General features: G+C 64.7%; 52 protein-coding genes and 1 tRNA gene (1 of these 53 only partly in view). 31 read left to right on the forward strand and 22 right to left on the reverse strand.

Annotation, left to right across the window (positions count from 1 at the left end; translation table 11 throughout):
* The first annotated feature begins 63 nt into the window (after positions 1 to 63).
* The 5 genes from N2602_RS07485 to N2602_RS07505 all read left to right on the forward strand — a co-directional run bounded on the left by N2602_RS07485 (position 64) and on the right by N2602_RS07505 (position 4,386).
* Positions 64 to 1,200, forward strand: a complete 1,137-nt coding sequence (locus N2602_RS07485; protein WP_260382214.1) for an epoxide hydrolase family protein — start codon at positions 64 to 66, stop codon at positions 1,198 to 1,200.
* A gap of 183 nt (positions 1,201 to 1,383) precedes the next feature.
* On the forward strand, positions 1,384 to 2,994 hold the full coding sequence (locus tag N2602_RS07490; RefSeq protein WP_260382215.1) for an acyl-CoA synthetase: 1,611 nt from the start codon (positions 1,384 to 1,386) through the stop codon (positions 2,992 to 2,994).
* A 26-nt stretch (positions 2,995 to 3,020) separates the two neighbouring features.
* Complete coding sequence (locus N2602_RS07495) at positions 3,021 to 3,488, forward strand: MarR family winged helix-turn-helix transcriptional regulator (RefSeq protein ID WP_172789002.1); 468 nt, start codon at positions 3,021 to 3,023, stop codon at positions 3,486 to 3,488.
* A gap of 98 nt (positions 3,489 to 3,586) precedes the next feature.
* A complete protein-coding gene (locus tag N2602_RS07500) occupies positions 3,587 to 3,940 on the forward strand; it encodes a nuclear transport factor 2 family protein (RefSeq protein ID WP_260382216.1) in 354 nt (117 codons plus the stop codon).
* A 2-nt stretch (positions 3,941 to 3,942) separates the two neighbouring features.
* Entirely contained in the window at positions 3,943 to 4,386 is a 444-nt protein-coding gene (locus tag N2602_RS07505) for a hypothetical protein (RefSeq protein WP_036030342.1), read from the forward strand.
* A 1-nt stretch (position 4,387) separates the two neighbouring features.
* On the opposite strand, the gene N2602_RS07510 is transcribed toward N2602_RS07505, so the two are convergent.
* Positions 4,388 to 6,616, reverse strand: coding sequence for an ATP-binding protein (locus tag N2602_RS07510; protein WP_260382217.1), 2,229 nt, complete (start codon positions 6,614 to 6,616; stop codon positions 4,388 to 4,390).
* A 241-nt stretch (positions 6,617 to 6,857) separates the two neighbouring features.
* Between N2602_RS07510 and N2602_RS07515 the strand changes: the two genes are divergently transcribed.
* Positions 6,858 to 7,628, forward strand: a complete 771-nt coding sequence (locus N2602_RS07515; protein WP_260382218.1) for a DUF2189 domain-containing protein — start codon at positions 6,858 to 6,860, stop codon at positions 7,626 to 7,628.
* Positions 7,629 to 7,783: 155 nt separating this feature from the next.
* Here N2602_RS07515 and N2602_RS07520 read toward each other — a convergent pair whose 3' ends face one another.
* Genes N2602_RS07520 through N2602_RS07530 form a run of 3 tightly spaced genes read right to left on the reverse strand, consistent with a single transcriptional unit; the run spans position 7,784 to position 9,070 of the window.
* Positions 7,784 to 8,296, reverse strand: a complete 513-nt coding sequence (locus N2602_RS07520) for an SRPBCC family protein (RefSeq protein ID WP_260382219.1) — start codon at positions 8,294 to 8,296, stop codon at positions 7,784 to 7,786.
* Positions 8,293 to 8,763 carry an SRPBCC family protein gene (locus N2602_RS07525; RefSeq protein WP_260382220.1) on the reverse strand — a complete coding sequence of 157 codons (471 nt, stop codon included), beginning with the start codon at positions 8,761 to 8,763 and terminating at the stop codon, positions 8,293 to 8,295. Before N2602_RS07525 ends, N2602_RS07520 begins: the two co-directional genes overlap by 4 nt.
* Positions 8,756 to 9,070: a helix-turn-helix transcriptional regulator gene (locus tag N2602_RS07530; protein ID WP_212259926.1), complete on the reverse strand. Its 315-nt coding sequence runs from the start codon at positions 9,068 to 9,070 to the stop codon at positions 8,756 to 8,758. The genes N2602_RS07525 and N2602_RS07530 overlap by 8 nt, the downstream gene beginning before the upstream one ends.
* 123 nt (positions 9,071 to 9,193) lie before the next feature.
* Between N2602_RS07530 and N2602_RS07535 the strand changes: the two genes are divergently transcribed.
* Positions 9,194 to 9,814, forward strand: a complete 621-nt coding sequence (locus tag N2602_RS07535) for a LysE family translocator (RefSeq protein WP_246709014.1) — start codon at positions 9,194 to 9,196, stop codon at positions 9,812 to 9,814.
* A gap of 4 nt (positions 9,815 to 9,818) precedes the next feature.
* On the opposite strand, the gene N2602_RS07540 is transcribed toward N2602_RS07535, so the two are convergent.
* Positions 9,819 to 10,622: an N-formylglutamate amidohydrolase gene (locus N2602_RS07540; RefSeq protein ID WP_172789008.1), complete on the reverse strand. Its 804-nt coding sequence runs from the start codon at positions 10,620 to 10,622 to the stop codon at positions 9,819 to 9,821.
* A 76-nt stretch (positions 10,623 to 10,698) separates the two neighbouring features.
* On the opposite strand from N2602_RS07540, the gene N2602_RS07545 reads away from it, so the two are divergent.
* Entirely contained in the window at positions 10,699 to 11,097 is a 399-nt protein-coding gene (locus N2602_RS07545) for a gamma-glutamylcyclotransferase (protein ID WP_260382221.1), read from the forward strand.
* 53 nt (positions 11,098 to 11,150) lie between these two features.
* Here N2602_RS07545 and N2602_RS07550 read toward each other — a convergent pair whose 3' ends face one another.
* Complete coding sequence (locus N2602_RS07550) at positions 11,151 to 11,714, reverse strand: chlorite dismutase family protein (RefSeq protein ID WP_260382222.1); 564 nt, start codon at positions 11,712 to 11,714, stop codon at positions 11,151 to 11,153.
* 302 nt (positions 11,715 to 12,016) lie between these two features.
* Between N2602_RS07550 and dnaG the strand changes: the two genes are divergently transcribed.
* The 3 genes from dnaG to N2602_RS07565 all read left to right on the forward strand — a co-directional run bounded on the left by dnaG (position 12,017) and on the right by N2602_RS07565 (position 17,499).
* Positions 12,017 to 14,017 (forward strand): DNA primase, encoded by a 2,001-nt coding sequence (gene dnaG, locus N2602_RS07555; protein WP_260382223.1) that lies wholly within the window; start codon positions 12,017 to 12,019, stop codon positions 14,015 to 14,017.
* Between the two features lie 377 nt (positions 14,018 to 14,394).
* Positions 14,395 to 16,536 (forward strand): RNA polymerase sigma factor RpoD, encoded by a 2,142-nt coding sequence (rpoD, locus tag N2602_RS07560; RefSeq protein ID WP_172789012.1) that lies wholly within the window; start codon positions 14,395 to 14,397, stop codon positions 16,534 to 16,536.
* Positions 16,537 to 16,992: 456 nt separating this feature from the next.
* A complete protein-coding gene (locus tag N2602_RS07565; RefSeq protein WP_212259914.1) occupies positions 16,993 to 17,499 on the forward strand; it encodes a DinB family protein in 507 nt (168 codons plus the stop codon).
* 139 nt (positions 17,500 to 17,638) lie between these two features.
* Here N2602_RS07565 and N2602_RS07570 read toward each other — a convergent pair whose 3' ends face one another.
* Positions 17,639 to 18,007, reverse strand: a complete 369-nt coding sequence (locus tag N2602_RS07570; protein WP_260382224.1) for a hypothetical protein — start codon at positions 18,005 to 18,007, stop codon at positions 17,639 to 17,641.
* Positions 18,008 to 19,040: 1,033 nt separating this feature from the next.
* Between N2602_RS07570 and N2602_RS07575 the strand changes: the two genes are divergently transcribed.
* Positions 19,041 to 19,418 (forward strand): thiol-disulfide oxidoreductase DCC family protein, encoded by a 378-nt coding sequence (locus N2602_RS07575; RefSeq protein ID WP_260382225.1) that lies wholly within the window; start codon positions 19,041 to 19,043, stop codon positions 19,416 to 19,418.
* A gap of 18 nt (positions 19,419 to 19,436) precedes the next feature.
* Here the strand turns inward: N2602_RS07575 and N2602_RS07580 are convergent, their stop codons facing one another.
* Positions 19,437 to 19,673 carry a hypothetical protein gene (locus N2602_RS07580; RefSeq protein WP_260382226.1) on the reverse strand — a complete coding sequence of 79 codons (237 nt, stop codon included), beginning with the start codon at positions 19,671 to 19,673 and terminating at the stop codon, positions 19,437 to 19,439.
* Between the two features lie 575 nt (positions 19,674 to 20,248).
* On the opposite strand from N2602_RS07580, the gene N2602_RS07585 reads away from it, so the two are divergent.
* Positions 20,249 to 21,055, forward strand: a complete 807-nt coding sequence (locus N2602_RS07585; RefSeq protein ID WP_172789016.1) for a lytic transglycosylase domain-containing protein — start codon at positions 20,249 to 20,251, stop codon at positions 21,053 to 21,055.
* Between the two features lie 129 nt (positions 21,056 to 21,184).
* On the opposite strand, the gene N2602_RS07590 is transcribed toward N2602_RS07585, so the two are convergent.
* Entirely contained in the window at positions 21,185 to 22,015 is an 831-nt protein-coding gene (locus N2602_RS07590; RefSeq protein ID WP_260382227.1) for an SDR family oxidoreductase, read from the reverse strand.
* Positions 22,016 to 22,138: 123 nt separating this feature from the next.
* Between N2602_RS07590 and N2602_RS07595 the strand changes: the two genes are divergently transcribed.
* The 4 genes from N2602_RS07595 (at position 22,139) to N2602_RS07610 (ending at position 25,768) form a co-directional block, all read left to right on the forward strand.
* Entirely contained in the window at positions 22,139 to 22,513 is a 375-nt protein-coding gene (locus N2602_RS07595) for a response regulator (RefSeq protein WP_172789018.1), read from the forward strand.
* A gap of 44 nt (positions 22,514 to 22,557) precedes the next feature.
* Entirely contained in the window at positions 22,558 to 23,169 is a 612-nt protein-coding gene (locus tag N2602_RS07600; protein ID WP_212259901.1) for a LysE family translocator, read from the forward strand.
* A 738-nt stretch (positions 23,170 to 23,907) separates the two neighbouring features.
* The gene (locus tag N2602_RS07605) at positions 23,908 to 25,107 is read left to right on the forward strand and encodes a GGDEF domain-containing protein (RefSeq protein WP_260383618.1); all 1,200 of its coding nucleotides are present in this window, start codon (positions 23,908 to 23,910) and stop codon (positions 25,105 to 25,107) included.
* A gap of 34 nt (positions 25,108 to 25,141) precedes the next feature.
* Positions 25,142 to 25,768: an N-acetylmuramoyl-L-alanine amidase gene (locus N2602_RS07610; RefSeq protein ID WP_260382228.1), complete on the forward strand. Its 627-nt coding sequence runs from the start codon at positions 25,142 to 25,144 to the stop codon at positions 25,766 to 25,768.
* A gap of 121 nt (positions 25,769 to 25,889) precedes the next feature.
* On the opposite strand, the gene rpoH is transcribed toward N2602_RS07610, so the two are convergent.
* On the reverse strand, positions 25,890 to 26,789 hold the full coding sequence (gene rpoH / locus N2602_RS07615; protein ID WP_172789022.1) for an RNA polymerase sigma factor RpoH: 900 nt from the start codon (positions 26,787 to 26,789) through the stop codon (positions 25,890 to 25,892).
* A 218-nt stretch (positions 26,790 to 27,007) separates the two neighbouring features.
* Positions 27,008 to 28,015 carry an RluA family pseudouridine synthase gene (locus N2602_RS07620; RefSeq protein WP_260382229.1) on the reverse strand — a complete coding sequence of 336 codons (1,008 nt, stop codon included), beginning with the start codon at positions 28,013 to 28,015 and terminating at the stop codon, positions 27,008 to 27,010.
* Between N2602_RS07620 and N2602_RS07625 the strand changes: the two genes are divergently transcribed.
* Together N2602_RS07625 and N2602_RS07630 are read left to right on the forward strand one after the other, a co-directional pair.
* A complete protein-coding gene (locus tag N2602_RS07625; protein ID WP_172789024.1) occupies positions 28,014 to 28,358 on the forward strand; it encodes a hypothetical protein in 345 nt (114 codons plus the stop codon). The genes N2602_RS07620 and N2602_RS07625 overlap by 2 nt on opposite strands.
* A 57-nt stretch (positions 28,359 to 28,415) precedes the next feature.
* Positions 28,416 to 28,490 (forward strand) — tRNA-Glu (locus N2602_RS07630).
* A 146-nt stretch (positions 28,491 to 28,636) separates the two neighbouring features.
* Here N2602_RS07630 and N2602_RS07635 read toward each other — a convergent pair.
* Positions 28,637 to 29,056: a CBS domain-containing protein gene (locus N2602_RS07635; protein ID WP_260382230.1), complete on the reverse strand. Its 420-nt coding sequence runs from the start codon at positions 29,054 to 29,056 to the stop codon at positions 28,637 to 28,639.
* 188 nt (positions 29,057 to 29,244) lie between these two features.
* Positions 29,245 to 29,715: an aminoacyl-tRNA deacylase gene (locus tag N2602_RS07640; protein WP_172789025.1), complete on the reverse strand. Its 471-nt coding sequence runs from the start codon at positions 29,713 to 29,715 to the stop codon at positions 29,245 to 29,247.
* Positions 29,716 to 30,155: 440 nt separating this feature from the next.
* Between N2602_RS07640 and N2602_RS07645 the strand changes: the two genes are divergently transcribed.
* On the forward strand, positions 30,156 to 31,973 hold the full coding sequence (locus tag N2602_RS07645) for a DEAD/DEAH box helicase (RefSeq protein ID WP_260382231.1): 1,818 nt from the start codon (positions 30,156 to 30,158) through the stop codon (positions 31,971 to 31,973).
* Positions 31,974 to 31,995: 22 nt separating this feature from the next.
* Here the strand turns inward: N2602_RS07645 and N2602_RS07650 are convergent, their stop codons facing one another.
* Both N2602_RS07650 and N2602_RS07655 read right to left on the reverse strand, forming a co-directional pair.
* Positions 31,996 to 32,949, reverse strand: a complete 954-nt coding sequence (locus tag N2602_RS07650) for an alpha/beta hydrolase (protein ID WP_246709015.1) — start codon at positions 32,947 to 32,949, stop codon at positions 31,996 to 31,998.
* Positions 32,950 to 33,135: 186 nt separating this feature from the next.
* Positions 33,136 to 33,570 (reverse strand): hypothetical protein, encoded by a 435-nt coding sequence (locus N2602_RS07655; protein ID WP_260382232.1) that lies wholly within the window; start codon positions 33,568 to 33,570, stop codon positions 33,136 to 33,138.
* A 333-nt stretch (positions 33,571 to 33,903) separates the two neighbouring features.
* Between N2602_RS07655 and N2602_RS07660 the strand changes: the two genes are divergently transcribed.
* The 3 genes from N2602_RS07660 to N2602_RS07670 all read left to right on the forward strand — a co-directional run bounded on the left by N2602_RS07660 (position 33,904) and on the right by N2602_RS07670 (position 37,274).
* Positions 33,904 to 35,394, forward strand: a complete 1,491-nt coding sequence (locus tag N2602_RS07660; RefSeq protein WP_260382233.1) for an amidohydrolase family protein — start codon at positions 33,904 to 33,906, stop codon at positions 35,392 to 35,394.
* Positions 35,395 to 35,397: 3 nt separating this feature from the next.
* Positions 35,398 to 36,327 carry a GTP-binding protein gene (locus tag N2602_RS07665; RefSeq protein WP_260382234.1) on the forward strand — a complete coding sequence of 310 codons (930 nt, stop codon included), beginning with the start codon at positions 35,398 to 35,400 and terminating at the stop codon, positions 36,325 to 36,327.
* A 77-nt stretch (positions 36,328 to 36,404) separates the two neighbouring features.
* The gene (locus N2602_RS07670) at positions 36,405 to 37,274 is read left to right on the forward strand and encodes a DUF1989 domain-containing protein (protein ID WP_260382235.1); all 870 of its coding nucleotides are present in this window, start codon (positions 36,405 to 36,407) and stop codon (positions 37,272 to 37,274) included.
* Positions 37,275 to 37,311: 37 nt separating this feature from the next.
* Here N2602_RS07670 and N2602_RS07675 read toward each other — a convergent pair whose 3' ends face one another.
* Complete coding sequence (locus N2602_RS07675) at positions 37,312 to 37,689, reverse strand: tautomerase family protein (RefSeq protein WP_212259879.1); 378 nt, start codon at positions 37,687 to 37,689, stop codon at positions 37,312 to 37,314.
* A gap of 155 nt (positions 37,690 to 37,844) precedes the next feature.
* Here N2602_RS07675 and N2602_RS07680 point away from each other — a divergent pair, with 155 nt between their 5' ends.
* Complete coding sequence (locus tag N2602_RS07680; protein WP_260382236.1) at positions 37,845 to 38,441, forward strand: TetR/AcrR family transcriptional regulator; 597 nt, start codon at positions 37,845 to 37,847, stop codon at positions 38,439 to 38,441.
* 3 nt (positions 38,442 to 38,444) lie between these two features.
* Here the strand turns inward: N2602_RS07680 and N2602_RS07685 are convergent, their stop codons facing one another.
* Both N2602_RS07685 and N2602_RS07690 read right to left on the reverse strand, forming a co-directional pair.
* Positions 38,445 to 38,921, reverse strand: a complete 477-nt coding sequence (locus N2602_RS07685; protein ID WP_260382237.1) for a hypothetical protein — start codon at positions 38,919 to 38,921, stop codon at positions 38,445 to 38,447.
* A 14-nt stretch (positions 38,922 to 38,935) separates the two neighbouring features.
* Entirely contained in the window at positions 38,936 to 39,436 is a 501-nt protein-coding gene (locus tag N2602_RS07690; RefSeq protein ID WP_260382238.1) for a hypothetical protein, read from the reverse strand.
* A 288-nt stretch (positions 39,437 to 39,724) separates the two neighbouring features.
* Here N2602_RS07690 and N2602_RS07695 point away from each other — a divergent pair, with 288 nt between their 5' ends.
* The 4 genes from N2602_RS07695 to N2602_RS07710 all read left to right on the forward strand — a co-directional run bounded on the left by N2602_RS07695 (position 39,725) and on the right by N2602_RS07710 (position 48,724).
* On the forward strand, positions 39,725 to 41,407 hold the full coding sequence (locus tag N2602_RS07695; RefSeq protein WP_260382239.1) for a methyl-accepting chemotaxis protein: 1,683 nt from the start codon (positions 39,725 to 39,727) through the stop codon (positions 41,405 to 41,407).
* Positions 41,408 to 41,566: 159 nt separating this feature from the next.
* Complete coding sequence (locus N2602_RS07700; protein ID WP_260382240.1) at positions 41,567 to 43,285, forward strand: AMP-binding protein; 1,719 nt, start codon at positions 41,567 to 41,569, stop codon at positions 43,283 to 43,285.
* 12 nt (positions 43,286 to 43,297) lie between these two features.
* The gene (locus N2602_RS07705; protein ID WP_260382241.1) at positions 43,298 to 46,603 is read left to right on the forward strand and encodes a carboxyl transferase domain-containing protein; all 3,306 of its coding nucleotides are present in this window, start codon (positions 43,298 to 43,300) and stop codon (positions 46,601 to 46,603) included.
* A gap of 267 nt (positions 46,604 to 46,870) precedes the next feature.
* Complete coding sequence (locus N2602_RS07710) at positions 46,871 to 48,724, forward strand: sigma-54-dependent Fis family transcriptional regulator (RefSeq protein ID WP_260382242.1); 1,854 nt, start codon at positions 46,871 to 46,873, stop codon at positions 48,722 to 48,724.
* Positions 48,725 to 48,871: 147 nt separating this feature from the next.
* Here the strand turns inward: N2602_RS07710 and N2602_RS07715 are convergent, their stop codons facing one another.
* Both N2602_RS07715 and N2602_RS07720 read right to left on the reverse strand, forming a co-directional pair.
* Positions 48,872 to 49,393: a flavin reductase family protein gene (locus N2602_RS07715; protein WP_409241912.1), complete on the reverse strand. Its 522-nt coding sequence runs from the start codon at positions 49,391 to 49,393 to the stop codon at positions 48,872 to 48,874.
* A gap of 121 nt (positions 49,394 to 49,514) precedes the next feature.
* Positions 49,515 to 50,612: an LLM class flavin-dependent oxidoreductase gene (locus N2602_RS07720; protein ID WP_172788468.1), complete on the reverse strand. Its 1,098-nt coding sequence runs from the start codon at positions 50,610 to 50,612 to the stop codon at positions 49,515 to 49,517.
* A gap of 234 nt (positions 50,613 to 50,846) precedes the next feature.
* Here N2602_RS07720 and N2602_RS07725 point away from each other — a divergent pair, with 234 nt between their 5' ends.
* The 3 genes from N2602_RS07725 (at position 50,847) to poxB (ending at position 54,254) form a co-directional block, all read left to right on the forward strand.
* On the forward strand, positions 50,847 to 51,761 hold the full coding sequence (locus N2602_RS07725) for a 2-dehydro-3-deoxygalactonokinase (protein ID WP_260382244.1): 915 nt from the start codon (positions 50,847 to 50,849) through the stop codon (positions 51,759 to 51,761).
* Positions 51,762 to 51,775: 14 nt separating this feature from the next.
* Positions 51,776 to 52,408: a 2-dehydro-3-deoxy-6-phosphogalactonate aldolase gene (locus N2602_RS07730; protein ID WP_260382245.1), complete on the forward strand. Its 633-nt coding sequence runs from the start codon at positions 51,776 to 51,778 to the stop codon at positions 52,406 to 52,408.
* Between the two features lie 109 nt (positions 52,409 to 52,517).
* On the forward strand, positions 52,518 to 54,254 hold the full coding sequence (gene poxB, locus N2602_RS07735) for a ubiquinone-dependent pyruvate dehydrogenase (protein WP_260382246.1): 1,737 nt from the start codon (positions 52,518 to 52,520) through the stop codon (positions 54,252 to 54,254).
* Positions 54,255 to 54,330: 76 nt separating this feature from the next.
* Here the strand turns inward: poxB and N2602_RS07740 are convergent, their stop codons facing one another.
* Entirely contained in the window at positions 54,331 to 54,723 is a 393-nt protein-coding gene (locus N2602_RS07740; protein ID WP_246571973.1) for a hypothetical protein, read from the reverse strand.
* 67 nt (positions 54,724 to 54,790) lie between these two features.
* Positions 54,791 to 55,300, reverse strand: partial view of a PaaI family thioesterase gene (locus N2602_RS07745; RefSeq protein ID WP_260382247.1) — the 3' portion only. Its footprint extends 399 nt past the window's final position; the window shows 510 of its 909 coding nt (coding positions 400–909); its start codon lies off the right edge, out of view — the gene reads right to left on this strand; it ends in the stop codon at positions 54,791 to 54,793.

Genomic DNA, 55,300 nt, shown 5'->3' on the forward strand with positions numbered 1-55,300 from the left:
GAAATGGATTCCGGGTTCGCGCTACGCGCGCCCCGGAATGACAACAAAAACAAGGGAGGCACGGTGACCGCCATCCATCCATTTCGCATCGCCATCGGCGACGACATCCTCGCCGACCTGAAGTCGCGCCTCGCCCGCACGCGCTGGCCGGAGGCCGAACTGGTCGACGACTGGAGCCAGGGCGCGCCGCTGAAATGGATCCAGGAGATCTGTGCCTACTGGGCCAAGGACTACGACTGGCGGGCCCGCGAGGCGAAGCTAAATCGCTTCGCGCAGTTCACCACCGAGATCGACGGGCTCGATATTCATTTCATTCACGTGCGCTCGAAGGAGCCGTCGGCGCTTCCGCTGATCATCACCCATGGCTGGCCCGGCTCGATCGTCGAGTTCCAGAACGTGATCGCGCCGCTCACCGATCCCGCTGCACACGGTGGCAATCCCGCCGATGCCTTCCACGTGATCTGCCCCTCGCTCCCGGGCTTCGGCTTCTCGGGCAAGCCAAGGACTACCGGCTGGGGCGTCGATCGCATCGCCGCGACCTGGGCCAAGCTGATGGAGCGGCTGGGCTACGCTCGCTATGCCGCGCAAGGCGGCGACTGGGGCTCGGCGGTGACGACCTCGCTCGGCGCGCAGGACCCCGCTCATTGCGCCGGCATCCACATCACGCTCGCTTTCAACGCGGCGCCGAAGGTCGAGGGTGAGCCGACGGCAGAGGAGAAGCGCGCGCTGGCCGGCCTCAAGCATTATGTCGATCTCGATTCCGGCTACTCCAAGCAGCAATCGACGCGGCCGCAGACGCTCGGCTATGGCCTGACGGATTCGCCGAGCGGGCAGGCGGCCTGGATCCTGGAGAAGTTCTGGGCCTGGACCGATTGCAATGGCCATCCCGAGAACATCTTCAGCAAGGACGAGCTGCTCGACAACGTCATGCTCTATTGGGCGACGCAGACGGCGACGTCGTCGGCGCGGCTCTATTGGGAGAGCTTCGGCAAGCGCCGCACCACGCCGGTGGTGAAGGTGCCGACGGGCGTCGCGGTGTTTCCGAAGGAGATCATCACGCCGGTGCGGCGCTGGATGGAACCGAACTTCCCCAACATCACGCATTGGAGCGAGATGGAGAAGGGCGGTCACTTCGCCGCCTTCGAGCAGCCGGAGTTGTTCGTGCGCGATGTCAGGAAGTTCTTTGCGACGGTGCGGTGACCCCTGTCATTCCGGGGCGCCCGCAGGGCGAACCCGGAATCCATTGGGCCGCGGCAAACGCTACGCAATGGATTCCGGGCTCGACGCTGACGCGTCGCCCCGGAATGACGTCCCGAGCTCTTGTTCCGAGCATTCACAGCTCTAGACTGGGCCATAACAACACACCGGGAAACGACCAAGCCCATGCTCACCGAAGCCGCAACCTACGACGAGCTCGTCCGCAACTTCCGTTGGGACATCCCCGCGCGCTTCAACATGGCGGAGGCGTGCTGCGATCGCCATGCCGACGGCAGCGGCCGGCTTGCGCTGATCTATGTCGACGAGAACGGCGCCACCAGCCGCACCTCGTTCGACGAGGTCGCGGAGATGTCGCGCCGTTTCGCCAATGTGCTGAAGGCCGACGGACTTGTCCGCGGCGACCGCGTCGCGGTCTTCCTGTCGCAGTCGCTGGAATTGCCGATCGTGCACATGGCGGCGTTTCGCTCCGCCATGATCTCGATCCCGCTGTTCGCCCTGTTCGGCGAGGACGCGCTGGAGTTCCGCCTGTCGAACTCCGAGGCCAAGGCGATCGTCACCGACGAGGGCGGCTGGGAAAAGCTGTCAAAGATCCGCGACCGCCTGCCGGAGCTGAGGAACGTCTACATCGTTGGCGCGCGCGCCCCCGCCGGCACGAAATCGTTCTGGGCTTCGGTGAAAGCCGCTTCGCCCGACTTCGCGCGCGCGGATACCTCGGCCGACGATCCCGCGCTGATCATCTACACCTCGGGCACGACGGGTAATCCCAAGGGCGCTCTGCATGCGCATCGCGTCGTGCTCGGCCATCTGCCGAATGTGGAGATGTGCCACAACTTCTTACCCAAGCCCGGCGATCTCATGTGGACGCCGGCGGACTGGGCCTGGATCGGCGGGCTCATCAACGGCCTGCTCGCGTTCTGGTACCACGGCATTCCGCTGGTCGGCCATCGCGCGCGAAAATTCGAGCCGCAGGCAGCGATGCAGATGATGGCCGATCTTTCCGTCCGCAACGTCTTTCTGCCCCCGACGGCCCTGAAGCTGATGCGGCAGGCCGGCGTCAGGCATTCCGGCGTGAAGCTGCGCAGCATCTTCACCGGCGGGGAGTCGCTCGGCGGTGAATTGCTCGGCTGGGTGCGCGAGACGTTTGGTGTCGACGCACATGAGGTGTTCGGCCAGACCGAGTGCAACCTCGTGATCGGCAGCAATTCCAACCTGTTTCCGATCCGCCCGGGTTCGATGGGCAAGGCAACGCCCGGCTTCGACGTTCGCATCGTCAACGACAAGGGCGAGGAATTGCCGCGCGGTCAGCGCGGCATCATCGGCGTGCGCCAGCCATGTCCCGTTACCATGCTGGAATATTGGCGCAATCCGGAGGCGACGGCGAAGAAATATACCGGCGACTTCCTGCTCACCGGCGATCTCGGCGTGCAGGACGAGGACGGCTATTTCTGGTACGTCAGTCGCGAGGACGACGTCATCACCACCGCCGGCTACCGCGTCGGCCCTTCCGAGATCGAGCACACGCTGATGAAACATCCGTCGGTGGCAATGGCTGCGGTGGTCGGCATTCCCGATCCGATCCGCACCGAATCGATCAAGGCCTGGATCGTGCTGCGTCCGGGCTTTGCCGGCAGCGACGCGCTGGCGCGCGAGATCCAGGACTTCGTCAAGGTGCAGCTCGCCGCGCACGAATATCCGCGCTTCGTCGAGTTCGCCGAGACGCTGCCGATGACAGCGACCGGCAAGGTACTGCGCCGCGAGCTGCGGGCCAAAGGCTGACTTCTTACAAGGGCTGACTTCCGACCATGGCAAAGACCTCTCAAGCCGCGGGGCTTCACCGCGCCTCGCTTGCAAAGCTGCACGAGCTCGATGCGGCGCTGGAGCTCATGTACTACGGCTGGCGCGGCATGACGCTGGAGGCCGACGCATATCTTGCCAAGCAGGGCCTGTCGCGTCCGCACCATCGCATCCTCTACGTGGTGGCGCGCCGGCCCGACATCGCCATCGGCGCGCTGATCGAGATCCTCGGCATTTCCAAGCAGGCCCTCAACCGGCCGCTCAATCTGCTCGTGGAGCGCAAGCTCCTGACCTCGAAGCGCGCGCCGGAGCAGCACCGCTCGAAACTGCTGCGCCTGACCGAAGCGGGGCGGCGCATCGAGCAACGGGCCTCGGACCACGAGCGCCAGGTCCTGCGCGAGGCGTTCGAGCGCGTCGGGGCGAGCGGTGCGGCGGGATGGATCGGGGTGATGGAGGCGATCGCCGACAACAATTGATGGAAATCTCAAGTCAACATAGTTGACATGAGGCGTGCGCTTTGCCACCTTCCCGGCCACGAGCCAAGGGGAGGATCCGTGTCGTGAGCGGACAGGCAATGAACCGCGCGGCCGCCGCAAGCTTCGTCGCGGCATGGTGTGCGAATTGGTGCAGGGTCGATATCGACGCGGTCGTCGCCCATTTCGCCGACGATGCGCAGATGCGCAGCCCTCTCGCTCTCACCCTGACGGGGTCTCCGACCGTCACCGGCGCCGAGAACATCCGCGCCTACTGGCGCAAGGCCTATGGCCACATCGAAACTGCCGACCTGAAGATCCTGGGCTGGAGCTGGGACGAGGCGATCGCGCGGCTGACGGTGTGGTGGCAATTGGGCGATACGCGCGCCAGCGAATTCATGGACTTCGACGATGTGGGCCGTGTGGTGCGCAGTGAAGCTTTTTACGGGAAATAGCCATGCGGTTTTCGGACATCGTCCTGCTCCTCAACACGCTCTGGTTCGTCGGGGCGTTCATCCAGTTCAGCATCGCGCAAACCAACACGTTGAAGATCCTGCTGCCGCGGGAGGAGCGCAGCAATCCGATCGCGCCGACCCTTGCGGCGAGCGTCGCGTTCCTCGGCGGCATGAATCTGCCGATCGGGCTCTTGTCGCTCTATCTGCTGGCGGCCCGTCCGTCCTTCTTCCAGCCGGTCGAAGCGCAGCTCGCGCTGTTTCTGTTCTTTGCCGCCTGCCATTTCAGCCAGTTCGCCTACAATGTCCCGGTGCTGATGCGCGGCGGCCGCGTCGGGGTGGCCTATTGGCCGGTGTTGAAGGGCCCGATGCTCCGGATCTTCGTCATCGATGCGGCTCTGTTCGCGGCCAATCTCGCAGTGGCGCTGCAGCTCACGATCGCGTCCTGATCTACCGCGGCGGCTCCGACAGGGCCGTACGCAGCATCGCGGCGAGATCCTTGCGCCGGAACGGCTTGGTCAGAATGCGGGCGTCGATCCCGTCGGGCGTCTTGACCGGATCCTGGCTGTAGCCGGACGTGAAGAGCACCTTGAGTCCAGGCCGCAGTTGAACGGCCTGTCTCGCCAGCTCCGGCCCGAACATGCCGCCGGGCATCACGACGTCGGTGAACAAAAGCTGGATGTCCCCGGACTGGCGCAGCGCGTCCAGCGCCGCAGGTCCGTTCGCCGTCGAGATGACGCGGTAGCCGAGCGCCCTCAGCTCGTTCTCGACATAGGCGCGCACCATGTCGTCGTCCTCGACGACGAGGATCGTCTCGTGGCCCTCGGGTGCGGCGACACGCTCTGCCGGTGACGGCTCCTCGTTCGGCGGCGTCGCGAAGCGGGGAAAGAACAGCCGGACTACGCTGCCATGACCCGGTTCGGACTGCATCTGCACGAGTCCGCCGGATTGTTGCGCAAAGCCGTAGACCATGCTGAGGCCGAGGCCGGTCCCCTTGCCGACCTCCTTGGTGGTGAAGAACGGCTCGAACGCTCGCCCCAACACCTCGCTGCTCATGCCGGACCCGGTATCCTTCACGGCCAGCATGACGTAGTCGCCGGGCCGCGGCTCGCCGTTGACGTCGAGGTCGGATTCGCCGAGCGATGCATTGCGCACCTCGACCGTCAGCTTGCCGCCGTCAGGCATCGCGTCGCGCGCGTTGAGCACGAGATTGAGCACGGCTGTCGCCAATTGGCCGGGATCGACGCTGGCGAGCCAGAGATCCGGCGCGAACGCGAAGCTGGATTCGATGTGCTCGCCCAGCGTCCGCTGCAGAAGCTGCGTCATGCCGGTCACCTGCTCGGCGATGTCGATCTCTCGCGGCCGCAGCGGCTGCTTGCGCGCGAAGGCGAGCAGGCTCCGTGTCAGGTCGGAGCCGCGCTCGGCGGCGGTGGCAATGTCGTCGGCGATCCGGTGCAATTCCTTGTTCCCCGCAAGCCTGTCGGCGAGGTGCTCGGAATTGCCGAGAATGACGGTCAGGAGATTGTTGAAATCGTGCGCCACGCCGCCCGTGAGCTGGCCCATGGCTTCCATCTTCTGGGACTGGCTGAGCTTGTGGCTGAGATCGGCGATGGCGGCGCGCTGCTGCTCGAGCGATTCGGCCGTGCTGTTGAGCAGGGTCATCAATCCGCCGAGCTCGCCGCCCGGGTGAGGCTCCGGAATGCGCGCGCTGAGATCGCCCCGCCCGAGGCTCTTCGCCATGGCAGCGAGCCGCCCAACCTGCCGTCCGATGCTCACGGTCGTGAGAATCCAGAGGCCGGCGAGGAGCAGCAGCGAGGCCACTGCCAGAATCGCCATGTCCTCGTAGAGCCGGCGGTTCGCTGCCGCGACCAGTCCGTCCTTGGACCGCCCAACCAAAATGTAGAGTCCGGCCTTGCGGATCGCCGGCGAGCGGGCAACGCCCCAGATCTGCGTGCGGCCCCCGCGATCGGTGATCTCCCGGAATGGCTCGCCATCGGGCGCTGCCGCGAAGCGGAACAGGTCGGAGCCCGCAATGGATCCGCCGACGGGTACGCTCCAGCCGCCACCCTTGGGCGCTGCCAGGACCGTGCCTTTGGCGTCGACGAACAGGATGTCCTTCTCGGCGAGCAGCCGCTTGTGGTGAAACTCCGCGAATTTGTTCAGGTTGAACGATGCGAGCAGCACGAATTTCAGCGCGCCCGTATCCGATCGCACCGGATAGGCGATCTGCAGCACCGACAGTCCGGTGAGGCGGCCGAACACCGGCTCCACCGCGACGACGCCCTGGAGATTCTTGACCTCCTTGAAATAGCTGCGGTCGTTCAGGTCGAGCGTGCGGTTGGTCCGCAGCGAGTCACAGAACAGCCTGCCGTCGGGATCGATGGTCAGGATACCCGTGAACTGCGGATATTCCTCGCGGACATCCGACAGAAACGCCGAGCATGCCGCCTTGTCGCGCGTGTCGAGGTCGCGGGCGCGGGCGAGCCCGTAATGAAGTTGCGCAGTGCCCTGGATCTTCTCGCCGAGATCGCTGGCGATGTCGTCGGCCGATGCGGCGAGATTGGCCAGCGCCGCGTCGATCTCGCTGGCCCGGTTCTGCACGAAGCGCAGCCCGACCAGAATCGCCGGCACGAGCATGGCCGCGATGACGAGGATCAGTAACCGGGTACGCAGGCTCATCGGTGGGTGATCTGCTCTCTCGGCGAGGGTGCTCGGAGGTACAATTTGCGGCACGAGCATCCGCCCCGTCCATAGCCGTCGGCGCGAAAATCGCGCGAAAGGCTTAAGATTTCCGAGTGCGAGCGATGTTGCGTCGCTGCTCCTCATCGCGCCGGCCGGCCTCGAGTTGCGCCGCCGCGCGGCGGCGCTAATATCGCGGCATGCGCGCGACGAAGATCGCGCCGATGTGCGGAGGAAGCTGATGTCCATCTCGGGCAAGGTCGATCCGGTGGTGCGTCCCGTGGCGGCGGCCGACATCGCCGAGGCGCTGGTCGAGGGCCTGCGCGATTTCCAGGCGCTGCCGCTCTATGGTCTCTGCTTCGGCGCGCTCTACGCCGCCGGCGGCATCGTCATCATGCTCTGTCTCACCGCCTTCGGCATGGTCTATCTGGTCTATCCCCTCGCTGCCGGTTTTGCGCTGATCGGTCCGTTCGTTGCGATCGGTCTTTACGAAGTCAGCCGGCGCCGCGAGCGCGGCGAGCCGGTCTCGTTCTCTGCGATCTGGTTCGCAATCCGCGCGCGCAGCGAGATCGGCTGGATGGCCTTCGTGACGTTGTTCATGTTCGTGATCTGGATGTACCAGGTGCGGCTCCTGATCGCGCTGCTGCTCGGCCTCAACGCTTCGTTCTCGAGCTTGCAGGAGTTCATGACGGTGGTGCTGACGACCAGCGAGGGCCTGCTGTTCCTGGCCATCGGCAATGCGGTCGGGGCCGTGCTGTCGCTGATCCTGTTCTCGCTGACCGTGGTGTCGTTCCCGCTGCTGCTCGATCGCGAGGTCGATTTCGTCACGGCGATGGTGACGAGCGTGCGCGCGGTGGTGACGAGCCCGCTGCCGATGGTCGGTTGGGCCGCCGTGATCGTGATGCTGCTGATCGTCTCGGCGCTGCCCTATTTTCTCGGGCTGATCGTGACGTTGCCGGTGCTGGGGCATGCGACGTGGCACCTCTATCGGCGCCTGGTGGCGCCGGTGTAGCTTATCGCTCCCTTCGCCCCGTGGGCAGTGCCGTAGGGTGGGCAAAGGCGCACTTGCGCCGTGCCCACCACTGACCCAATACAGCATAGAGGCGGTGGGCACGCTTCGCTTTGCCCACCCTACGATATCGAGTTCGCGGAAGACCCTCGTCGCACCTACGGCGTCTTGATGCCCATCGCCTTCAGCGCTTCCAGCAACCTCACCGGCGGGGACATCTCGATCTTCGGCGCCTTGCCGGTCTCCAGCAGGCTCTTCAATCCGGAGAGGATCGCGGGCCAGCCGGTGCGACCGCCGGAGAGGATATCGTCACTGAGCTCGCGGTCGTGACGTTCGCTCATGGTGAGGCGGACGGCTTCGCCGGCCTGCTCGATCTCGTAGGTGACAATCGTGGTGCCGAGCTTTTCCACGAGGCCCGGCCAATTGACGTTCCAGCTCACCGTGAGCCTCCTCGGCGGATCGTACTCGAACACTTCGCCGCGGATGTGCTCGGAGCCGTCGGGCGCGTGCACAATGAAACTGCCGCCGAGCTTCGGCTCCATCTCCACCGCAAAGCCGGAGAAATATTTTCGGCTGAACTCGGCGGACGTCAGCGCCTCCCACGCCTTCTCCGGCGTCGAGGCGATGTAGATGGTGTAGACGGTCAGCGGCTTGAATTGATCGAGGTTCATTTTGCGTCGAATCCCTTGTTGAGCGCCGTGCGCGGGATGGCGAGGACCTGGCCTCTCTCCAGCAGGCTCTTGAGCCCGGACAGGATCGCCGGCCAGCCGTTGGAGACGGCGCCGAGATATTTGCCGCCCTCGACGAAGCCGTCATGCAGCACGGTCAAACGCACGAGCGGGCCGAACGGTTCGAGCGTGAAGACGACGCGCGAGGCCGGCTCGTTGCGCAGCTCCTCGAACTTGTGGTGCTTGAAGCTGTAGGACAGGCGCCGCGGCGGATCGGATTCCAGGATCTCGCCGGAATCGGTGACCTCACCATCGAGCAGAAGCGCGAAGGGAGAGCCGACCTTCCAGTCCGAGCGAACCCCGGCGCCGAACCAATATTGCCTGGTGAACTCGCTCGACGTCAGCGCTTGCCACAGCTTCTCGGGCGTGGTCTCGATGTAGGTCACGTAGACGAACTTCGGCTTACTCATCGCGCTTCTCCAACTGGCGTTTCAATTCGCTGAGCGCGGCTAACTTGCTGCGCTCGAACTTCTTGATCCAGCGTTCGCCGATCTGATGGATCGGCACCGGGTTGAGATAATGCAGCTTCTCGCGGCCCTGCCTGATGGTCGTGACCAGGTTGGCCTCTTCGAGAATGACAAGGTGTTTTGTGACGGCTTGCCGCGTCATGGCGAGGCCCTCGCAAAGCTCGTTCAATGTCTGGCCGTTCCTGGTGTGAAGCCTGTCGAGCAGCGACCGTCGTGACGCATCGGCGAGCGCTTTGAAGACTTCATCCATGGTCGAGATAATAGGCAACCAAAAGGTTGCATGTCAAGTGAAGGCGAGGAGAGAGGGAACGTCTTCCGTTCTTGCCCTCGCCATGCATTAATGCGGCGAAACCGCCGTCAGCGAGTCCCTTCCATGATGTCCATGCAAGCCTATTTCGCCTTCGTCGCCGCCTGCATTGCGCTGGCGCTGCTGCCGGGGCCGATCGTCACCCTCGTGATCGCCAATGGCTTGCGCCACGGCACGCGTGCGGCGCTCATCAACGTGGCCGGCGCGCAGGCCGGGCTTGCCATCGTCATCGGCATCGTCGCGATCGGCCTGACCTCGCTGATGGCGACCATGGGCTATTGGTTCGACTGGGTGCGCTTTGCCGGCGCCGCATATCTCGTCTGGCTCGGCATCAAGCTGATCTGGGCGCCGGTCGAGGGCGTCGATATCGACGCGCCGCCACCGCCGCCGCGCGGCGGCTTCTTCCTGCAGGGATTCCTGGTGCTGCTGTCGAATCCGAAGGTGCTGGTGTTCTTCGGCGCCTTCATCCCGCAGTTCATGGACATGAGCCAGCCGCACTTCCCGCAGGTCGCGCTGCTGGGTGTCACCTTCATGGTAACGGCCGTGCTGACCGATGCGCTCTATGCGATTGCCGCCGGCCGCGCGCGAAAATTCTTCTCGGCGCGGCGCACGCGGCTGATGTCGCGCATCTCCGGCGGCTTCATGATCGGCGGCGGCATCTGGCTGGCGCTGACGCGGGCGAAGTGACCGCTCACGCCGCTCCCTGCTTGCGCAGCGTTGCCTCGATCTCGCGCAGGATCCGCGCCAGCCGCTCGGCCCATTGCTGTTGGCCGCTCGCCTCGGCGATCAGGTCCTGGCGGATCTCGATGCCGGTGTTGACGAGGCCGCGCGCCTCGCCGTGGACGGGAATGGTGTAGTCGGTGATGTCGCTCACCGCGTAAGGTTGGTTGTCGCCGACGACGAGCGCGCTCTCGTCCCGCAAATGCTGCAGCATCAGCCGCGGCAGCACGGTGTCGCGCCGATAGAGCGTGCCGATGTGCCAGGGCCGCGGCTCGCCGTAATAGACCGGCGTGAAGCTGTGCAGCGCCACCAGCACCGTCGGTTTGCCAGCGTTGACGCGCGCATCGATCGCCGCGCCAATCCGGCGGTGATAGGGATCGAAGATCTCGCGCCGGCGCATCTCCTTGGCCGCGGCCGATAGATCCTCATTGCCGGGGATGGCGGTTGCCTCGGAGATCACGGGAATCGAGCTTGCGACACCGGGCGGGCGGTTGCAGTCGATCACCAGGCGCGAATAGCGCTGCGCGATCAGATGCGCATCGAGCATCGCGGCGAGCCGCTCGGCGACACCGGCGATGCCGATGTCCCAGCCGATGTGCCTGACGAGATCGCTCTCCGCGACGCCGAGATCGCCGAGCGCGCGCGGCAGCACCCGTCCGTAATGGTCCGCGGTGAGCAGGAACGGCGATGTCCCTGCCGCATTCACCTCATGTACGGGCGGAATGTCGCCCTCTCCGAGCAATTGATCTGCTACGTCGGCAATATCCAAAGCCATCCTGATTTGCCTATGGAATGACAAAGTGTGTAAACGGAGTAGCGGTATCGCACCGACGCCGCAACGTTGGAACAGCATGAGCTCGGATCGACTCTTCGTTTACGGCACCCTGATGCGCGGCTTCGACCACCCGATGGCGCGGCTGCTCGCGGGCCATTCCGAATTCCTCGGCGAAGCCACCTGCCGCGGCCGGCTCGTTCTGGTGAAGCACTATCCGGGATTGCTGCTCTCCGAGGCGCCGGCGGACATCGTTCATGGCGAGCTCTTTCACCTGCGCGTGCCGGACGAGCTCTTGCGCGAGCTCGACATGTACGAGGCCTGCGGCGAGGGGTTTCCCGAGCCGACGGAATATCTGCGGCAGATGATCGAGGTGACGTTGCCCGGCGGCACCACCGAGAAGGCCTGGACCTACGTCTACAATTGGCCGGTTACCGATCTGCCGCGCATCGAATCCGGGCGATTCCTGGAGCACTGACAGCGAATGCGGTTTTCACCTCTCCCCGCTTGCGGGGAGAGGGAGCAGACCTTTTATGCCGACAGCACTTCCTTGACCACGCTCACGTCGACCTCGCGCTCGACATAGCTCCACTCCTCGGTCCGCCGCAGCATCGCCACCAGCTCCTCGAACAGCGAGGCGTGCGCGGGGGCGAATTCGAACCAGGTCAGGAAATCGAAGGGGCCGCCGAGGTCGCGGCAATGATAGAGCTGGCGTGCGATCGCGGGCAGAAAACGAAGACTGCTGGCGATGTGGTGCGACTTGTCCTCAAAAATCCTGCGGCGCTCTTCCTGGGTCAGGTCCCACCAGGCCTGCGACTTGCGGATCGGGATCAGCGCCGCGCTGGTTGCTTCCAGCCGGCCGAGGCCGGCCTGCACGGCGACGAGCTGCTGCTTCTCGGCCCGCTCGGTGTAGCGCAGGCTGCTCGCAACGCCGACCAGCCGCCAGGCATTGCGCGAGGGCACCAGCGGCAACGAGACGGCGTCGCTGTCGGTCACCGACAGCGCCGGCACGAAGGGCAGGGGCTCGCCCGTCACTGGCGAAATCGAGGTCACCCGCCAGCCCCCGCTGTGGCCGCCTCGAAAGGTCCTGAACATGGCGGTATGGAAGCGTGGAACTGGGCGCGGTTCAAGTGGCTCGTCATTCCGGGGCGCGCCCCTTGGCGCGAGCCCGGAATCCATTTCTCCGAGCGTCCCGGCGGCGCCATGGATTCTCAGGTGCGCAATTGCGCACCATAGCTCGATGCTTTCGCATCGCCCCGGAATGACGGGAGATGACGGAGGCCCTGTGCATAGGTCGAATAACCCGGATAAGCCCGACAAACCTGGCCTTTGGCCGCGCCGCACCTATATCCCTGATCCTTCGCCCGACTCACCCCGGTTCGCGCTACACAGAGCCCATGCGCTTCACGCCCCAGTTCCTCGACGAGCTTCGTGCCCGGCTTTCGGTCTCCGAGGTCGTGGGCAAGCGCGTCAAGCTGAAGAAGGCGGGGCGGGAGTGGAAGGGGCTGTCGCCGTTCCAGCAGGAGAAGACGCCGTCCTTCTACGTCAACGACCAGAAGGGTTTTTATCACGACTTCTCCTCGGGCAAGCACGGCGACATCATCAGCTTCGTGATGGAGACCGACGGCCTGCCGTTCGCTGAAGCCGTGGAGCGTCTCGCCAACATGGCGGGCCTGCCGCTGCCGGCGGTGACGCCCAACGCGGCGCGCGAAGAGCAGCGGCGGCGCTCGCTGCATGACGTGATGGATCTCGCGGCGAAATTCTTCGCCGAGACGCTGGCCTCGCGCGTGGGCGCGAAGGCGCGCGGCTATCTCGCCGATCGCGCCATCTCCCCAGTGACGCAATTGCAGTTCCGCCTCGGCTATGCGCCGGGCGAGAAATTCGCGCTGAAGGAGCATCTCGGCAAGCTCGGCGTCTCCGTCGACGACATGGTCGAGACCGGGCTGCTGGTGGCCGGCAACGACATCCCCGTGCCTTACGACCGCTTCCGCGATCGCGTGATGTTTCCGATCACGGATCTGCGCGGCCGCGTCATCGCCTTCGGCGGGCGCGCGCTGGAGAAGGACGTTCCGGCAAAGTACCTGAATTCGCCGGAGACGCCGCTCTTCCACAAGGGCGACAATCTCTACAACCACCAGACCGCGCGCAAAGCCACCCATGACGGCAGCCCGCTGATCGTGGTCGAAGGCTATGTCGACGTCATCGCCATGGTCACCGCGGGCTTTGCCGGCAGTGTCGCGCCGCTCGGCACCGCCCTCACCGAGAGCCAGCTCGCGCTGCTCTGGAAGATGGCGGACGAGCCGATCCTCTGCTTCGACGGCGACCGCGCCGGACAGAAGGCGGCGTATCGTGCTGCGGACCTTGCCTTGCCATTCCTCGCACCCGGCAAGAGTCTTCGCTTTGCGCTGCTGCCGGAAGGGCAGGACCCTGACGACCTCGTGCGCTCGGGCGGGCGCGGTGCGATCGAGGAGGTGATCGCCGCCGCCCGTCCGCTTGCCGACATGATCTGGTCGCGCGAGCTCGAGGGCGGCAATTTCGCCACGCCCGAGCGGCGCGCCGCGCTCGAGGCCCGCATCAAGGACCTCACCAACGGCATCCGCGACGAGGTGGTGCGGCGCTATTATCGCGATGACTTCGTCGAGCGGCTGCAGCGCACCTTCGCGCCCGAAGGCGGGCGCGGCTTTGGCGGCCGGGGCAATTTCCGCCCCGGTGGCGGCCGGCCGTTCCAGCCGCGGAGCGGGCCGAATCGATTCGGCGGACAAGGGTTCGGCGGCGGCCGTCGCGGCGCCCCGGGTCCGACCCTGCTGCCCTCCGGCCCCTATCAGGCGGCGAGCCCCCAGCTGGCGGCAAGCCCGATCATGCGGGGCCAGCGCAGCGCCATCTCCCGTCGCGAAGCCCTGATTCTGCAAAGCCTGATCAACCACCCCTGGCTGCTGCACGAGCATTTGGAGGAGGTCGCCGCCCTGGAGCTGGCCCATCCCGAGGCCCACAAGCTCCGGGCCGGCATCATCGCCGCCTTCGCCAACGACCATCACCACTCGCCGGACCCCGGCGAGCTGGCCGAAAAGATGCGCGGCGACCTCGAAAAGGGCGGATTTACTCAAACTCTTCAAAGGGTTGAGAATGTCATCACGACTCAGGCGGTGTGGGCCGCCCGCGAGGGCGCGGCCCGGGATGACGTTCTTGCCACCTGGCACCAGCTGGTTGCCTTGCATCGGCAATACCATTCACTACTTAGAGAGCTGAAAGACGCCGAGCTGGCCTTGGGGGAGGATCCCAGCGAGGCCAATTTGGCGTGGCTGCGAGACGTCAAGGCTCGGATAGGGGAAGTCGACGGTACCGAGGCCCTGATCGAGGGTTTTGGCGAGCTGTCGGGCCGGCTCCAGAAGAGCATGTGATGAAAGAATCATGCGGACGGCCGCGGCCGGAACCGCTAAAAGACTCGCCAAATCCATGATTTGGCGGCAAAAACAGGGTTAATCGAGGCTTAACGGTCTTGTAGCACTTTGGCCCGGAGGCGGCCGCAGGCATAACAGACGCGTCAGGAATGAATCCGCGCAATCGCTGTTGGCACTACACCTGCATCCGCCGCGACAAAGAGGCTGACGAAGCGTTAGGCAATTCCGGCGAGAGAAAGTTGGGGGTGGCGAGAGGTTTGTGCGCCGCCCTTTCCGTGTCGAGAGCTGCCGAAGCGAGAGCGTCGAGCAACAGGTTCATGTGAATTCACGCGAAGGCGCGGCGGGCGTCTCGCATGAAGCGCGTTTAGGAGCAATGGATGGCCACCAAGGCAAAGACGCTGCAGGCGAAGGACAAGGAAAAAGACGACAAGGCAGCGGATGCGCCGGAGAAGGATTCCCAGGACGCGCCCTCGCCCTTGCTCGACCTGTCCGACGCCGCCGTGAAGAAGATGATCAAGCAGGCCAAGAAGCGTGGCTTCGTGACCTTCGATCAGCTCAACGAAGTCTTGCCGTCCGACCAGACCTCGCCCGAACAGATCGAGGACATCATGTCGATGCTCTCGGACATGGGCATCAACGTCACCGAAGCCGACGATAGCGAAGGCGAGGAGGAGAAGGACGAGGGCGAGGACGAGACCGATAACGAGCTCGTCGAGGTCACCCAGAAGGCCGTCACCGAGGTCAAGAAGAGCGAGCCCGGCGAGCGCACCGACGATCCCGTGCGCATGTATCTGCGCGAGATGGGCACGGTCGAGCTGCTCTCCCGCGAAGGCGAAATCGCGATTGCCAAGCGCATCGAGGCCGGCCGCGAGGCGATGATCGCGGGCCTCTGCGAAAGCCCGCTGACCTTCCAGGCCATCATCATCTGGCGCGACGAGCTCAACGAAGGCAAGATCTTCCTCCGCGACATCATCGATCTCGAAGCGACCTATGCCGGCCCGGACGCCAAGGGCGGCATGAACACCGCGATGATCGCAGGTCCCAATGGCGAGGGCGGCGAAGCCTCCGCCGAGGGCGGCGAAGCCACCGCGTCCGCAGCCGCGCCCGCCCATGTCGCGCCGCCCGCGGCGCCGCCGTCACCGACCCCGTTCCGCGCCGCGCCTGCCGGCGGCGGTGCTGATGCCGGCGAGGAGAAGGATCCCGGCGAGGCTGCGGCCGAAGCCGACATGGACGACGACGAGTTCGAGAACCAGATGTCGCTCGCGGCGATCGAGGCCGAGCTCAAGCCGAAGGTGGTGGAGATCTTCGATCGCATCGCCGACAGCTACAAGAAGCTGCGCAAGCTTCAGGAGCAGGACATTCAGAACCAGCTCCAGAACGAGTCGCTCTCGCCGCACCAGGAGCGCAAGTACAAGAAGCTGAAGGACGAGATCATCGTCGAGGTGAAGTCGCTGCGCCTCAACCAGGCCCGCATCGACAGCCTCGTCGAGCAGCTCTACGACATCAACAAGCGCCTCGTCTCGCATGAGGGCCGCCTGATGCGCCTTGCCGACAGCCACGGCGTCGCGCGCGAGGATTTCCTGCGCAACTACACCGGCTCGGAGCTCGACCCGCGCTGGCTAAACCGCGTCTCGAAGCTCTCGGCCAAGGGCTGGAAGAACTTCGTCCACCACGAGAAGGACCGCATCAAGGACCTCCGCCACGAGGTGCATCAGCTCGCCGCGCTGACCGGCCTCGAGATCGTCGAGTTCCGCAAGATCGTGCACTCCGTGCAGAAGGGCGAGCGCGAGGCCCGCCAGGCCAAGAAGGAGATGGTGGAAGCCAACCTCCGCCTCGTGATCTCGATCGCCAAGAAGTACACCAACCGCGGCCTGCAGTTCCTCGACCTGATCCAGGAAGGCAACATCGGCCTGATGAAGGCGGTCGACAAGTTCGAGTACCGCCGCGGCTACAAGTTCTCGACCTACGCCACGTGGTGGATCCGGCAGGCGATCACCCGCTCGATCGCGGACCAGGCCCGCACCATCCGTATCCCCGTGCACATGATCGAGACGATCAACAAGATCGTGCGCACGTCTCGCCAGATGCTCAACGAGATCGGCCGCGAGCCCACCCCGGAAGAGCTCGCCGAGAAACTGGGCATGCCGCTGGAAAAGGTGCGCAAGGTCCTCAAGATCGCCAAGGAGCCGCTGTCGCTGGAGACGCCGGTCGGTGACGAAGAGGATTCACATCTCGGCGATTTCATCGAGGACAAGAACGCGATTCTCCCCATCGACGCCGCGATCCAGTCCAACCTGCGCGAGACCACCACGCGCGTCCTCGCCTCGCTCACCCCGCGTGAAGAGCGCGTGCTCCGCATGCGCTTCGGCATCGGCATGAACACCGACCACACGCTGGAAGAAGTGGGCCAGCAGTTCAGCGTGACGCGCGAGCGTATCCGTCAGATCGAAGCGAAGGCGCTGCGGAAGCTGAAGCATCCGTCGAGGTCGCGGAAGTTGCGGAGCTTTTTGGATAATTGATTCGATTTCAATCAGAACGAAAACGGCGGGCCAACAGCCCGCCGTTTTTCTTTGACCCGGCTCTCGCCCCGTCATTGCGAGGAGCGCTTGCGACGAAGCAATCCAGGCTGCAGTTTGTACTCACCAGGCGATTGCCCGACCCATGTCCGCTTCTATTCCAACAGCAACGAAAGAGCGGACGGCGCCCGACTTCCGAGATGGGCCAAAAGAGACCCTACTCCGGTGGCACACCAAATTTGATTTTACACCTCGAGTGATCGGCGATGGTCACGACAGAGATTTTGCTTTTTGATCTTGAACCGTCCTGCATACGCGTGCAGGTTCTATGTGCGCGATTGAGCGGCCGCCAGCGCACAAGTAGCCGTCATACCAATGCAGCTCGCTGATGCCGACGCTATTTGCGATCGGCATTTGGGGGTTTGTTGCGGGGATTCTCTGATGCGCAAGGAGAAGAACATGACGGCCAAGACCCTAATAAGCTCATTGCTTCAATACAAAGCCGCCTCGAATGCGGAGTTGCTTCTCGCCTTGAACACCGTCGATGCTGAACCGCACACAACGGAATATCGGGCAGCACTGCGTGTTCTGAATCACGCCCACATGGTCGACCGAATATTTGCCGCCAATCTTCAAGGCGAACGTCACTCATACGCGGCGAATTGGAGCGCTGACACGCCCGTTCTTGCTCAACTCGCCCCAAGCATTCGACTAACGGACCAGTGGTACATTGATTACATTTCGCGAGCGAGTTCTTCTGACCTCGAAGAACTGGTCGATTTCACCTTTACAGATGGGACGCAGGGGCGGATGTCCCGAGAGGAGATGCTTGCTCATGTGGTTACCCACTCCGGGTATCATCGAGGTGAGGTAGGTCGTCTCCTTCCGAAAATTGAAAGTACGGCGATGCGTGATGTGTTCGCTGGATATCTGCATAGGTCCGATCCCTCGCGTACCCAGCGTTGATTGCATCAGCCGATGCTAGATGGCAGTTCTGGGTCAAAATCGGCGATCCAGATTGCTGCGATCAGCGTCCGCTCCACGCCCGACAGCCGACACCTCAACGGGCATTCTGCTTGGCCGCGACGGGCCACAAGCAGGCTTGTTACTCGCCCCTATAGACAGACACCTCAATGCCCATCCCTGCCTCACCCGCAGCCACGACAACATCGGCGGGGATGGTTAGATATTTGGCCATGAGCGAGTCGGGAAAGACCATAGCCACGTCCACGCTCGGTCGCCCGATCTCGCCTTTCGCTAACAGACCCGGAATGACGGCGCCAATCGAACGGATAAGGTCGAGTAAAGCAGCCCATTGATCTTCATCATCTCCGTTATCGATTTGGACATACGCAAGACGAGATGACGGTTCATAACGATCGACTTGTAGCTTCAATGATGTGTCCAGATCGGAACGCGAGAGAGCTACGTTTGGTATGCGAATTACCACGGTCAGCGGCTGGGATAGCTTCATACATAACCTCCCGTTTTTCTCAAGGCGTCCGCCGAGGTTCATAAGCGGTGCTCAGCGGGCATCGCCATGTAAGTCAGCCACCGACCGAGTGCGGACCTTCAAGACTGCCGAACTGCGCTCCCTATGATCGAAGGGGCAAACTTTTCAAATCCCAGGTAGGGCCGATCGGCTCGCGCGCTACTGGGCGTTCCACCAGCGTCGTACATTGGAGAACAGCCGTCCGAAAATGAACAGCCCAGCAGCAATGACGAGCACGGCTGTCACGAGAGCCGATACAAAGGTGATTGGGTCGCTCTCAAAGCTGACGGGTCTTGACCAGCCCATCCAACCAGGGCCGTAACCGCGCGAGTACAGTTCTCCTGTCGTGAATACGCGACATATCTGGGCTAGCCCAAGCCACGTCGCGAAGGCGAAGAAGGCCACGCCGACGGCGAGTGTGGCTATTGCCTTACCGGTTTGCAGCAATTCCCGCATTCGAACTAGTCGGTTCCCCCACACTACGATGATCGCTCAAGCGGCGGCCTTCCACAATCATAGTTGCAGCAAGGAAACCGACAAACAACCTTTGAAGGTTCACGAAAAGCCGCGACATCGATAAAGAACCGTTAAGGAAGCGATACCTCGACTGGCCGCTCGCCGCGAAAGTTTCGCTGCTATTCGAGGTCTGCATGGGTCAAAATGTGAGAACTCAAGTTTTAAAAATCAGGTCTGCTCTGCCGCCCATCCCCACAGACGCATCTCTGGATTGCTTCGCTGCGCTCGCAACGACGGGGACAGGGCCGAAGCCTACCTCTTCTTCGCCCCACCCTTTGAATCCGCTCGATCTCCAGCGCCGGCCTCGCGCTCTTTTCCGCGACTCGCGATCCTGCTCCCCAATGATGTTGAGCGCGGGCTCGTCGCCGTCGAGGCCGCCGCGTAATTCGGCGGGCCTAGGGCGGCCGCCCTTCCTTGTGCCTTCGTATCGGCAGCTTTCAGCCAAAGACGTTTATCTAGCTTTCCCTCGGACTATAGTTCCGACGAGAAAGGCGCATTGATGCCTACCCACCTGACCGTCTACTACAACACCCGCTGCCCCGTTTGCGACGCCGGCATCGACTGGCAGCGCAACAAGCTGCTGGCGCTCATGCGGGCGGGCATGGTCGAATTCACTGACATCAACGAGCAGCCCGATGCGCTGGCGCATTTCGGTGCTTCGCTCGATGACATCAGGCGCCGCCTGCACGCGACCGATGAAGACGGCAGGCTCATCGTCGGCGCGGATGTCGCGATTGCGCTCTGGCGGCGGACGCCGGGGGAGGGGTGGCTTGCGGCGCTGTTCGGCAATCGCTTGGCGTTGCCGGTCACGCGGTTTGCCTATGACCGGTTTGCCGATCTGCTGTTTGCCTGGAATAGATGGAGCGGGCGTGGGTGAGCGCCTGTCTGCGCCCGCCTACTTCTTCTTCGCCCCGACCCGCTCGATCCGCTTGATCTCCAGCGCCGGCTTGCCCGACTTCTCCGCGATCTCGCGGTCCTGCTCCATGATGAAGGCGCGGGCGGGTTCGTCGCCGTCGAGGCCGCCGAGCAGCTCGGCTGGCACGCGGCGGTTGGAGCGTTGGGTATCGTCGGCGTAGACGACGTTGAAGAAGGCGAATTCGCCTTTGGGGTTGGTTCCGGGTTTCTTGGCCATGGCGGCTTGTCCTCGATCAGGACGCCGCAGTCAAATGACTTTCGGGGTCGTCGCCACGCCCTTCAATAAACGGCGGGCCGAAGCCCGCCGTTTATCTCTTCAGCGTCGCCCGGGGCTGGCAGGGCGACAACCTAAAATAGAAGGCTATCGCTTGCGCGCTGCGATGGCAAGGCAAATCGTCGCGTGACGGTGTCGCAGCAGGCGCATCAGATATGCAGCTGATGGTCATCGCGAGTTCCCACAAATTTCGAAAAGCAGATGCTTTGGATCATCGAAGTATTTTGTCATCTTGCCGCGCGCTCGCAACGCAGCGAGAGCGCGCGGGCGTCAACGTCTGGAGCTTGCGATGTTGGCACAATACCACTGTTTTGCCCGACAGTCAACGTTGATTCGGAAAAACCGTAAGTGTCATCGCGGGACTTCTACTGTGCATGGGGTTGTTTTGCAGTTTTTGTTTCGGCGCCGTCGGTCGAGGGCACCGATATCATTGATCTGGTCGCTTTGACGCTCGCGGCGTTCCCGGGCATGATCCTTAGCACTGCTTCGCACTGGGATTCTCTGGGGGTTTGCTCCACATGCCGAGACTGCTTCTCGCCGTTGCCTTCGTCGTGTCTCTGGCCGGCGGATCGGCGCAGGCCGCCCGCTGCGGCGGCGACTTCAACGGCTTCATCGCCAGCATGGCGCAGGAGGCGCAGGCTGGCGGCGTCTCGGCAGGCGTGACCAATGCGGCGCTCAGCGGCGTGGCGCCCGACCCTGCGGTTCTCGCCTTCGACCGGCGCCAGCGTTACACCTTCAACAAGACCTTCGAGCAGTACGTCTCGACCCGCGTCGGCCCCGGCCGCATCAATGGCGGGCGCGCGCTGCTGCAGCGCCATGCCGCGCTGCTGTCGCGCATCGAGCAGCAGTTCGGCGTGCCGCGCTATATCCTCGTCGCGATCTGGGGCCTCGAGAGCGATTTCGGCAAGGGCGACACCGGCAAGCTGCCGGTGATCCGCACGCTGGCGACGCTCGCGCATGATTGCCGCCGCACCGATCTGTTCCAGGGCGAGCTGCTGGCCGCGCTCAAGATCGTGCAGCGCGGCGACCTGCCGCTGCGCGACCTCATCGGCGCCTATGCCGGCGAGATCGGCCAGACCCAGTTCCTGCCGTCGTCCTACATCAAGTACGGCGTCGATTTCGACGGCGACGGCCATGTCGACCTCCGCCACAGCATCCCCGACGTGCTTGCCTCGACCGCGAACCTCCTGAAAACGAGCGGCTTCAAGATGGGCCAGCCCTATGGCGAGGGAACGCCGAACTTCGAGGCGATGCGCGAGTGGAACCGCGCGGTGGTCTATCGCAAGACGATCGGTTATTTCGCCGACCGGCTGATGGGGCAGTGAGGGCGACACCCCGCCAGCCACACTCGTCATTGCGAGCGCAGCGAAGCAATCCAGAGTCTTTCCGCGGAGACAGTCTGGATTGCTTCGCTGCGCTCGCAATGACGGTGGAGAGACATTGCCTCTCCCAACTCACGTCCCCTTCGCCATCTTTTCCAGCTTCCGCTGCAACGGCGCCCAATACGTCCCCGGGCGGAAGCGCTGCAGCAGGTCCATGAAGCGGGCGTCGTTGCCGATCAGGATGCGCGGCTCGTTCCGCTCGATGCCCCGGATGATGCGCAGTGCGGCGTCCTTCGGCGAGGTCTTCGCCGCGTTCTCGAACCGCTCGATCGATTGCGCGCGGCGGGCATTGTCGGTGATGCCGACGCCGGTGCGGGCGTTGCGCGCGATCGCGGTGGCGACGCCGCCGGGATGCACGACCGACAGCTTCACCGGGCTGCCCGCGACGCTGAGCTCGTGCCGCAGGCTCTCCGAGAAGCCGCGCACCGCGAACTTCGCCGCGGCATAAGCCGATTGGCCCGGCGGGGCGATGATGCCGAAGATCGAGGAGAGGTTGACGATGTGCGCCTCGCCCATCGTCTTCAGATGCGGCAGGAAGGCGCGCGTGCCGTGCACCACGCCCCAGAAATTGATGTCGAACAACCAATCCATCTGGGACTGGTCGATCTCCTCGAACGAGCCCATCAGCGCAACGCCGGCATTGTTGACGACGATGCCGAGGGCGGGATGCGCGGCGATGGCCTCGCTTGCGAATTGCGCGATGTCATCAGGCTCGCCGACGTCGACGCGATGCAGGCTGACCTTGCGCGTTGTTCCGATCTTTGTCGCGAGCGCCTTCAATCCGCCCTCGTCGCGATCGGCCAGCGCGAGGTCGCAGCCGCGTTGCGCGAGTTCGATCGCCAGTGCCCGGCCGATGCCGCTCGCGGCTCCCGTGATGGCGGCAGCGCCCCGAATCGTCGTCATGAATTTCCCCCGTCAAGCCCCTGATGATGGAACTATGCTTTACATTTTTTCAGAATGGAACCGAACCGTAGCGGGTCTCGGTTTTTAACATTCGTTATGGAGGCAATGCATTGGGAGCCGCCGATGGGACAAGCGACGCCATTTCGCGCGACAGCGCTGATCGTTGAAGACGACGCCATGCAGCGGGAGATGCTTTGCGTCCTGCTGGAGGAGAGCGGCTATCAGGTCATCCAGTGCGAAAGTGCCGAAGCCGCCGAGCGCGTTCTCGACAACAACGCCGGCGCGCTCTGCCTGATGCTGACCGACGTCCAGCTGGCCGGCCGCATGAACGGCGTCGAGCTCGCGCATGTCGCCAAGGACCGCAATCCGAAGCTCGACGTCGTGGTCACCTCGGGCCGCCCCCTGAAGCAGCCCTTGCCCGACGGCGCCAAGTTCTGGGCCAAGCCCTGGGCGCCGCTCGACGTGCTGCGCGAGGCCGAGATCGCTCAGCTGTCCTGACGCGCTCGCTTTCTCGGAGCGCGCTGCGGTGATAAGGTCGGGCCATGACTTGGTCCTTCCTGCTCACCTCGCTCATCGTCGTCGCTTCGCCCGGCACCGGCGTGCTCTACACGCTGGCCGCGGCGCTGACCCGCGGTTCGCGCGCCAGCGTGGCGGCCGCCTTCGGTTGCACGCTCGGCATCGTGCCGCACATGGCGGCGGCGATGCTCGGCCTTGCCGCCGTGCTCCACACCAGCGCGCTCGCGTTCGCCGCACTGAAATGGTGCGGCGTCGCCTATCTGCTCTACATGTCCTGGCAGGCGCTGCGCGAGACCGGGGCGCTGGCGGTTGGCGGCGAGATCACGGAGCGATCGAGCAGCCGCGTCATCGTCACCGGCTTCCTGATCAACATCCTCAATCCAAAGCTGTCGATCTTCTTTCTCGCCTTCCTGCCGCAATTCATCGCGGCGGACGAGGCCCATGTGCTGGCGCGCATGCTGGAATTGAGCGGCGCCTTCATGGCGATGACCTTCGCGGTGTTCGTCCTCTACGGCTTCTGCGCTGCCGCGGTGCGCGAGCGCGTCATCTCCCGCCCGGCCGTCATGGCCTGGCTGCGCCGCAGCTTTGCCGCCGGCTTCGCCGCACTCGGCGCCAAGCTGGCGTTGTCGGAGCGGTAGGTGTCTCGTCACCTCTCCCCGCTTGCGGGGAGAGGTCGGATTGCATCGAAGATGCAATCCGGGTGAGGGGGTACAGATATCTCGACCGCTGCGCGTGTGGATAGAAGCCCCTCACCCCACCCTCTCCCCGTAAGAACGGGGAGAGGGAGCGAGAGAGTGGAGCGGGTCCAATCCAATAAAAAAGCGGGCCTTGCGCCCGCCAATTTCGATCGACCCGACGCCCGGGCGGAGCTGAGTCCACCCGGGCAAAGAAACAGAAGCCTCGTTACTTCTTCTTCGCCTTCTTGGCCTTTTTCGCCTTCTTCTTCGCCGCCTTCTTCGCTTTCTTAGCCATAGTATCCTCTCAAGGGTTAATGGTGGAACGCGACACGAGGGATGCTCGGCGGAGGGCCAGCCTCGCAACATCCTCGACGACAAACTCAGCAGATTCGCAGCCGGCTGCCCCGCGTCGTCACATCCGTGTCATCCTGTTATCCACAGCTCAGATGCATTTTCGGGTGATTTTTGGTCGCGAATCCGCCTCACGCGCCAGCACGGCCATCGGCGGCGACAGACTTAACGATCCGACAATGGCGCGTGTCGTTCATGAATCCAAAACCAAGGGCGCGTTTTCAGAGGTCGCAGTGAGACTCCATTAAGCGCAACCGTCGCATTGTCTTCCGCAAGAAAACGGGGATGGGTCATGGATGGACGGCTGCCGGCAACGGGGGGCGGGACGCGGCGCGTGCTGTACGCGCCATGCTGAACGTACCGACATTGTGGACGGTCTTCGTCGTCAACTTCCTGGCGCTCGGCGTGATCTGGGCCTACGTGACGCGTTCCTATCCGAATTTCGCGGCTGCGCGGTTCTGGATGGCATCGGCCTTCGTCGGTGCGGCCGGCGCGATGACGGCCTTGATCCGTCTGTTCGTCGCCTCTCCCCTGCCGCTGCTGCTCGGCGCTGGCGGCGTCATCGCTGCGAGCTGCCTAGCCGCCATGGGCATTCAGCGCTTCTACGATCGGCCGGTGTCGTGGCGCCTGATGACCGCGATGGGGTGCTTGAGCCTCGTCGGCGTCGTGGTCTTCATGGTCGGCTTCGAGCACATGCAGCTGCGCATGCTGAGCTACACGTTCGGACAGGCCCTGCCGCTGGTGCTGGCGCTGCGTCTGTTGTTGTCGCCGGAAGGCCGCGTCAGTCCGGGCGCCAAGCTGTCCGGCATCGTCATCCTCAGCATCATCGCGATTCTGCTCGTGCGCACCGTGGGCAATCTGCTCGGCTACGATCTCTCGGCGCGCGCCGGCGGCCAGGCCCATGCCATCATGGTGCTCGGGCTGCTGTTCCTGTCGATGACCCTCAATTTCGGCTTCCTGCTGATGGCGATGGACAGCTTGCGCGGCGAGGTCGCCGACCTCGCGCTGCTCGACGATCTCACCGGCGTCGCCAACCGGCGGCATCTGCTGCAGCGCCTGTCCGAGGAATGCGCACGGTCGGAGCGCAGCGGCGAGCCGTTCTCGCTGCTGGTGATCGATCTCGACGGCTTCAAGACCATCAACGACACCCATGGCCATGCCGCCGGCGATGCCTGCCTCAAGCACTTCACCCTGATGGCGCAGACCCGCCTGCGGCCCGGCGACATGCTCGCCCGCACCGGCGGCGACGAGTTCTGCGTCGTGCTGCCGTCGTCGTCCCTGCGCGAGGCTGCCGCGATCGCCCGCCGCGTGCTCGAGGTCTGCCGTCAGGACGCCGCCAGCTGCAGCGGCCGCGACATTCCGATCGCGATCTCGATCGGGGTTGCGGAGTGGGATCGCGGCATCGGCGCATTCCCCGACCGGCTGATGGCCAATGCCGACCACGCCCTCTATGCCGCCAAGAAGAACGGCAAGAACGATTTTGCGGTCTATGACCCCGCCCCGCCGCTGTCGCCCGAGGCTGTCGGGACGGTGCGGACATTCGCGTAAAGCCTGTTAGGCTCGGCGTCGCATGGGGCCCTGCATGATGATGTTTCGCCTGCTCGCGGCTGTCCTCGCCGCTCTCGTTCCGATCGTCCCCGCCGCTGCTGCGGATGCCGAGCTCGCCAAGCTCGCGCGCGCCTCCGGCACGCCCGACATCCCCGGCCTGAAGATCGTCTGGCTGGCGCCGTGGGGCGAGGTCCACAACGCAAGACCCTGGCGCAACATCATCGTGCACCAGACCGAGGGACCTGCGGGCTCCGCCCGCGGCGGCGCGCAGGCGCAGGCGAGGAACCCGACGCGGCGCGGCGTTACGGTCTGGGTCGAGACCGACGGCACGGTCTATTGGGCGGTCGCCGAGACCCTCGTGCCGACCCACGGCGACGGCGCCAACCGCAACGACAACAAATACATCGATAACAGATCGACCTACCGCCAGGTGGTGCGCGACAATTCGATCGGTGTCGAGTTCGCCGGCAATTATCCCGACGTGACGGCGGGGCCGACCGAGGCGCAGGTCGCAGCGTGGAAGATCCTCGTTCGGGTGCTGCGCGCGCGCTACGACATCCCGCCCGAGCGCGTCTATGCGCACAACTGGATCGACTACAAGGACGCGCGCTATTGCGAAGGCTGCATCCTCGCGACGATGGCACGGGAATGGGGCGAGTAGGCGGTGTGCCCGCACACACCGCTATCGGGTGCAGCGCGCATCGCAGCAACAAAAAAGCCGGCGTTGCCGCCGGCTTTCTGTCTCTTTCGATCCGCCAATCTCTGGCGCTGAACCGCCGCGCTTAATGCGCGGCTTCCAGCGCGGCCTGTTCGGCCTTTGCGATCGTGCCCTTGACCGCGGACTGCACCTTCTCGAAGGCGCGAACCTCGATCTGGCGGACGCGCTCGCGCGACACGCCGAACTCGGCAGCAAGGTCTTCCAGCGTCATCGGCTCATCGGCGAGGCGGCGGGCCTCGAAGATGCGGCGTTCGCGCGGGTTGAGCACGCCCATGGCGCCGTTCAGCGCGTCACGGCGGTGATCATATTCCTCGTGCTCCGCCATCATGGCTTCCTGGTTGGGCGTGTTGTCGACCAGCCAGTCCTGCCATTCGCCGGCTTCGCCGTCGTCGCGGATCGGTGCGTTGAGCGACGCGTCGCCGCCGAGGCGGCGGTTCATGTCGATCACGTCCTGATCGGTGACGCCGAGGCGCTTGGCGATCACCTTGACCTGGTCGGGGCGGAGATCGCCTTCGTCCAGTGCGTTGATCTTGCTCTTCGCCTTGCGCAGGTTGAAGAACAGTTTCTTCTGGTTCGCGGTGGTGCCCATCTTCACGAGCGACCACGAACGCAGGATGTACTCTTGAATCGACGCCTTGATCCACCACATGGCGTAGGTGGCGAGACGGAATCCCTTCTCGGGTTCGAAACGCTTCACCGCCTGCATCAGGCCGACATTGCCTTCCGAGACGACCTCGGAGATCGGCAGGCCGTAGCCGCGATAGCCCATGGCGATCTTGGCCACGAGGCGGAGATGGCTGGTGACGAGTTGGTGCGCCGCGTCGCGATCGTCATGCTCGCGCCAACGCTTGGCGAGCATGTACTCCTCCTGCGGTTCCAGCATCGGGAACTTGCGGATCTCGGCGAGGTAGCGGGAAAGGCCGGATTCTCCATTGAGGACCGGCAAAGCAGCGGTACGGGCCATAGTGCGCCCTCCAAAAGGTTCAGGCCCCCGATAGCGGCGGGCCAGGCAGACGACCGCTGTGTTAAAGCCGGCCGTAGCTGCGATGTTCCGCGTTGGTGATTTCAACGCAGGCGCAATATACCCCATCGGGGGTCAAAAAGGGAAGGATTGCTGACGTCACGTCCCCGTGTGGCAGCTATAACTTTTTGTAATGTAAAGGCTTTCTGAAGCGGCCTGCGTCATAGCGCCGCTTTGAGGGTGCGTTCGAGGAGAAGCAAATCCTCCGGCAAAGGCGTCTCCCAGTGCAGTAATTCTCCCGTCCTCGGGTGCTCCAATACCAGCAGGTAAGCGTGTAAGGCCTGCCGCCCCAGCGCCGCCAAAGCTGCCCGCGACTCGGGGCCGAGCCGGTTGGCCTTGGTCTTGAAATGCGGGCCATAGACGGCATCGCCCATCAGCGGGTGGCCGATATGGGCGAGATGGACGCGGATCTGGTGGGTGCGGCCGGTCTCGAGCTCGCAGGCGAGCAGGGCGGCGACACCCTTGCCGTCGCGCCCATGAAAGCTCTCCAGGATTTCCCAATGCGTCACCGCCTCGCGGCCGCCCTGGCGCACAGCCATCTTCTCCCGCGCATGCGGATGGCGGTCGATCGGCGCATCGACGGTGCCGCGGTGGCGGTTCGGGACCCCCCAGGCAAACGCCATGTAGCCGCGCCGCATCGCGCCGGTTCGGCCGTGGTCGGCGAACTGGGCCGACAGCGAGGCATGGGCGAGGTCGTTCTTGGCGACGACCATCAGCCCCGTCGTGTCCTTGTCCAGCCGGTGCACGATGCCGGGCCGGCGCACCCCGCCGATGCCCGACAGCGAGGCGCCGCAATGGGCGATCAGCGCGTTCACCAAGGTGCCGGTCTCGTGGCCGGCCGCGGGGTGGACCACCAGGCCCTTGGGCTTGTTGATGACGATGATGTCGTCGTCCTCGAACACGATATCGAGGGCGATATCCTCCCCCTTGGGCTCGGCGGGCGCGGCCTCCGGCACGTCGATTATGATCGTATCGCCGGATGCGACGTGATAAGCGGGGTCGCGGACCGCGGAGGCCTTCAGGTGCACTGCGCCCGCCAGGATCAGGGCTTTCAGCCTCGATCGCGACAGCTCCGGCAGGCGCGCCGCCAGCACGCGGTCGAGCCGGGGCGAGCCCTCGGAGCCGGCGACGACAACCTCCAACCTTTGCGCTGACCCAGAGCTTTCCATGACGACGTCTGATACCGCTGTTCCCGAACCGACCCCCGAGCAGGCCGTGCTGTTCGCGCGGGTGCGGCGGATGATGCTGATCGCGGGGTTGACCACGGCGCTGGCGATCTGCGCCGTGCTGATCGCGGTGGGCTACCGCCTTTTCAAGTCCGAGGGAAGGGCGGCCGAGCCGGCGGGCGATGTCACCGCAACCCTGCCCAAGGGCGCCAAAATCGTCTCGACCGGGGTCGCCGGCGACCGCCTCGTGGTCACGCTGGATCTCGGCGGAATCATCGAGATCCGCACCTTCGACGCCCGCACATTGAAGCCGGCCGGACGGCTGAAATTCGCCAATGAGCCGTAAAAGGCCCGCCGGGGTCCTTGCGGCGGACAAATTTCGAGGCTATTGGCTAGCCCTCACGCTCCCTTCGTCTAGCGGTTAGGACGCGGCCCTCTCAAGGCTGAAACAGGGGTTCGATTCCCCTAGGGAGCGCCAAATTCGCGATATCCCAGCGCAAAACGCAAAATAAGCCATATCGCGACGTTGCTTCTGCGCCGCGCGATGGTTGCATGAGCGCATGAGTCCGGCTCCCCTTGCCGCCTGTTCGGGCGGGGATCGCGAGAGGAGCCCTGGCCGAAACTTCAGTGATGCGCCGAAATGCTCCTGACGGTCTCGGTGAGCATGTCACCCGATGAGGAATGGCTGACGTCACCCAGGCTGATGATGCCGACCATTCGCTTGCTCTTGTTGATCACCGGCAGCCTGCGGACCTGCAGCTTCTCCATGTGATGCATCGCCTTGGCGAGGTCATCGTCCTCGCGGCAGCAATGGATGCCTTCGGTCATCACGTCACGTGCCTTCGCGCGGCCGGCATCGAAGCTGTGGCTCGCGAGTCCTTTGCAGACGATGTCGCGGTCGGTCACCATTCCGACCAGCTTGTCATCCTCGCCGATCGGAATGCAGCCGATGTCATGCGCCCGCATCAGTTTGGCTATCTCGGTGATTGGCGTATCGGGGCTGACCCAGTCGACACCCTTGTGCATCACGTCTTTGACTTTCATGGCGAGCCTCCGTTCGTGGGTTTCAAGTGCGTTGATGCAATCAATGCAGCGGCACCCCCAATCTTCCGAACTCCGACCAGGCAAGCGCAGACACTCTCGCCGCCACCTGCTGATCAGTATGACGGCGACCTCGCGGCCAGAGTTCCCGCCCAGGATCGCAACGGCAATGGGCGGTCTCCAAAAAATCCTCAGTCATGCGCGCTGAAGCGCCCATGCGGTGCGTTGGCCATCAGGCGCGCAAACTGCGCGTGACCCATATGGAGCAGCGTCTCATGATCGCCGGCTTCCATATAGATGTCCGGCTGTGCCTCGATGCTGTCGTCGACGATCGTTTCCAATCCGTAGCATTTGCCGACGGCGGGAACCGCACCGTGTGCACAGTCGCTGAACAGCCGATTGACCTCGGTTTCATTGGCCATGTGGACATTGTCGCCGAGGCTTGTCCTCAGGTCCGCCAGGCGAAGATGATGCGAAGCGGGCAAGATCGCCAGCATGTATCCGCCGTCGCGCCGCAACACGATGCCCTTGGCGAGGCGGTCGCCCGGGATATGGCATGCCTCGGCCGTTCGAGCGGACGTCATGCTGAGTTCGTGCGGGATCACCTCGTACTGGATGTTCTCAGCGGCGAGGTATTTCTGGAGCGTGGGAGCAATGGCCATGGCATCACCTCCGATGCGGAATGCAAACCATCCACCGTGAGGTCGATCCTGCAGTCTCTCGCCATACGATGGGCGGCTGCTGACTAGAGACCCAACATAGGTCTTCCATCCGCAAGCTGCAATTCATCATGGTTGACCAACTTCATGGCGAGATGGTCAGCCAATCGTACTGTCCAGCGGTGGAGAGTATGGTGATGCCGCACTGCGCTTCCTCCTTCGAACCGGCGCCGCTGCGCTCCGTTTGGTGACATCAGGCATCGTCGGAATTATATAGCAATTTCAATGACATAAGCGTTTGCGATGTTGTTCTGAAAAGCGCGCCATCCAAATCCTAAGCCATTGAAAACCCGCACACTCTAGGCAACCATGTGAGCCTGGAGAGACCGCCTTGTTGCACGTAGCTCACAAGGTGGTCCGCTAATGGTGCTCGCGGTCGTGACATGGCAATCCTGATCCCGAGTCTCGGCTTCGCGCGCTTCGATAGCCGTGGGGAGCTACGACTGGCGGAACGACTGAAGGACTTCCTCGAAGAGAACGCCGTCGTTTGGCACAACCTGCCTGTCGGGCCTCGCAACCGGCATCCGGATTTCATCATCATTCATCCCGCGAACGGCCTGCTCGTGCTCGAGGTGAAGGACTGGCGCCTGGAGACGATCGTCTCAGCGGACAAGACGAAGGTCGAGCTGCTGACAAGTCGTGGTGAGGTGCGGGAAAGCAATCCGCTGGCGCAGGCTCGCAAATATACGTTCGAGGTCGTGCGCACGCTGGAGCGCGACGGGCAATTGTTGTTTCCGCGGGGGCATCGCCTCGCGGGCCGGTCCATCGTTCCGTTCGGCTTCGGGGCCGTGTTCACCAACATCACGCGCAAGCAGTTCGACCAGACCGATCTCAAGGAGGTGTTCTCCGAGCATCTCTGCCTGTTCAAGGACGAGATGACCGAGGGCGCGGACCCCGAGGAATTCCGGTCGAGATTATGGCGCATGGTTCATCCGCGTCTCGAAGAGCCGCTGTCCATGCCGCAATTCGACCGCCTGCGCGCGCTGCTGTTTCCGGAGATTCGGATACGACAGATTGCCCTGCCTTTGGACGATGCGCCTCGTGCCGATTCTTCGGACCGGACGCTTGCGGTCATGGACCTGCATCAGGAGCAGTTCGCGCGCAGCCTGGGCGAGGGGCATCGCATCATTCGCGGCGTCGCCGGATCGGGCAAGACCCTGATCCTCGCCTTTCGCGCCGAGTATCTGGCGCGTGCGGCGGCAAAGCCGGTGCTCATCCTGTGCTACGCCAACGGCATTGCCGGCCGGCTCGAGGATGCCATGCAGAGCAGGGGCGTCGAGGACCGCGTTCAGGTTCTCACCTTCCACTCGTGGTGCTACCGGATGCTGCGGACTTACGGGATTCCGGCCCCGTCCGAGCGAGACTATCCAGACTACGCAGAGCGCCTGGCTGCGAGCGTTTCAGAGGTCGTGAAGGCGGTCGATCAAGGCCATATCCCGGCGGAGCAGTACGACGCCGTCCTGATCGACGAGGCACACGACTTCGAGCCGCAATGGCTCGCGCTTGCGGCCAAGATGGTGAACCCGCGCACCAAGGCGCTGATGGTCGTCTACGACGATATCCAGGCCATCTATAAGGGGCGTGAGCGTCCGGTGTGGAGCCAGCTCGGCATTGAAGCCAAGGGCAGAACGACCGTGCTGAAGGTCAACTATCGCAACACCGCCCAAATCGTTGCCTTCGCAAGACGGTTCGCCGCGGACGTCATCGGCGCTCCCGGCATCACGGCCGACGACGAGCACGCCATCCTGCTGCCGGAAGATGCGGGCCGGCAGGGATTGGAGCCGGACGTGCGGCGGTGCGTGAGCGTCGACGCAGAAGCTCACTGCGTCGCCGAGTGGTTTCTCGACCGCAAAAAAGCCGGCTACGAGTGGTCGCAGATGGCGTGTCTCTACCCGGAGCACTGGATCGGCGGGCGGGTCGCGCAGATTCTCGCCAGGCATGGCGTGCCGATCGACATGGCCAAGGACAATCGCAACAGGGTTTCGGTCAAGCGGGTGGCCGTGCGGTTCTTGAGCATGCACAGCGCGAAAGGGCTGGAGTTTCCCTGCGTCGCCATTGCCGGCTTGGGCCTGCTCGGCCGCCACGGCGAGACCGTCGAGGAATGTGTCCGCCTGACCTATGTCGGGGTCACCCGGGCAACTCACGAGGCGCTCCTGACGTATTCGAGCGAGTCGGCATTGGTGCAGCGCCTGATCGCTTAGACGAATGCGTGCAGGCGCTGTTTCACGCCGTCGTGCCGTCGATCGAGCGGCGGATCACCTTCTGCACTTCCGTATTCGACAGGAACAGATCGTGGTTGATGATGCCCCAGCCTTCCTGGGAGGCATCGACCACGCGCACACCGAGCCCCGCGATGGCGGCCTTCTCGGCCGCGCCGACGCGGGTCATGCCGCCTGCGAGCTGCCCCGACAGTGCCAGTGCACGATCGTTGGTCGAGGCGATCACCGTGATCTTGCCGGCGAGCGGACCGATGCGCTGGATCGCCGACGAGAACACGTCCATGTCGATGTCGGGCGCGGCAAACACCACCGCGCCGATCTTGCTCGTCACCGTGTCGCCGTATCGCCCATGGAGCTGGCGCAGGCTTTCGAGCGTCAGCATGGTTCCCATGCTGTGCGCGACGATGTGCACGCGGCCGCCGCCTGGCGCCGATACCAGCGCCGAGAGCACGCGCTCGAAATTGTCGCGCGACCACATCGCGCTGTCGCGGTCATAGGCATAGTCGAACAGTCCTGCCTTGGATGGCCAGGAGAATGCCATGGTCCGGCCGCGGAACTTGATCCCGTCGGAAAGATGGGCCGCATCCAGCACCGCCGTCTCGAATGTCTGCTTGAAGCCGTGCACATAGATCAGCACGTCTCCTCCGCCGGCCTGCGCAGCGAGATCGCCGGCGTCAGTCGGCACCGGCTCGATCCGGTCAAGACGCCAATCCTCGAGTCCAACCGAGGCGAGGGAAAGTCGGCTCTCGTCCGGCGCCGCCAGCTTCGCCCGCGCGATCGTCATGCTCGTCGCACGCTCCGGCCCGAACCAGGGTTTCGCTCGGCCGCCGTTGACGGGCTTGCGCGTGGTGACGACGAGCAACGTGGGGTCAACGGACAGCGACGAGGCGTCAAAGCGCGCGCCGGTGGCACCGAGGCCAGCGCATCCGCCGAGCGCGAGCGCGCTCCCTGCAGACATAAGCCCACCGAGCACGGCGCGGCGCGACATGGAATGATTTGTGTGTAGAAGACGTCGGCCTATCACAAGGAACCCATCGGAACTTGCCCCCGACAGCATCGCCCCATCTGCTCTCTGAATGACAATGGAGGCGAGATCGCGGCGGAGCCGCCTCGCGCATGTCATGGCGTTCAAGTGAATGCCGGGTCAGTTGACGATCTCGATGGAATGGATCTGGCACCAGTCGCGTAATGCCCGCTCCGTCGCCTTGTTGCGGTAGTGATGCCAGGCATCGATCGCTCCTCGTCGGGAGAGCAGGCCCTTGAACTTCTGATAGGCGCCGCGTTTGCTGAAGATGTAGCGAACGTCGTCGAGATCGTTCGGCAGGAACTCGCGGACGAAGGCAATCACGAGAGGCTTGCCCAGGTCGAGGTCTCGTGTGTTCGGGATCTTCAAGTATTTGGTCTGGTCCTCAATATCGTCAGGCAGGTCGTCATCCTCGATCTCCTCCAGGTCGTCCTGATCGAACTGGTAGTAGATCTTTCCTGTCTGCCTGCAGACGAAGGTGTGGCATTGCCCCATGCCGCCGTCGATGTCGGCAAATTCAAAAGCCTGGACGATGTCTCCGAATTTTACGGGCATGGGACACCTTGCCAACGGAACGACGGCGCAATGTCTGCGATCGACCCGAAGAGTATAAGCGGATCGTCCTTCGAGGCAATGAACCCTCCCAGTGTCCAGAAGGCAACAGCCCCGGCGTCGACGGGCAAAACACCCCGATCCGCTGTCAATCCCTCCCGCCAAAGATATTCCACTTTGCCGAAATTCTCCCAGCACGGACCTGCCTCCAGCAAGCATGCCGCCTCGGCGTCCGTGGTGGTGGCCGTTCTCCCCAGAATCTGCACTATGCGTTCCGCCTCCGAAGCTGCTGCCGGGCCTTTGGAGATTTGGCAATTTGCTTTTCGGAGTGACGAGATGAGCGGTTTGGTGATCTCTGGCGGCCGGGTGGTGGATCCCGCGAGCGGGATGGACGCCGTCGGTGATGTGGCGGTGGTGGACGGCAGGGTCGCCGCCGTTGGCACGGGTCTCGGCGGCGCCGAGCGGGTGATCGACGCCACAGGCCTCGTGGTGGCGCCCGGCTTCATCGACCTGCACGCCCATGGCCAGTCGATCCCGGCCGACCGCATGCAGGCCTTCGACGGTGTCACGACGACGCTCGATCTCGAGGCCGGCGTGCTGCCGGTCGCGTCCTGGTATGAGCGCCAGGCGCGGAAGGGCCGCGTGCTGAACTACGGCGCGGCCACCAACTGGGCCTTTGCCCGCATCGGCGCGATGACGGGCTCCAACGCGGAGAGCTCGCTGGAGGCGTTCGGCAACGCCATGCGTGATCGCCGCTGGATGGACAACGTCGCGACCGATGCGGAGGTCGCAGGCATTCTCGAACGTCTCGGGCGCGGCCTCAACGAGGGCGGCATCGGCATCGGCATTCTCAACGCCTATGCGCCCGGCGCCGGCGTGCAGGAGCTGACCGCGGTGTGTCAGCTCGCGGCCGCCAATGACGTGCCGACCTTCACCCATGTCGCCTTCATGTCGCGCATCGATCCCGAGAGCGCGGTGGAAGCCTATATCCGCCTGATCGGCTATGCCGGCGCCACCGGCGCGCACATGCACATCTGCCATTTCAACTCGTCGAGCAAGACCGACATCGAGCGCTGCCGCGTGCTGATCGAAAAGGCGCAGGCGCAAGGACTGCCGATTACGGTCGAGGCCTATCCTTACGGCACCGGCTCGACCGTGCTGGCCGCCGCCTTCTTCAGCGATCCCAAATTCGTCGAGCGCAACGGCACTGGCTACGATTCCGTGCAGCGCGTCACCGACGGCTACCGCTTCCACGACCGCGAGGAGCTCTTGAAGGCGCAGGCCGAAGAGCCGTCCTCGCTGGTGCTCTGGCACATCCTCGACACCGAGAACAATGCGCATCACCGCGACCTGCTCGACATGTCGGTGCTGTATCCCGGCGGTGCCATCGCCTCCGACGCGATGCCGTGGACGCTGTCCGACGGCTCGACATATACCGGCGACGCCTGGCCGGTTCCGGATGACGCCACCTCGCATCCGCGCTCGGCGGGCTGCTTCACGAAGTTCATCCGCGAATGGGTGCGCGAGCGCAAGGCGGTGTCGCTGCTGGAAGGCGTGCGCAAATGCGCGCTGATCCCGGCCGAGATCCTGTCGCAGAGCACGCCGGCGATGCGCGCCAAGGGTCGGCTTACGAAGGACGCGGATGCCGACATCGTCGTGTTCGACTATGAGAAGCTCTCTGACCGCGCTACCTTCACGGCGATGAACCGCCCGTCGGAAGGCGTGCGGCACCTGATCGTCAGCGGTCAGCCGTTGATCAGCGACGGCATTCTCGATGTGACGGCGCGGCCGGGAAGACCGGTGCGGCGCCCCGTCGTGGAGAGCTGAGCCATGCCGGTCCCGGTTCTCCTGGTGACGGGTTTCCTCGGGGCCGGCAAGACCACCGTCGTCAACCATCTGCTGGCGCATGCGGACGGGCGGTGCATCGCCGCCGTCGTCAACGATTTCGGCGCCATCAACATCGATGCGGAGCTGATCGCGGGCGCGAGCGACGGCGTGGTCAGCCTCGCCAATGGCTGCATCTGCTGCTCGCTCGAGGGCGATCTGCTGCGCACGCTCGCGACGCTGCTGCGCCGTGATCCCAAGCCCGACTATATCGTCATCGAGACCAGCGGCGTCGCCGATCCCGCCGACATCGTGCGCAACCTGATGGACCCGGTGATCCTGCGCGAGGCGCCGCTGGAGACGGTGCTCTGCGTGATCGACGCGGGGACACCGCCATCGGCCCTGGACGACGCGCTGCTGCGGTCGCAATTGCGGGTCGCCGATATCGTGGCGCTCAGCAAGCTCGATCTTGCGGACGCGGCCGCGGGAACGCGGATGCGCGAAGCCATCCGCGCCCAGCGCGTCCCCGCCGTGGTGGTCGAGGCGAACCACGGCGAGATTCCGTCTGCGCTGCTGTTTCCGGCGAACGACGGCCGCGCGTCCACCCCGCGCGAGGTGGGACCGAAACGACCTGCGGAAGAGCGATTCGAGACGCTGAGCTGGACCTCGGACAAGCCGGTCTCTCTGCCCGGCCTGCAGCAGGCCATCAGCCGCCTTGCGCCGAAGCTGGCGCGCGCCAAAGGCCTGTTCGAGACGGTCGAGCAGCCCGGCCGCATGATGGTGTTTCAGTTCGCCGCCGGCCGCGCCACGCTCGCGCCAGGCGAGGCGCCGCCGCAAGGCGTGCCGCGGACACGGATCGTCTTCATCGCCGAGCTTGGCGTGCTCTCGAAAGCCGAGCTTGACGGGATCATGGAGGGGTGTGTTGCGGGGGGCTGAGGCAAGGCGGTAGGGTCAACCGCTACCCCCTGGAGGCACCGCCCCCTTCTCTTGCTGCGTCGATCCGAGACCGAACTATGCCCCCAAATATCCCACCCGCCCCCGCCGATGCCGCCGCGCGCCGCGCCGCCAAGCCGGCCATCGTCTATCCGGCCGGGACGATGCCCGGGCCGGATATGGCCACGCTCGAAGCTGCCCGCCGTGCGATGATCAAGACGCACGAGCTCATCGTGCCGCCACGCGATGCCCGTGCCTTTCGCGTGGCGCGCGGCCAGTTCTTCCGCATCGTCAGCATCGAAGGCCCTCAGGTCGGCGACCTCAATCTCTGGAACGCGGACAATCTCTCCGAGCGCTTCTTCAGCGGCAAGACGCGGGCGCTCCATGGCACGCATGTCGGCATCGGTGACCGGCTCTGGAGCAATATGCCCTATCTTCGGCCGATGGCGACCATCAGTCACGATACGCTCGGCTGGTACGGCTTCGACGCGGACGGCGCCGGCATTCACGATGTGATCGGCACGCGCTGCGATCCCTATACGAATCTCCTCTTGAACGGCACGGCTTACGATTTTTGCTGCCACTCCAACCTGTCGCGTGCGCTGGCGACCGAACTGAAGATGGAGCCGCATGCGGTGGAGCATCATGTCCACGACGTGCTCAACGTCTTCATGTGCACCGGCTTCACCAAGGACACGCACCAGTATTTCATGAAGGCAAGTCCGGTCCGCCCCGGCGACTTCATCGAGTTTTTCGCGGAGATCGACCTGCTCGGCGCGTTGTCGGCCTGTCCGGGTGGCGACTGCAGCGCAACCCATTCCAGCGATGCCGCGGCATGCCATCCGCTCAAGATCGAAATCTTCGAGCCGGATGGGACGACCCTGAAGGGCTGGACCTGGCCCTCGCCGAGTGCTTATCACCGTCACCACGGGACGCATGCGGGAAGCTGAATCTCAGTCCTCGACCGGTAGTCCGTCGCCGTGCACATCATGCGAATTGCGCGATGCCGTGCCCCACCGACCAGTTCTCCTTGGGGGCGTCGAGCACGTTCACGAACACGTCCTCGGGCCGGATTCCCGGGTTCTCGCCGAGCAACTCGGCGATCCGCCGGTACAGCGCCTTTTTCTGCTCGGGGGTGCGCGAGGCGAATACGGTGATCTGGATCAGCACGGCGTCCTCGCTGCGCGTCACGCCGTAAGCGTTGCCGCAGCGGAAGTTCGCTGCTTCATGCTCGGTGATTGCCATGAACGCGTCGCCCTCGGGCACGTTCAGCGCCTCGCGCATGGCGCGATAGAGACTGTCGAGAATGGCCTGGCGGTAGTCGTCCGGCTTTCCGGCACGCATCGAGATGTGGAGGAGAGGCATCGTAGGTCCCTTTGCATGCGGGCCTGATCGGCCGGGCACATGGTCCGCGCCGGCCGCCGGCTTGACGAAACGGGATATCAATCCCAATTTGTTTTTGACACGATGTCGAGAAAGCATGTTCTTGACGGAGTGTCAAATATTTTGAGGAGCAACATTTGAGGCCGCGCGAGTTCGACCATGACGAAGTGCTGCGCATCGCGTTCGACCAGTTCTGGCGCAAGGGCGTGCGCGGCACCTCGCTATCGGACATCGCGCGCGACGCCGGTGTGCAGCGCGGCAGCCTCTACAATGCGTTCGGCAGCAAGGAAGCGCTGTTCCTGCAGGCCTATGAGCGCTACGCCGGGGACTATCTGCTCGCCCTGCAAAAGGCGCTCGGGACGGGGTCTTTGCGCAAACGCCTCACCGCGTTCTTCGACCTCACCATCACCAATTTCCGTTCCGGCTCGCCGCCGCGGGGATGCCCGACCACGCGCGGCCTGATGGAGCTCGGCGCGGCGGAAGGCGAAGGGTTGGACGAAGAGGCGCGCCAGGCCTTTGCGAGCCTCGTTTCCCGCATCACCGCGCTGGTTCAGGACACCTTGTCGGCGGGCGCCAAGCGTGGCGAGTTCAAGGGCAATCCTTCGGCCGCAGCGCTGCACATCATCACGGTGACGCGCGGCCTTGCCGTGCTCGAACGCGCCTATGGCGACGAAGCCCAGCTGCGCAAGATCGCCGCGCACGCGATCGATCTCGTGCTCGAGAAGGGAGGTTAGGTGTCAGCAGCAGGCCAGCGCCAGCGCGTTGATCGCCTGCGTTGTCGCATCCTCTTTCCCGGAGCCGACGAATTGGCAGACTACCGACCCGAGTTCGCCCGGCTGCTTGCGGCGCGCGACTGCCAGCAGGCGCATCAATTCCGCCTCGTCCTTGGAAAGCCGTCTGCAGGACGGCGGCATGAAGCACAGTTCGCAGGGCTGGTCGCCGCGCAGGATCCTGACGAGCGCTGCCGCGCGCGCAACCAGCAGCGGGCTGTCGGCAATGCCGGGAGCGTCCTCGGCAAAGCGATAGGCCGCTTCCCAGCAATCCGATGCGCCGGTCGCATAGGCCGCTCCGATGAAGCGGAACAGTGCTAGCGCGACGCGGGAAAAATCATCGTAGCTGTCGATGCTCGGCCGGGTCGCTAGCGCGGCTTGAAGCGGACAGAGCAGCGGCTCGCCCGCGTCTGGCTTCGGCGCAGAATCGCAAATGGCCCGCATCGTGAGTGATCTCGTCAATGCAACGTCGCGCTGCCCACGAACCAGCTCTTCATCGCCATCATCCGGTCATGCTCGAAAGACTGCACGTGACGGTCGGGCAGGATGAGGCCGGCCATGCGGAAGATCGTTGCAAGCCCCCCAACCGGCGCGAGTGCCCAATCGGCGCCGACCGGCGGCAGCCAGCGCTCGAACTGCTCGCGCGCGACATCGACGCGGTCCTGCTGGGCCGCGGCAATCGCGCGCAAGATGCCGTGCTCGCTGTCGGACATGCGCGGACAGGTGGGGCAGTGCACTTCGATCGCCGTATGCGCGGTGCAGGCAAAGATCTCGATGATGGATTCCAGCGACAGCACGGCATCGCCGACGCGGAAATGGTCGTACACCTGCTTGATATCGGCCGCCGTCGGGACGGCGCTTCCGCTGCGGGCCTTCGCGCGAAATCCCCAGATGAAGAGCCGCTCCGCCGCGCACAGCGCAGGAAGGTCGAGCTGCCTTGTGTCTGTCGATCGATGCATTGTGCCTCTCGCCTCTGGCTGCGCTCACGCCAGCGCTGGCGCGGATGATCTGCGCCGATCGTTCTGCCAGAGAGCTCTCCAAGTCAACGCGCGGAGAGGCGATGTCGAGGTGTTCTAGTTTGGAAGAATTCGTATCTCGGACGCGGTCGGTCGCTCGCCCGCAGCGATGAGCAGCAGGGCCGCCCGCCCCCGCACAATTGCGGGATGCCGGAACCCGAATGCTTAAGGCTTTGCTAAGGGGCCCGGGATAAACTGGCATATCAGCCTTTCCAATTCCTGTGAGCACCGATGATTTTCTCCCGCATCAGTTTCAAGCTGGTCCTGATTGTCGGCATCAGCCTCCTCGGCATGATCGCGCTGGCGCCGGTCGCGCTTTCGACCCTGCGCACGCAGATGGTCGCCGACCGCCAGGCCAAGACGCAGCACATGGTCGACGTCGGCTACGGCATCCTGGCGCACTACCAGAAGCTCGAGAGCGAAGGAAAACTCTCGCGCGAGCAGGCGCAGGCCGGCGCCATGGCCGAGATCAAGAGCCTGCGCTACGACAAGGTCGAGTATTTCTGGATCAACGACATGACCCCCAGGATGGTCATGCACCCGATCAAGCCCGAGCTCGACGGCAAGGATCTCTCCGCGATGAAGGATCCCGCCGGCAATGCGCTGTTCATGGGCTTCGTCGACGTCGTCACCAAGCAGGGTGCGGGCTTCTACGGCTATCTCTGGCCGAAGCCCGGCTTCGACCAGCCGGTCGGGAAAATCTCCTATGTGAAGGGCTTTGCGCCCTGGGGCTGGATCATCGGCACCGGCATCTATCTCGATGACGTCGACGCCGCCTTCCGCCAGAACGCGATGACCTTCGCCTATATTTGTCTCGCGGTGCTGGTCGTGGTGCTCGGCGCCTCGTTCCTGATCGGCCGCAGCGTCACCCGGCCGCTGGCCCTGATCACCGCGCTGACCGAGCGCCTTGCCGGCGGCGACAGCGCCTTCGACGTGCCCTACACCGACCGCCGCGACGAGGTCGGCGGCCTCGCCAAGGCGCTCGCCGTGTTCAAGGACAACGCATCGGCGGTGAGCCGGATGCATGCCGAGCAGCACGAGCTGAAGCAGAAGGCCGACGACGAGAAGCGCAAGACGATGGCCGATCTCGCCGGCAAGTTCGAGGCGAGCGTCCAGGCCGTCGTCCGCGACGTCTTCGACGAGGCGCGCGCGATGCAACAGGCCGCGCAGGGCATGTCGGAAACCGCCAACAAGGCGAGCGATCGTGCGAGCTTCGTCGCCACCGCATGCCAGCAGGCCTCGAGCAACGTACAGACGGTGGCCTCCGCCGCCGGCGAATTGTCGGCCTCGATCGCCGAGATCAGCCAGCGCGTGGCACAGGCCGCGACAGTGGCCGACAAGGCCGCCGCCGACGGCCAGCGCACCAACGACACCGTGCAGGGCCTTGCCGCCGCCGCGCACAAGATCGGGGAGGTCATCGACCTCATCAACCAGATCGCCTCGCAGACCAATCTGCTCGCGCTCAACGCCACCATCGAGGCGGCTCGCGCGGGCGAAGCCGGTAAGGGCTTTGCGGTGGTCGCGAGCGAGGTGAAGTCGCTGGCGAGCCAGACCGCGAAGGCGACCGACGAGATCGGCGCGCAGATCACCGCGATCCAGGCCGAGACCAATCAGGTCGTCGGCAACATCGAGAGCATCCGCGCCACCATCATGGAGGTCAACGAGATCTCCTCGTCGATCGCCGCGGCGGTCGAGGAGCAGGGCGCCGCCACGAAGGCGATCGCGCACAGCGTGCAGGAGGCGGCCTCCGGCACCGACCAGGTCTCGCACAACATCTCCGGCGTCACCGATGCGACCGCCGAGACCGGCCAGGCCGCCGGCCTCGTGCTGCAATCGAGCGGCCGGCTGACGCACAAGCTGCAATCGCTGCAGGACGAGGTCAGCGCCTTCGTTGCGGGCGTGCGGGCAGCGTAACTGAAGCGCTGCAGGTGATCTTTTTCCGCGTCACGGCATCGGCCGTGATGCGGAGACTGTTTTCCTTGACATGAAGTCTGCCGTGCTCGACGTGTAACGACGTCGACTGGCGGCACGTGCGTGCCGTCCCGAAAAGAAAAGCAACACGGGAAGGACGTCATGAACACGGGCCTCGACGAGAAGGACTACCTCGCCAATTTGCGCGGCCTGTGGGACAAGGCCTGGCCGAAGGACCTGCCGCGCTCGCCGAATTATCTGCATGGCGAAGTTCCCCTGACGGAATATCTGCGCGCCTGGGCGAAGCGGAGTCCGGAGCGGCCCGCCGTGATCTTCTATGGCCATGTGACCACGTATGCCGATCTCGATCGGCAGAGCGATCGGTTTGCGGCGCTGTTGCAGGCGAAGGGCGTGCGCAAAGGCGATCGCGTCGCCGTCTTCCTGCCGAACTGCCCGCAATTCCACGTCGTGTTCTTCGGTATTCTGAAGCTTGGCGCGGTCCACGTTCCCATCAGCCCGCTGTCGCGCGCGTTCGAGCTGTCCTACCAGCTCAACGATACCCAGGCCGATGTGATCGTGGCGCTCGACCAGCTCATCCCCGTCGTCGAGCAGGTGAAGAGCGAGGTGCGGTTGCGCGAGATCATCGTCACCAGCTTTGCCGATGTCGTGCCGGCGGCGCCTGCGTTTCCCGCGCCGGACTCGATCCGCACGTCGCGCGTTGCGATCGCTGGCGCGACTGATCTCCTGCCGGCGCTTGCGGCAATGCCCGCACCGACGCCGCTGCCGCCGCCTCACCTCGATGATGTCGCCGCGCTCAATTACACCGGCGGCACCACCGGCATGCCGAAGGGCTGCGTGCATACCCATCGCGACATGGTCTACACGGCCGCCGCCAATTACGGCATCTCGCTTCCCTCGGGCGAGAGCAGCGTGTTCCTGTCGTTCTTTCCGGAGTTCTGGATTGCGGGCGAGAATTCCGGCCTGATCTTTCCGCTGTTCGCGGGCGGCACGCTGGTTCTGCTCGCGCGCTGGGACGCCGTTGGTGCGATGGCGGCGATCGACAAGTACAAGGTCACGATCACGGCGATGCCGGTCGACAGCGCGGTCGAGATGATGGACCATCCGCGCTGGAGCGAGTTCGACCTGTCGTCGCTGCAACAGGTGCGCGTGGTCTCCTTCGTCAAGAAGCTCAATGCCGGCTATCGCAGACGCTGGAAGGATCTGACCGGCACGATCCTGATGGAGGCAGCCTGGGGCATGACCGAGACGCACACGTCCAACACTTTCACCGCTGGCTTTCAGGACGGGGATTTCGACCTCAACAGCCAGCCGATCTTCGTCGGCCTGCCGGTGCCCGGCGCCGAGTTCAAGATCACCGATTTCGAGACCGGCGCGCTGCTGCCTCTCGGGGCAGAAGGCGAGATCCGCGTGCGCACGCCGTCGCTGCTCAAGAGCTACTGGAACAAGCCGGAGGCGACGGCGGAATCGCTCGTCGACGGCTGGTTGCGCACCGGCGATATCGGCACGATCGACAAGGACGGCTTTCTGCACTTCCTCGGGCGACGCAAGGAGATGCTGAAGGTCAAGGGCATGAGCGTGTTTCCGCCGGAGATTGAGGCGCTGCTGGGCCAGCATCCGAAGGTGCTGGGCTCGGGCGTGGTCGGCCGCGACGATCCGGACAAGGGCCAGGTGCCGGTCGCCTATATCCAGCTCAAGCCCGAAGCGATCGGCACGGTCTCGGAACAGGAACTGCGTGCCTGGTGCGCCGAGCGCATGGCCGTCTACAAGGTTCCCGAAGTCCGCATCATCGATGCGCTGCCCCTGACGGCCACGGGCAAGGTCAGGAAGCAGGACCTCAACCCAAATCCTCCTGCCGTATAGTTGAGAGAGACGATGTCGTTCAAGAAGCTCCTGATCGCCAATCGCGGCGAAATCGCCATCCGCATCGCACGCGCGGCGGCCGATGCCGGCATTGCGACGGTCGCGATCCATCCCGCGGACGATGCGCAGTCGCTGCACGTGCGCGTTGCGGACGAGGCGGTCGAGATCCCCGGCCGCGGCGCGCGGGCCTATCTCGACATCGAGGCCGTGGTGAAGGCGGCGAAGAGCACGGCGTGCGATGCCGTGCATCCCGGCTATGGCTTCCTCAGCGAGAACGCGGCATTCGCGAAGGCCTGCGCCGATACTGGAATCACCTTCGTCGGGCCGAAACCGGCCGCGCTCGAACTCTTCGGCGACAAGGTCGCGGCACGTCAGCTGGCGAAACGCTGCGGCGTGCCGATCATTGCCGGCACCAGCGGGCCGTCGAGCCTCGAGGAGATCACGGCATTCTTTGCCTCGCTCGGCAGCAGCGCCGCGATCGTGATCAAGGCGATGGCCGGCGGCGGCGGCCGCGGCATGCGCGTGGTGGAGAACGCGCCCGATCTTGCGGAAGCCTATGCGCGCTGCCAGTCCGAGGCCAAGGCCGCGTTCGGCTTCGACGGCGTCTATGCCGAGCGGCTGATCCGGCAGGCGCGCCACATCGAGGTCCAGATCATCGGCGATCGCCATGGTGCGATCTCCCATCTCTGGGAGCGCGAATGCACCATCCAGCGCCGGCACCAGAAGCTGGTCGAGGTGGCGCCGAGCCTATCCTTGAGCGATGCCTTGCGCGGCCGGATCATCGAGGCGGCGAAGCAGCTGGCGACGGCGGCTTCTTACGACAATCTCGGCACGTTCGAGTTTCTGGTCGACGGCACCGCCGAGGACAGCTTCGCCTTCATCGAGGCCAATCCGCGGCTCCAGGTCGAGCACACCGTCACGGAAGAGGTGCTCGGTCTCGACCTCGTCCGCGCCCAGCTCGCGGTCGCCGCAGGCAGCACGCTGGCTTCGCTGGGTCTTGCGCAAGCATCCATTCCGAAGCCGCGCGGCTATGCCATGCAGCTTCGCGTCAACATGGAAACGCTGGACGAAACCGGCGCCACGCATCCGACCGGAGGCGTGCTCGCCGTGTTCGAGCCGCCGTCGGGGCCCGGCGTGCGCGTCGATAGCTTCGGCTATGCCGGCTACAAGACCAGCGCCGCTTTCGACTCGCTGCTGGCAAAGGTGATCGTGCACACGCCAGGCGAGGCCTGGCATGACGTGGTCGCGAAAGCCTCGCGTGCGCTACGCGAGTTCCGGATCGACGGTGTCGTCACCAACATTTCGTTCCTTCAGGCGGTGCTCGCGCATCCCGATTTCAGGACCAACCGCATCGCGACCGATTTCATCGACCGCAACATTGCCAAGCTCGTGGAAGCATCGGACGGCGCCGCCAAGCCGCTCTATTTCGCAGCAGCCGAGCGTAGTGGTGGCCACAGCGCGGAGGTGCACGTCGCGCAAGCCGTGCCCGAAGGCGCGGTGATGGTCGCGGCGCCCCTGCAAGGAACCATCGTCACCATCCAGGTGAAAGAAGGCGAAATCGTACGCCCCGGCCAGCAGCTTGCCGTGATCGAGTCCATGAAGATGGAGCATCTGGTGATGGCCGAGCAGGGCGGCCGGGTCATGAAGCTCGTCGCCGGCGACGGGGTCACGCTGATGCATGGCGAGCCAATCCTCTGTCTCGAGCCCCTCGACGTCGCCGCCGACAGCACGACGGCGGAAGCCGATGTCGATCTCGACCATATCCGCCCCGACCTCGCCGAGCTGATCGCCCGCCAGGCCAATACGCTCGACGAGAACCGGCCCGCTGCGGTCGAGCGCCGTCGCAACACCAACCAGCGCACCGCGCGCGAGAACGTCGCCCAGCTCGTCGATGACGGCTCGTTCATGGAGTACGGCAGCCTCGCGATCGCGGCGCAGCGCCGCCGGCGCAAGCTCGACGACCTCATCAAGAACACGCCGGCCGATGGCCTCGTCATGGGCGTCGCCACGGTGAATGCAGAGAAGTTCGGGCCTGAAGGCGCGCGTTGCATCGTCGTCGCCTATGACTACACCGTGCTTGCGGGCACGCAGGGCCACATGAACCACAAGAAGATCGACCGAATGCTGAGCCTCGCGGAAGACTGGCGCGTGCCGCTGGTGTTCTATGCCGAAGGCGGCGGTGGCCGGCCCGGCGATACCGACCGCCTCGGCATGACAGGCCTCGACGGTCCGTCCTTCGTGCAGTTCGCCCGGCTTTCGGGCCTCGTCCCAGTGGTCGGTGTCGTTTCCGGCTATTGCTTTGCCGGCAATGCCGCGATGCTCGGCTGCTGCGACGTCATCATTGCGACCAAGAACGCCTCGATCGGCATGGGCGGCCCGGCGATGATCGAGGGCGGCGGCCTCGGTGTCTATCATCCGGCCGAAGTCGGCCCTGTCACGTTCCAGTCGCCGAACGGCGTCATCGACATCCTGGTCGAGGATGAGGAGGAGGCGACATCTGTCGCGCAGAAATACCTGTCCTATTTCCAGGGCGCGGTGACGCAGTGGGAGGCCGCCGACCAGCGCCTGCTCCGCCGCGCCATTCCCGAGAACCGCCTCCGCGTCTATGACATCCGCAGCGTCATCGATCTCGTCGCGGACAAGGACAGCGTGCTGGAGCTGCGCCGCGACTACGGCGTCGGCATGATCACCGCGCTGATCCGCATCGAAGGCAAGCCGTTCGGCCTGATCGCCAACAACCCGCGCCATCTCGGCGGCGCTATCGATGCCGACGCCGGCGACAAGGCTGCGCGTTTCCTCCAGCTCTGCGACGCCTTCGATCTGCCTGTTGTCTCGCTGTGCGACACGCCCGGCTTCATGGTCGGCCCGGAAGCGGAGAAGACCGCGATCGTGCGCCACGTCTCCCGCATGTTCGTGACCGGCGCCAGCCTCACCGTGCCGCTGTTCGGCATTGTGCTGCGCAAGGGGTACGGTCTCGGCGCGCAATCGATGATCGGCGGCGGCTTCCACGCCTCGTTCTTCACCGCGGCCTGGCCGACCGGCGAGTTCGGCGGCATGGGCTTGGAGGGCTATGTCCGCCTCGGCTTCCGCAAGGAAATGGAGGCGATCGCCGATCCCGAGGAGCGCGAGACCTATTACCGCAACAAGGTCGCCGAGCTCTACGCCAACGGCAAAGCGGTCTCGATCGCCTCCGTGTTCGAGATCGACAACGTCATCGATCCCGCCGAGACGCGGCGCTGGATCATGGCCGGTCTGCGCACGGTGCCGAAGCCCGCGCCGAGAACGGCGAAGAAGCGGCCGTGCATCGACACGTGGTGAGCGCAGTGCAGCACTAGTTGCATGATGATAGAGACGATCTATTTCCACGTCGTCATGCCCGGGCAGAAGCGCGAAGCGCGTCTTCGCGCTAGATGTCCCGGGCATCCACGTTCTTTCGCATTCGCGGTAACGCGTGGATGGCCGGGACGAAGCCCGGCCATGACGGCGCTGGGCCATCGCGCCATACAACTGCGTCCCGGTTCCCGATTGACATCCCCGCCTGCGGTGCCAGACTTTGCACAATAATACAGGGTGGAGACGTCCGCGATGGCCAGCCTCTCGGCCTCGAACCATGTCGCCCGTGTCTTGTCCGTCGCCAATCATGTGGCCGACGTCGATGCCTCCTCGCGGATTGCCAATTCCTGGCGGCGCTGCCTCGTCAATCACAAGCTCGATCCCGCCCGCCAGGGCCCGCCACAGACGCTCACCGAAGCCGAGATCCGTCATGTCGCCGGGCCGATGGAGGAGACGATCCGGCTCGTCACGCCCGAGCTCGACGATCTCGCCCGCGTGCTGCGCGACGCCGGCTATTGCGTCAATCTCGCGGATGTGAACGCGACCATGCTGTTCAGCCGTCTGCCGGGCGAAGCCGACGCAAGGATGTTTCTGGACTGGAAGATCTACACCGGCTCGAACTTCGCAGAGGCTTGCGAGGGCACCAATGGGCTCGGCACCGCGCTGGCCGAGGAGAAGCCGATCCTGGTGCATCGCGACGAGCATTTTCGCGCGCAATGGCACATGTTCTCCTGCGCCGTGGCGCCGCTGTTCGACCAGGCCGGCCGGCTCGCCGGTGCCATCAACATCACCTCCTGCCGCGAAGACCTGGAGCGCGCCGCGCATCAGCTTGCACTCGCGGTGACGATGGAGGCGACGCGGCGGATGGAGGGTGCGATCTTCCGCGGTCATTTCCGCAATGCCTGGATCGCAACCGTGCCCGGTGACGGCGGCAGCGGCCTCGTCGCTTACGACGACGACCGCCGCATTGTCGGCGCCTGCCGCTCGGCGCGTGCGCTGCTCGGCCTCACCGACGGCATGATCGGCTCTGGCATCGACCTGTCGCGCTACGTCAAGTTCGATCATCACGCCGCGCGTGGCACCGGCGAGATCGTCGAGCTGCACCATGGCGATGGCCGTCCGTTGGGGCAGGGGCATGTTGCTCCGCCCCTGCGTGCGCGATCGCAGGCGCCGCGCCGCGATGCGCCGGTCGATCGCTTCGACGCGTTGCATCGGCTCGCCGGCCGCGACCCCGGCCTGATCCGAAGTGTCAAGCGGCTGCGAAGCATCGGCGATCACAATCTGCCGGTGCTGCTGCATGGCGAGACCGGCGTCGGCAAGGACGTGTTCGCGCGGGCTATTCACGGTGCGAGCAACCGCGCGCGCAACAATTATGTCGCGCTCAATTGCGCGGCGATGCCGGAAAGCCTGATCGACGCCGAGCTGTTCGGCTACGAGGCGGGCGCCTTCACCGGCGCGCGGCGCGAGGGCTCGAAGGGCCTGATCGTGCAGGCCGACGGCGGCACGCTGTTCCTCGACGAGATCGGCGACATGCCGATCGGCTTGCAGACGCGCCTGTTGCGCGTTCTGGAAAACCGCGAGGTCTGGCCGCTCGGTGCGCTCAAGCCTGCCGCTGTCGACATCCGCCTGATCAGCGCCACGCATCGCGATCTCGGCCGCATGGCGGAAGCGGGAGCCTTCCGCGCCGACCTCTACTTCCGCCTGCGCGGCATCGAGGTGCGCCTGCCCGCCTTGCGCGAGCGCGCCGACCGCGCCGACATCATTCGCCAGATCGCGGGCGAGGAGGCGCCGAACTGCCGGCTCTCGGACGAGGCATGGTCGCAGCTCGCGGCCTATCCGTTTCCCGGCAACATGCGCCAGCTCCGCCACGTGCTGCGGCTTGCCGGCTGCACGGCGGAAGATGGCGTCATCACCGATGCCGATCTCGATCTGCCGCCGTTCGGCGGACGGACGGAGCCCGACCTTGAAGCGGCCGAGCGTGCGACGATTGTCGCGGCCCTGCGCAAGCACGGCGGCCGCGTCACCGAGGCCGCGCGCGCACTGAAGCTCAGCCGTGCCACGCTGTATCGCAAGATCAAGCAGCTGAAGATCGAAGCGGCGCAGTAGCGCCTGGCGCGACGGGTGAGAGGTCTCTCCGCAAAACCGGAATCGTAGGGTGGGCAAAGGCGCACTTGCGCCGTGCCCACGTCGTCTCACGAGTAGGCAGGACGTGGGCACGCTTCGCTTTGCCCACCCTACAAGTTCGACCCATCCTTACGAAAAATCCGTCCAGCTCAGATGCCGTGCGTCGAGATCGCCGATCGCAACCGTCTCGCGGATCTCGCGCGGGGTGTAGAAATTGCTGCGCAGGTACACCAGCGGCGTGGCCGCAGCGGAATGCGAGGCGCTGCGGATCTCACCGACGAAGATCGAATGCGTTGTCGTTTCGAACTCCTGCGCCAGCACGCAGTCGAACGCAGCCACCGCATCCGCCAGCACCGGTGCGCCGGTCACGCCACGCGTCCATTGCCCGAAGGCAAAGCGATCGTCGCCGTTGACGCCTTTCTGGCCGCTGAAGGTGAGGGCGAGCAGCGCGTGATCCTCGTGCAGGAAGTTGATGGCGAAAGCACCTTCCTCGCGGATGCGGGCATGTGCGCTGGCGTTGCGGTTGACGCAGACGATCAGCGAGGGCGGCTTGTCCGACAACGAGCAGGCCGAGGTCACCGTCAGCCCCGTGCGCTTGCCGTGATCGGCGCCCACCGTGACCAGCGCCACGGCACCGGCACATTGGCGCATCGCCTGCTTGAAATGCGTAGCGTCGAAAGAATTGGCGTCGAAAGAACTGGCGTCCACCGTCACGCGGAAATCTCCGACAATAGAAGCGGGTGCGGCACGATCGCGCCGCACCCGTTGGCGGTCAAGCCGCCTTCTTCGCGGAGCCGAGATGCGCAAGTCGCGGCATCACCTCGTTCTTCAGCAGCGAGAGCGAGTGATGCCAGGCTTCCGCCTTGTGCTTGTAGTCGAAGCCGAACACCAGGAGCACACCGAAGCCGCCGACCTCGTCGTAGATCTTTTCGATCTTCTCGGCGACGGTTGCGGGCGAGCCGACGATCCAGTTCCGCTTGGCGCAATATTCGACCGTGACGTCGCTATCGGGCACGTCAGGGGCGTGCTTCAGATAATCCTTGAAGCCGAAATGCCCGAGCAGCGGCAGGAAGTACTCGCTCATCATCCGGCCCATCATGTCGCCGGTCGAGAGCTTCCAGGCCTCTTCGTCCGTGTCGGCGACGAACACCTCGCGCACCAGCCGCCAATCCTGCCGGTTCGGCTTGCGTCCGGTCTTGGCCGCACCGATCTCGACCGAGTCCCAGTGGCTGCCGACATAGGCCGGATTGAGGTTGAGGCTCATCGGGATGAAGCCGCGCTCGCCGGCGAGCTTCAGCGTGTCCGAGTTCTTGGACAGGCCCGCAACGCCGATCGGCGGATGCGGCGCCTGCAGCGGCTTGATGTGGGGCTTGAGGAAATCGAACATGGTGTCCGGCTTGGTCACCGTCCAGTACTTGCCCTTGTGGGTGAAGGGCGCCGGCTCGGTCCACAGCTTCAGGATGATCTCCAGCGCCTCGCGCGTCATGTCGCGGTTCTGTCCGCTCATGCCGTCGACGTTGAACATCGCCCAGTCGCTCGGAAGGCCGCTCGCCGCGACGCCGAAATTGAGCCGGCCCTCGGAGAGATGGTCGAGCATGGCAACGCGGTTGGCGAGCTCGGCGGGGTGGTGATAGGGCAAGAGGAAGCCGCCCGGCCCGATGCGCAAGCGCTTGGTCTGCATCAAGGCCTGCGCGATCAGAAGGTCCGGCGTGGGATTGGGTTCCCAGGGCGCGGTGTGGTGCTCGCCGACCCAGGCCTCCTGGTAGCCGAGTTCGTCGAGCCAGCGCATGACCTGCAGGTCCCAGTCGTTCCCTTCCTTCAGGCCGCACTCCGGCGGATGCGAGGGCATCGTGAAATAGCCGATCTCCATGGGTTTCCTCATCTGATGTTGACGCGTCTTGTCGCGCGTTGACGGAGTTGAGTGATGAACCTTGTTGAGTGATGAACCTTGAGCAAGCGGTGTGCCAGCGCGGCGGAGCCTCGAATTGAAGAGAAAGGACTGGTTTGCCCGCGCAATAGCCGGTATCTCGACGGGACCCTGCTGGACATCGTCTCATCTGTCGCGAGACGGCGTCTTGGCGATGAGACGAGGACGAGACCTGATATGACCGAACCCGCTTATGTCGCGGTGGATTGGGGCACCAGCAGCTTCCGGCTCTGGCTGGTCGATCGCGCCGGGCAGGTGATTGCCGAGCGCCGCAGCGGCGAGGGCATGCTGGCGGCGGCGAAGACCGGCTTTCCCGCCGTGCTGCAAGCGCATCTGGCCGCGGTCGAAGCGCCGGATCATCTGCCGGTTCTGGTCTGCGGCATGGCCGGCGCCAAGACCGGCTGGGTCGAGGCCGGCTACGTCGACACGCCGGCACAGCTCTTGGCCGTCCTGAAACAGGCCGTGCGCGTGCCGGGCGAGGCGCGCGACACCCGCATCCTACCGGGCATCGCCCAGCGCGACGCCAAGGCGCCGGACGTCATGCGCGGCGAGGAGACGCAATTGCTCGGCGCGCTCGGCCTCGATGCCGCGGGCGAGGCGCTGGTCTGCATGCCCGGCACGCATTCGAAATGGGTTCGCGTGAAGGACGGCACGGTCGAAAGCTTCTCCACCTTCATGACCGGCGAGCTGTTCAGCGCTGTCTCGCGCGAGACCATCCTGTCGCTCGCAGTCGCCGGCGCTGAAGACTCCGAAGATATTGCGAGCTTCAAGGCGGCCGTGAAGGCCGCGTTCGACGCTCCGGCCTTCGCCGCCAACCTGCTGTTCACGGCGCGCTCGCGCCAGCTGCTGTTCGGCGGCACGCCCGCCGCGGCGCGCGAGACGCTGTCGGGCACGTTGATCGGTGCCGAGCTGGCAGCAGGGCTTTCCGGTGCAGTACCGAAAGAAGGTGTCACGCTGATTGCCTCGGGCCGGCTTGCAATGCTGTATCGGCTGGCTTTCGAGGCGTTGTCGATGACCGCCAAGCCGGTCGATGCGGATCAAGCCGTCCGTCGCGGTCTGTCGATGGCGGCTGCCGCGATCTGGACGAAGTAGAAGGACTGCGAGAGATGAGCGTTCCCTTTCCGCCGATGCAGCGGCCGCTGGTCGCGATCCTGCGCGGCATCAAGCCCGAGGAGACCGAGGCGATCGTCGGCGTGTTGATCCAGGCCGGCATGACCGCGATCGAGATCCCCCTGAACTCGCCCGATCCGTTCCGCTCGATCGGGCTTGCCGTGAAGCTCGCGCCATCAGGCGTGCTGATCGGAGCGGGCACGGTGCTGACGACGGCAGATGTCGATCGCCTCAACGACGTCGGCGGCAGGCTGATGGTCTCGCCCAATGTCGACACCGAGGTGCTGGCGCGCGCGCATCAGCACGGCATGGTGACCATGCCCGGCGTCTTCTCTCCGACCGAAGCGCTGCTGGCGGCGCGCTCGGGCGCATCGAGCTTGAAATTCTTTCCGGCGAGCGTGCTCGGCGCTGCCGGCATCGCCGCGATCCGCGCCGTGCTGCCGGCAGGCGTGATGATCGCCGCCGTCGGCGGCGTCTCCGACCAGAACTTTGCCGAATACATGAAGGGCGGCGTGACCGCATTCGGGCTCGGCTCCAGCCTCTACAAGCCCGGCATGAGTGCAGCGGATGTCGCAGCTCGCGCAGAGGTGACAATTGCCGCTTACGATCGGGCAATTCAGAGCGATTGAACCGAAAATAAACTAGCCGTGATCCTGACCTAGCTTATTCTGCCATATGGTGGCGCGATGCCGACATGCGCGCATCATCTTATGCGACTGGATGAATCAGGAGACCGACATGGCGATCAACAACGTGGCCGACCTGTTCGTGGCAACGCTCGAGCAGGCCGGCGTCAAGCGCATCTACGGCATCGTCGGCGACAGCCTGAACGCGCTGACTGAGGCGCTGCGCCGCCGCGGCACGATCGAATGGATCCATGTCCGGCACGAAGAGGTCGCGGCCTTCGCAGCGGCCGGCGAAGCCGAGATGACCGGGAGCCTCGCGGTTTGCGCGGGCTCCTGCGGCCCCGGCAATCTGCATCTGATCAACGGCCTGTTCGATGCGCATCGCAGCCGCGTTCCCGTGCTGGCGATCGCGGCGCAGATCCCCACCGCCGAGATCGGCGGCGGCTATTTCCAGGAGACGCATCCGCAAAATCTGTTCCGCGAATGCAGCCATTATTGCGAGCTGGTCTCGGACCCGAGCCAGCTGCCTTACGTGCTGGAGAATGCGATTCGCGCGGCGGTGGGCTTGCGCGGCGTTGCCGTCGTCGCGATGCCCGGCGATGTCGCGTTCCGTGGTCCTCCGAAGCGCGCACTGTCGACGACGCGCGGCCTTGCGCTGGCTTCGCCACAGGTCGTGCCGCAGGCGGACGAGCTGAAGGCCCTCGCCGATCTTCTCAACGGCGCCGAGCGCATCACCCTGTTCTGCGGCCGCGGCTGCGCCGGCGCGCATGCGCCTTTGATGCAGCTCGCCGAGACCCTGAAGAGCCCGATCGTGCACGCGCTCGGCGGCAAGGAGCATGTCGAATACGATAACCCCTATGACGTCGGCATGACCGGCTTCATCGGCTTCTCCTCCGGCTACGCCGCGATGCACGCCTGCGACGCGCTGGTGATGCTCGGCACCGATTTTCCCTACAAGCAGTTCTTCCCTGATGATGCCAAGGTCGCGCAGATCGACATCCGCCCGGAAAATCTGGGACGGCGCTGCAGGATCGATCTCGGGCTCGTCGGCGACGTCAAGCTCACCATCGAGGCGCTCCTGCCGCTGCTCAAGACGAAGACGCAGCGCAAGCATCTCGACGAGGCCGTCGCGCATTACAAGAGAGCCCGCGAGGGTCTGGACTCGCTCGCCAAGGGCACGCCGGGAGCCAAGCCGATCCACCCGCAATATCTCGCCAAGGTGATCAGCGACCATGCCTCCGACGATGCCGTCTTCACCGCCGATGTCGGCACGCCGACGGTGTGGGCGGCGCGCTATCTCGACATGAACGGCCGCCGCCGCCTGATCGGCTCTTTCGTGCACGGCTCGATGGCCAACGCCATGCCGCAGGCGATCGGCGCGCAGGCCGCCCAGCCGGGGCGCCAGGTCATCTCGCTCTCCGGCGACGGCGGCTTCACCATGCTGATGGGCGACCTGATCACGCTGACGCAAGAAAAGCTGCCGGTGAAGGTGGTCGTCTTCAACAACGGCGTGCTCGGCTTCGTCGCGCTGGAGATGAAGGCCGCGGGCTTCGTCGATACCAATGTCGACCTGGAGAACCCGGACTTCGCCGCGATGGCGCGCGCGATGGGCATCTTTGCCAAGCGCGTCGAGGATCCCGGCGAGCTTCCGGGCGCGATGAAGGAGATGTTGGCGCACAATGGGCCGGCGCTGCTCGACGTCGTCACCGCCAAGCAGGAGCTGTCGATGCCGCCGACCATCACGGCCGAGCAGGTCAAGGGCTTCAGCCTCTGGGTGCTGCGCGCGGTGATGAACGGGCGCGGCGACGAGGTGCTGGACCTCGCGAAGACGAATCTCTTGCCGCGGTGATATCAGCTGGCGCGGTGGTTCACCTCTCCCGAAGGGAGAGGTCGGATCGCATTGAAAATGCGATCCGGGTGAGGGGTTAAGGTTTCGCCGGGTGCTGCGGCCCCTCACCCGGATTGCTGCGCAATCCGACCTCTCCCCGCCGGGGAGAGGTGAAGGTCTGCCAGTGCAGCACGATGCCGATCAGCAGCGCCGGCACGAAGCCGAGCGCGATCAGGAAATGCGGCAGCTCCTTCGGCGAGATGAAGGCGATGGCGATATCGGAGATCAGCCACAGCGCTGCGAACATCACCGCAAAATCCGTTCGCGGGCAGCGCAGGTAGTAGAACACGGCGGTGACGACGATGGCGGGTCCGATCGCGATGCCGATCATGATCGCCGTCAGCTCCTTCGGCGTCAGCGCGTCGAGCACCATCGACGCCAGCAGCCAGAGTGCGGCGAACATGGCGACGATGTCGAGCGGATGCCGCAATCCAATTCCTCTCGCGAAGGCGCGCTATCGTTGTGGCCGGACCTGCGGCCGTCAAGTCAAAATGAGCTTATTCCTCGTCACTTCCAGGCGTCGGACGCAGCATGAAGTGACCGAAAGCGGTGGCGATCGGCCTCACAGCATCGTCCTGCCAGGCCCGCGCCTCGAAAGCGACGATGCGCCGGCCCTGCTTCACGATCGAGACGTCGGCAAACGTGTCGAGCGCACGGCCGGAGCGCAAATAGTTGACGGTGAGGCCGATCGGCTTGGGCGGTGCGGCAGCGCCGAGCTCGCGCGCCACCCCGATGATGGCGGTGGTCTCGAGGAAGGCGCCGGTCATGCCGCCGTGGATCGCCGGCAGGATCGGATTGCCGATGATCTGCGGCGAGAACGGCATCGTCAGCGTGCCGTCATCGTTGATGCGGATGCCGAGCGCCCGCGCGAACGGGCTGCGCGCAAAGGGCCCGTCCGGATCCTCCGGCGCCTCCAGCGTCGGGATGCTGCGCGCATCCATCCGGCGGTCGGCGAGCATGTTGGTGCGGTTGGCACCGATCATGAAGCAGGCGGTTGCGGTCGCGAC

The organism is Bradyrhizobium sp. NC92 (assembly GCF_025200865.1).
GTDB lineage: Bacteria > Pseudomonadota > Alphaproteobacteria > Rhizobiales > Xanthobacteraceae > Bradyrhizobium.

What these genes read in the sequence shown, in the direction of transcription:
- N2602_RS07490 (WP_260382215.1), top strand. Translation starts at nt 1,384, where the DNA reads ATGCTCACCGAAGCCGCAACCTACGACGAGCTCGTCCGCAACTTCCGT.
- N2602_RS07495 (WP_172789002.1), top strand. Translation starts at nt 3,021, where the DNA reads ATGGCAAAGACCTCTCAAGCCGCGGGGCTTCACCGCGCCTCGCTTGCA.
- N2602_RS07500 (WP_260382216.1), top strand. Translation starts at nt 3,587, where the DNA reads ATGAACCGCGCGGCCGCCGCAAGCTTCGTCGCGGCATGGTGTGCGAAT.
- N2602_RS07505 (WP_036030342.1), top strand. Translation starts at nt 3,943, where the DNA reads ATGCGGTTTTCGGACATCGTCCTGCTCCTCAACACGCTCTGGTTCGTC.
- N2602_RS07510 (WP_260382217.1), bottom strand. Translation starts at nt 6,616, where the DNA reads ATGAGCCTGCGTACCCGGTTACTGATCCTCGTCATCGCGGCCATGCTC.
- N2602_RS07515 (WP_260382218.1), top strand. Translation starts at nt 6,858, where the DNA reads ATGTCCATCTCGGGCAAGGTCGATCCGGTGGTGCGTCCCGTGGCGGCG.
- N2602_RS07520 (WP_260382219.1), bottom strand. Translation starts at nt 8,296, where the DNA reads ATGAACCTCGATCAATTCAAGCCGCTGACCGTCTACACCATCTACATC.
- N2602_RS07525 (WP_260382220.1), bottom strand. Translation starts at nt 8,763, where the DNA reads ATGAGTAAGCCGAAGTTCGTCTACGTGACCTACATCGAGACCACGCCC.
- N2602_RS07530 (WP_212259926.1), bottom strand. Translation starts at nt 9,070, where the DNA reads ATGGATGAAGTCTTCAAAGCGCTCGCCGATGCGTCACGACGGTCGCTG.
- N2602_RS07535 (WP_246709014.1), top strand. Translation starts at nt 9,194, where the DNA reads ATGATGTCCATGCAAGCCTATTTCGCCTTCGTCGCCGCCTGCATTGCG.
- N2602_RS07540 (WP_172789008.1), bottom strand. Translation starts at nt 10,622, where the DNA reads ATGGCTTTGGATATTGCCGACGTAGCAGATCAATTGCTCGGAGAGGGC.
- N2602_RS07545 (WP_260382221.1), top strand. Translation starts at nt 10,699, where the DNA reads ATGAGCTCGGATCGACTCTTCGTTTACGGCACCCTGATGCGCGGCTTC.
- N2602_RS07550 (WP_260382222.1), bottom strand. Translation starts at nt 11,714, where the DNA reads ATGTTCAGGACCTTTCGAGGCGGCCACAGCGGGGGCTGGCGGGTGACC.
- dnaG (WP_260382223.1), top strand. Translation starts at nt 12,017, where the DNA reads ATGCGCTTCACGCCCCAGTTCCTCGACGAGCTTCGTGCCCGGCTTTCG.
- rpoD (WP_172789012.1), top strand. Translation starts at nt 14,395, where the DNA reads ATGGCCACCAAGGCAAAGACGCTGCAGGCGAAGGACAAGGAAAAAGAC.
- N2602_RS07565 (WP_212259914.1), top strand. Translation starts at nt 16,993, where the DNA reads ATGACGGCCAAGACCCTAATAAGCTCATTGCTTCAATACAAAGCCGCC.
- N2602_RS07570 (WP_260382224.1), bottom strand. Translation starts at nt 18,007, where the DNA reads ATGAAGCTATCCCAGCCGCTGACCGTGGTAATTCGCATACCAAACGTA.
- N2602_RS07575 (WP_260382225.1), top strand. Translation starts at nt 19,041, where the DNA reads ATGCCTACCCACCTGACCGTCTACTACAACACCCGCTGCCCCGTTTGC.
- N2602_RS07580 (WP_260382226.1), bottom strand. Translation starts at nt 19,673, where the DNA reads ATGGCCAAGAAACCCGGAACCAACCCCAAAGGCGAATTCGCCTTCTTC.
- N2602_RS07585 (WP_172789016.1), top strand. Translation starts at nt 20,249, where the DNA reads ATGCCGAGACTGCTTCTCGCCGTTGCCTTCGTCGTGTCTCTGGCCGGC.
- N2602_RS07590 (WP_260382227.1), bottom strand. Translation starts at nt 22,015, where the DNA reads ATGACGACGATTCGGGGCGCTGCCGCCATCACGGGAGCCGCGAGCGGC.
- N2602_RS07595 (WP_172789018.1), top strand. Translation starts at nt 22,139, where the DNA reads ATGGGACAAGCGACGCCATTTCGCGCGACAGCGCTGATCGTTGAAGAC.
- N2602_RS07600 (WP_212259901.1), top strand. Translation starts at nt 22,558, where the DNA reads ATGACTTGGTCCTTCCTGCTCACCTCGCTCATCGTCGTCGCTTCGCCC.
- N2602_RS07605 (WP_260383618.1), top strand. Translation starts at nt 23,908, where the DNA reads ATGCTGAACGTACCGACATTGTGGACGGTCTTCGTCGTCAACTTCCTG.
- N2602_RS07610 (WP_260382228.1), top strand. Translation starts at nt 25,142, where the DNA reads ATGATGATGTTTCGCCTGCTCGCGGCTGTCCTCGCCGCTCTCGTTCCG.
- rpoH (WP_172789022.1), bottom strand. Translation starts at nt 26,789, where the DNA reads ATGGCCCGTACCGCTGCTTTGCCGGTCCTCAATGGAGAATCCGGCCTT.
- N2602_RS07625 (WP_172789024.1), top strand. Translation starts at nt 28,014, where the DNA reads ATGACGACGTCTGATACCGCTGTTCCCGAACCGACCCCCGAGCAGGCC.
- N2602_RS07620 (WP_260382229.1), bottom strand. Translation starts at nt 28,015, where the DNA reads ATGGAAAGCTCTGGGTCAGCGCAAAGGTTGGAGGTTGTCGTCGCCGGC.
- N2602_RS07635 (WP_260382230.1), bottom strand. Translation starts at nt 29,056, where the DNA reads ATGAAAGTCAAAGACGTGATGCACAAGGGTGTCGACTGGGTCAGCCCC.
- N2602_RS07640 (WP_172789025.1), bottom strand. Translation starts at nt 29,715, where the DNA reads ATGGCCATTGCTCCCACGCTCCAGAAATACCTCGCCGCTGAGAACATC.
- N2602_RS07645 (WP_260382231.1), top strand. Translation starts at nt 30,156, where the DNA reads ATGGCAATCCTGATCCCGAGTCTCGGCTTCGCGCGCTTCGATAGCCGT.
- N2602_RS07650 (WP_246709015.1), bottom strand. Translation starts at nt 32,949, where the DNA reads ATGTCTGCAGGGAGCGCGCTCGCGCTCGGCGGATGCGCTGGCCTCGGT.
- N2602_RS07655 (WP_260382232.1), bottom strand. Translation starts at nt 33,570, where the DNA reads ATGCCCGTAAAATTCGGAGACATCGTCCAGGCTTTTGAATTTGCCGAC.
- N2602_RS07660 (WP_260382233.1), top strand. Translation starts at nt 33,904, where the DNA reads ATGAGCGGTTTGGTGATCTCTGGCGGCCGGGTGGTGGATCCCGCGAGC.
- N2602_RS07665 (WP_260382234.1), top strand. Translation starts at nt 35,398, where the DNA reads ATGCCGGTCCCGGTTCTCCTGGTGACGGGTTTCCTCGGGGCCGGCAAG.
- N2602_RS07670 (WP_260382235.1), top strand. Translation starts at nt 36,405, where the DNA reads ATGCCCCCAAATATCCCACCCGCCCCCGCCGATGCCGCCGCGCGCCGC.
- N2602_RS07675 (WP_212259879.1), bottom strand. Translation starts at nt 37,689, where the DNA reads ATGCCTCTCCTCCACATCTCGATGCGTGCCGGAAAGCCGGACGACTAC.
- N2602_RS07685 (WP_260382237.1), bottom strand. Translation starts at nt 38,921, where the DNA reads ATGCGGGCCATTTGCGATTCTGCGCCGAAGCCAGACGCGGGCGAGCCG.
- N2602_RS07690 (WP_260382238.1), bottom strand. Translation starts at nt 39,436, where the DNA reads ATGCATCGATCGACAGACACAAGGCAGCTCGACCTTCCTGCGCTGTGC.
- N2602_RS07695 (WP_260382239.1), top strand. Translation starts at nt 39,725, where the DNA reads ATGATTTTCTCCCGCATCAGTTTCAAGCTGGTCCTGATTGTCGGCATC.
- N2602_RS07700 (WP_260382240.1), top strand. Translation starts at nt 41,567, where the DNA reads ATGAACACGGGCCTCGACGAGAAGGACTACCTCGCCAATTTGCGCGGC.
- N2602_RS07705 (WP_260382241.1), top strand. Translation starts at nt 43,298, where the DNA reads ATGTCGTTCAAGAAGCTCCTGATCGCCAATCGCGGCGAAATCGCCATC.
- N2602_RS07710 (WP_260382242.1), top strand. Translation starts at nt 46,871, where the DNA reads ATGGCCAGCCTCTCGGCCTCGAACCATGTCGCCCGTGTCTTGTCCGTC.
- N2602_RS07715 (WP_409241912.1), bottom strand. Translation starts at nt 49,393, where the DNA reads ATGCGCCAATGTGCCGGTGCCGTGGCGCTGGTCACGGTGGGCGCCGAT.
- N2602_RS07720 (WP_172788468.1), bottom strand. Translation starts at nt 50,612, where the DNA reads ATGGAGATCGGCTATTTCACGATGCCCTCGCATCCGCCGGAGTGCGGC.
- N2602_RS07725 (WP_260382244.1), top strand. Translation starts at nt 50,847, where the DNA reads ATGACCGAACCCGCTTATGTCGCGGTGGATTGGGGCACCAGCAGCTTC.
- N2602_RS07730 (WP_260382245.1), top strand. Translation starts at nt 51,776, where the DNA reads ATGAGCGTTCCCTTTCCGCCGATGCAGCGGCCGCTGGTCGCGATCCTG.
- poxB (WP_260382246.1), top strand. Translation starts at nt 52,518, where the DNA reads ATGGCGATCAACAACGTGGCCGACCTGTTCGTGGCAACGCTCGAGCAG.